The sequence below is a fragment of the Phycicoccus jejuensis genome (genome assembly GCF_044797865.1).
Taxonomy (GTDB): domain Bacteria; phylum Actinomycetota; class Actinomycetes; order Actinomycetales; family Dermatophilaceae; genus Phycicoccus; species Phycicoccus jejuensis.
In genome coordinates, this window is record NZ_CP085209.1 from 1,417,840 (window position 1) to 1,474,223 (window position 56,384).

Here is a 56,384-nt window from a genome sequence, read left to right on the forward strand (position 1 = left end):
ACGTGCGGGCTTTTCGAGGTTGGCTGGGGGTTAGGACAGCGATAACCCCGCACGTGCGGGATGCCGGGCCTGTGGATGACGCGAGCGCCGTGCGCCCGGATGAGGGCAGGCTCGGTTCCGTGACCGACCAGCCGCTCGACACCTCCCGCCCGTTCCTGGGCGTCGAGGCGATGGAGCGCGGCGTCGCGACCGAGGCATCGCTCCGGGGCCCGCGCTTCCGACGCCTCGTGCACGGCGTCTACGTGGACGCCAAGGCCCCGGTCGACGCCCGCGTCCGCGCGCAGGCAGCGATGCTCGTCGCGCCGGCGGCGACCGTCGTCTCGCGGCACACGGCGGCTGCGCTGTGGGGTGGCGTCGCTCCCGACGACTGGCAGACGCACGTGACGACGCTCCGACCGGATGCCGTCCAGCGGACGGCGGCTCGGGAGGCGCGTTCGCGGGCGAGGGGCGGCGGTCCGGGCTGCTCGGCGCAGGCGCGCCGGCTGCTCGAGTGGGGCCGCATGGACGTCGACGGCGTCGACTCCCGCGTCTCGTCGGACCGCTCGGGCATCACGACCCGCCACGGACTGCGGGTCACGACACCGGAGCGCACGTTCCTCGACTGCGCCGAGGACCTCGACGTCGTCGAGCTCGTCGTGCTCGGCGACAGCCTGGTGCACGCCGGAGTGACGACTCCGGACGCGCTCGTGTCCGCAGCCGCGTCCATCGGCCGGTACCGGCGCCTCGCCCGGCGCGCCGCCGCACTGGTCCGGGTGGGTGTCGACTCGGCGCCCGAGTCGCGGACGAGGATGCTGCTGACGCTCGCGGGACTCCCGGAGCCCGAGACGGACCTGCGCTTCCACGACGCCGACGGGACTGTGCTGCGTCGCGCCGACATGGGGTATCGGCGACGCAAGGTCAGCGTCGAGTACGACGGTCGCCAGCACGCCGAGGACGACCAGCAGTGGGCGGGGGACATCCGTCGTCGCGAGGAGTTCGACGGCTGGGGGTGGCGGATGGTCGTCGTGACGTCTCCCGGGTTGTGGGTCGAGCCGGAGACCACCGTGCAACGCGTGGCCACGGTCCTGTCCGAGCGTGGCGAACGCGTCACGGCCCGGTCCGACGAGTGGCGGCGCTACTTCGGGCCGCGTCACCTCCGCAGCGCCTGACGAGACAACCCCGCACGTGCGGGCTTTTCGTGGTCTGGACCGCGCGCGGACAGCGATAACCACGCACGTGCGGGCTTTTCGAGGGCGGCTGGGATTTCGGACAGCGATAACCCCGCACGTGCGGGCTTTTCGAGGGCGGCTGGGATTTCGGACAGCGATAAACCCGCACGTGCGGGCTTTTCGAGGGCGGCTGGGATTTCGGACAGCGATAACCCCGCACGTGCAGGGTTATCGGGGTCGGGGAGGGGCCGGACGACGACGAGGCCCCCTCTCGGGCGGGAGGGGGCCTCGTCGGACGGTCGGAGGGCGTCAGCCGCGCGGCGGCGCGACGTCCGTCTGGGCCGGGAGGTTGGCGACGCCGACGGGGCAGGTCAGGCCGTTCGGGCCGTGGTTGCAGTAGCCGCCGGGGTTCTTGTGGAGGTACTGCTGGTGGTAGTCCTCGGCGTAGTAGAACGGGCCGGCCTGCTCGGCGGTCGCGATCGTCGTCGTGATGGTCCCGCGCCCGACCTTGGTCAGCTCGCCCTGGAACGCCTCGCGCGTCGCCTCGGCGGCCGCGGCCTGGCCGGGGGTCGTCGTGAAGATGGCCGAGCGGTAGGCGGTGCCGACGTCGTTGTACTGCCGGTTGCCCTGCGTCGGGTCGTGGTTCTCCCAGAACGCCTTGAGCAGCAGCTCGGGGGAGGTGACGGTGGGGTCGTAGGCGACGAGAACGGCCTCGGCGTGCCCGGTCCGGCCGGTGCAGGTCTCCTCGTACGTCGGATTGGGCGTGAAGCCGCCCATGTAGCCGGCCGCCGTCGTCACGACGCCGGGCAGCTTCCAGAAGATGCGCTCGACGCCCCAGAAGCAGCCCATCGCCACGTACAGCACCTCGGTGCCGTCGGGCCACGGACCCTCCAGGGGGGTGCCGAGCACCTCGTGGGTCGTGGGCACCGGGAAGATCCGGTGCTCGCGGCCCGGCAGGGCCTCCTCGCGGGTGGGGAGGGTGGTCTTCGCACTCGAACCGAAAAGCATGTGTAGTCCAACCGCCGGCAATGGCACGGTGTTCCGCGTGATCTCCCTCGTCCCGGTCTCCGGACTCGACACTGACCTCGCCGCCGGCGCCCGCTTCGACGCCTGGGCCCGTGTGCTCGAGGACGTCGCCCGCGACGAGCAGGGCGAGGACCACGACGCCTGGAGCGCCGAGGAGCTGCGCGGGCTGGAGGGCTCGGCGTCCAAGCGTCGCCTCCAGGTGCTCGCCGTCGACGGCGACGAGCCCGTGGGGGCCGCGGGTGTCATCGCCCCGCTGCTCGACAACGAGTCGACCGCGCAGGTGTTCGTCGCCGTGCTGCCGGCGCACCGCCGCCGCGGGGTCGGCGACACGCTGCTGCACTGGGTCGAGGAGCAGGCGCGCGACCTGGGCCGCACCACGCTGCACGCCGAGACCCAGTGGGGCGCCGACACCGACGACGACCCGTTCGCCGGATGGGTCGAGCGGCACGGCTTCGGGTCCGCGCAGACCGTGCTGCGATCCGACCTCGCGGTCCACGAGGCCGAAATAACCGCGCCCGTCGTGGCCGACGGCTACCGCCTCGAGACCCACGTCGACGCGATGCCCGAGGCCGACCTCGCCGACCGCGCGTTCCTCGCCCGCCGGATGTCGACCGACGCGCCGCTCGGCGACCTCGAGCTCGACGAGGAGGAGTGGGACGAGGAGCGCGTCCGCGGCGAGGACGAGCGCACCCGGGCCATGGGCCGCCGGGTCGTGTCGACCTTCGTCCGTGACCTCGGCACCGGCCGGCTCGTCGGCTACACGAGCATCCAGCTGCCCGAGGGGACGCCGCACCTCGCCTTCCAGCACGACACGCTCGTCACCCGCGAGCACCGTGGCCACGGGCTGGGGATGGCCCTCAAGCTGGCCAACCTGCGCGCGCTCGCCGAGGCGCTGCCCGAGGTGCGCGTCGTCCGGACGTGGAACGCCGAGGAGAACGCGCACATGCTCGCCGTCAACCGCGCGATGGGCTTCCGCCCGAGCGGTCGGCTGCGCGCCTGGCAGCGCCATCTCGGCCGGGGATGACCCCACCCCGCGGTGCCGGCGGACCCCCGGCGGCCCCTACGCTCGGAGGATGACTCTCGAGAACCTCGGCTTCTCCTCCCGCGCCATCCACGCCGGGCAGGAGCCGGACCCGCTGACCGGCGCCGTCGTGCCGCCCATCCACCAGGTGAGCACCTACAAGCAGGACGGCGTCGGCGGCCTGCGCGGCGGCTACGAGTACTCGCGCTCGGCCAACCCGACGCGCGCCGCGCTCGAGGAGTGCGTCGCCGCGCTCGAGGGTGGTGAGCGCGGCTTCGCGTTCGCCAGCGGCCTCGCCGGCGAGGACACCGTGCTGCGCGCGCTGCTCGCGCCGGGCGACCACGTCGTCGTCCCGTCCGACGCGTACGGCGGCACCTACCGGCTGTTCAACAAGGTCGTCCGCGCCTGGGGTGTCGACCACTCCATCGCGAAGGTCGCCGACGTCGAGTCTGTGCGGGCCGCGATGCGCCCGGAGACGCGGATGGTGTGGGTCGAGACGCCGACCAACCCGCTGCTCGGCATCGCCGACATCGAGGCGATCGCGGCGGTCGCCCACGAGGCCGGTGCGCTGCTCGTCGTCGACAACACCTTCGCGTCGCCGTACCTGCAGAACCCCATCGCGCTCGGCGCGGACGTCGTCGTGCACTCGACGACCAAGTACGCCGGTGGCCACAGCGACGTCGTCGGCGGCGCCGTCGTCGTCGCGCCGGGCGCCACGACACGCGACGGCGAGTCGGTGGCCGAGCGGGTCGCGTTCCACCAGAACTCGATGGGCGCCGTCGCCGGCCCGTTCGACGCGTGGCTGGTGCTGCGCGGCCTCAAGACGCTCGCCGTCCGGATGGAGCGCCACTGCGACAACGCCGAGGCCGTCGTCGACTTCCTCCAGAGCCACCCCGGCGTGGCGTCCGTGCACTACCCGGGCCTGCCCGACCACCCGAACCACGACGTCGCGCGCCGCCAGATGAAGCGGTTCGGCGGCATGGTCGCCTTCCGCGTCAAGGGCGGCGAGGACGTCGCGGCCAAGGTCTGCGGCGAGACGCAGCTGTGGACCCTCGGCGAGTCGCTCGGCGGCGTCGAGTCCCTCATCGAGCACCCCGGCAGGATGACGCACGCGTCGGTCGCGGGCACCGAGCTCGAGGTCCCGGCCGACCTCATCCGCCTGTCCGTCGGCATCGAGGACGTCGAGGACCTCGTCGCCGACCTGCGCCAGGCGCTCGACCGCCTCACCTGACCCGCCCCGCCGGCGGAGCACCACCCGTCGAGTGAACAGGACACGCCGTGCGCGCCCCGAGCCGCACGGCGTGTTCTCCTCTCTCGACGGGTCGGAGGCGGTCACAGGAGGCGGACAGCGGACGCACACCGGATGGCTCGGCAGGCCTCCTACGGTCGTCGGGACGACACCGACCCGGAGGTAGACCGATGACCCGCACCGACGACCAGCCCACCTACGAGGGACGCCCGCTGCCCCGCCCCGACGACGAGGTCGTCGACCAGGGGCTCGCCTTCGACCTCGGCACGCTGCTCGACCGCCGCCGGATGCTCGCCGTCCTCGGCATCGGGGCCGCCGGCACCGCGCTCGCGGCGTGCGGCGCGTCGACGTCGTCGAGCGGCTCGACGGCGACGGGCTCCGCGACCGCCTCGGCGAGCGCCACGGCGTCCGCCACCGCGAGCGACGCCGCCGACACGACCCTCACCGAGATCCCCGACGAGACGGCCGGCCCCTACCCGGGCGACGGCTCCAACGGCGCCGACGTCCTCGAGCAGAGCGGCGTGGTCCGCTCCGACATCCGCAGCAGCTTCGGCACCTCGACGACGACGGCCGAGGGCGTGCCGATGACGCTGCGGCTCACCATCCTCGACATCGCCGCCGGCGGCGGCCCGATGACCGGCGCCGCGGTCTACGTCTGGCACTGCGACAGCCAGGGCCGCTACTCGATGTACTCCGACGGCGTGACGCAGGAGAACTACCTGCGCGGCGTCCAGGTGACCGACGACTCCGGCGTCGTCGAGTTCACGAGCGTCTTCCCGGCCTGCTACTCGGGCCGCTGGCCGCACATCCACTTCGAGGTGTACCCGGACGAGGCGAGCATCACCGACAGCACGAACGCCATCGCCACCTCGCAGGTCGCCCTGCCGAAGACCACCTGCGACACCGTCTACGCGACGAGCGGGTACGAGCAGTCGGTGAGCAACCTCGCGCAGATCTCGCTGACGAGCGACAACGTGTTCGGCGACGACGGCGGCGTGCACCAGCTCGGCACCGTCTCCGGCGACACGAGCAGCGGCTACACGGTCGCGCTCACCGCCCCGGTCGACACGACGACGCAGCCGACCGGGGGAGGTGCGCCCGGCGGCGGACCCGGCCACTAGGGTCTCGGGGCGTGGGTGCGGTCCTGTGCGTCGACGTCGGGTCGACCTTCACGAAGGCGTTGCTCGTCGGTGACGACGGCGAGGTCCGCGGGCGCGCGTCGCGCCCGACGACCGTCGCCACCGACGTCATGGACGGGGTCGACGCCGTCCGCGCCGCGCTCGCCGACGGGGCAGCGCCCGAGCGGACCCTCCTGTGCTCCAGCGCCGGTGGCGGTCTGCGCGTCGCCGTCGTCGGCTACGAGCGGGAGGTGACGGCGGAGGCCGGCTTCCGGGTCGGTCTCTCGGCGGGCGGGCGCGTCGTCCACGTCGCGTCCGGGCCGATGGTCGGCGCCGACGTCACCGCCCTGCGCGCCGACCGGCCCGACCTCGTCCTCCTCGTCGGCGGCACCGACGGGGGCAACGCCGACGTCCTCCTGCACAACGCCCGCCGGCTCGCCCGGGCCCGGGTCACCGCCCCGGTCGTGGTCGCCGGCAACGCCGACGCCGCGGACGCCGTCGTCGCCGAGCTCGAGGCGACGGGGCGGCGCTTCACCGTCACGGGCAACGTGCTGCCGCGCATCGGCGAGGTCGCTCCCGACGGCGCGCGCGCCGCCATCCGCGAGGTCTTCCTGCGCCACGTCATCGGCGGCAAGGGCCTCTCGCGCGGCCGCGGGTTCGCCGAGCTCGTCCGCGCGGCCACCCCCGACGCGGTGCTGCGGGGGGTCGAGGTGCTGGCCGAGGCACGCGGCGAGGACGTGCTCGTCGTCGACGTCGGCGGCGCGACGACCGACGTCTACTCCGTCGTCACGCCGCAGGGCGAGGACGCCGCCATCCATCGCGAGGTCGTCGGGCCGGTCTGGCACGCCCGCACGGTCGAGGCCGACCTGGGGATGCGCTGGAACGCCGAGGGCATCGTCGAGGCGTCGGCGCGCGAGCGGATGCCGCTGCCCGACGCGGTGGCCGGTCACGCCGCGCGGGTCGCCGCCGACACCGGGGCGCTGTCGACGAGCGACGCCGAGTGGGCCGCCGACGAGGCGCTCGCCACGGCCGCCGTCACCGTCGCCCTGCGTCGGCACGGGCGGCCCGCCGCGGGGGAGCGGCCCCGGCCGCTCGCCGACGTCGGGATGCTCGTCGGCTCCGGCGGGGTGCTGCGGCACGCCCCCGACGGCACCGCCGAGCGGGTGCTCGGCGCGGCGCTCGCCGACCACGGCGGCGGCTGGCGGGTGCCCGACCGGGCCGTCGCCGCCGTCGACCGTGACTACGTGCTCTTCGCCGCCGGGCTGCTCGCCGACGTCGACCCCGCGCGGGCGTCCGCGCTGGTCGGGGGACTGTCACCGAAAAGGGGGGGACCGCTGTCGGCGGGTGGCCCTACGGTCGGTCCATGACGACCAGCGGCGCCGCCATCGAGGCCGACGACCTCGTGAAGACCTTCGGTGACTTCACGGCCGTCGACGGCGTCAGCTTCTCGGTGCCGGAGGGCACCGTCTTCTCGATGCTGGGGCCGAACGGCGCCGGCAAGACCACCACCGTCCGGATGATGACCACGCTCTCGCGGCCGACGAGCGGCACGGCCCGGGTCGCCGGTCTCGACGTCGTCCGCGACGCCGACGCCGTGCGCCGCCGGATGGGGCTGACGGCGCAGTCGGCGACCGTCGACGAGCTGCTGACCGGCCGCGAGAACCTGCGCCTCGTCGGCGACCTCTACGGCCTCGACCGGCGCACCGTCCGCCGGGTGGCCGACGAGCTGCTCGAGCGCTTCTCGCTGACCGACGCCGCGACGAAGGTCGTCAAGGAGTACTCCGGCGGGATGCGCCGCCGGCTCGACCTCGCGGCCAGCCTCGTCGCGACCCCACCGGTGCTCTTCCTCGACGAGCCGACGACCGGGCTCGACCCGCGCAGCCGCGTCGAGCTCTGGGGCGTCCTGCGCGACCTCGTGCGCGAGGGCACGACGCTCTTCCTCACCACGCAGTACCTCGACGAGGCCGACCAGCTGGCCGACCGCATCGTCGTCGTCGACCACGGGCGGGTCATCGCCGACGGCACGCCGCTCGAGCTCAAGGACCGCTCCGGCGCCGCCAGCCTCGTCGTCGCGGTCAGCCGCCCGGCCGAGGTCGAGCGGGCCGCCGAGATCGTCCGGGGCGAGGTCGGCGAGATCCACCTCGACCGCGACGCCCGCCGCATCACCGCCCCGGCCGAGGGGGTCGGGGCGCTGACCCGCATCGCGGCCCGGCTCGACGAGGCCGGCATCGACCTCGACGACATCGGGCTCCAGCGCCCGAGCCTCGACGACGTCTTCCTCACCCTCACCGGGCACCGGGCCGAGTCCGAGGCCGCCGGTGCCACGTCCGACGCGAGCGCCGAGGAGGCCCTGCGATGACCGCTCCGACCACCACCACCGCCGCCGGTCGGCCGTTCCACGCCGAGCACCCGAGCGCCGCCGGCACGAGCCCGGTCCGTCAGGTCTCGGCGCTGGTGCGCCGCAACCTGACCCACATCAAGCGCCAGCCCGAGATGCTCACCGACGTCACCATCCAGCCGGTGATGTTCGTGCTGCTCTTCGCCTTCGTCTTCGGCGGCTCGATCGTCGTGCCCGGCGTCGACTACAAGGAGTGGCTGCTGCCGGGGATCATGGCGCAGACGATGACCTTCAGCGCGTTCATCGTCGCCATCGGCCTCAACACCGACCTCGGCAAGGGCATCGTCGACCGCTTCCGGTCCCTGCCGATCGGCCGCTCGTCGGTCGTCGTCGCGCGCAGCGTCTCGAGCCTCATCCACTCGATGATCGGCATCGTCGTCATGTCGGTCACCGGGCTGTTCGTCGGGTGGGGCATCCACCACGGCGTGCTGCGCGGGCTCGCCGGCTACGGCCTGCTCCTGCTCTTCGGCTTCGCGATGATCTGGGTCGGCATCCTCTTCGGCTCGGCGCTGCGCTCGGTCGAGGCCGTGCAGGGCGTCATGTTCACGACGGTCTTCCCGATCACGTTCCTGTCCAACGCGTTCGCGCGCACCGACGTCATGCCCGACTGGCTGCGGTTCCTCGCCGAGTGGAACCCCATCAGCTCGCTCGTCCAAGCGCTGCGCGAGCTCTGGGGCAACGACGGCATCCCGCTGCCGGCCGACTCGGCGCTGCCGCTGCAGCACCCCGTGCTGACGACGGTCATCTGGTCGGTCGGGCTCTCGGCGGTGCTCGCGCCGCTGGCCGTCCGCTCGTTCGTCAACCGGACCCGCGACTGAGCGCGGGCGTCGGTCGTCCGCTCGTCGACGGGCCCGGGGACGTCCGCGGCGGCCGGCCCGTGCTTCGATGGCGGCATGACCGCCGTGCGCCTCGTCGACGTCTTCTCCGAGCGAGCCTTCCGGGGCAACGCCCTCGCCGTCCTCCACGACGCAGACGGGATGTCCGACGACCAGATGCTCGCCGTCGCGCGCTGGACCAACCTCTCGGAGACGACCTTCCTCACCGTCCCCACCGACCTGCGCGCCGACTACGGCGTGCGGATCTGGACGATCGGCGGCGAGCTGCCCTTCGCCGGCCACCCGACCCTCGGCAGCGCCCACGCCTGGCTCGAGGCCGGGGGCGTGCCGCGCACCGAGGGCGTCGTCGTCCAGGAGTGCTCGGCCGGGCTCGTCGAGGTGCGGCGCGGCGCCGACCGCCTCGCGTTCGCGGCCCCGCCGCTCGTGCGCTCCGGAGCGGTCGAGGGCGACGAGCTCGCGTGCGTCGTCGCGGCCCTCGGGGTCGCACCCGCGGACGTCGTCGACGCCGCCTGGGTCGACAACGGGCCGGGCTGGCTCGCCGTCCTGCTCGCCTCGCCCGAGGCCGTCCTGGCCGCTGCGCCGGACCCGGTGCTGGCGCGCGGGCTCAAGGTGGGCCTCGCGGCGCGCTACCCGGCCGGGGCGCGCACCGACGGGGTGGACCTCGAGGTGCGGGCGTTCTTCTCCGACGAGCGCGACTTCGGGGAGGACCCCGTCACCGGCAGCCTCAACGCGGGCCTGGGCCAATGGCTGGTCCCCGCCGGGTACGCGCCCGAGCACTACGTCGCGGCGCAGGGCACGGTCCTCGGCCGCGAGGGCCGGGTGCACGTCGACGTCGAGGACGGCGTCGTGTGGGTCGGCGGCGCGACGCACACCCTCGTCGACGGCGTCCGGCCCGCCTGAGCGCCCTGCCCGGTCGGACGACGGACGGCCCGGTCCCGCGAGGGGGCCTGGCCGTCCGTCACGTCGCCGGAGCGACCGGGCTCAGCCGGTGTAGGGCTTCGCCGCGAGGATCTTGACCTCGATCTGCTTGCCGTTCGGGGCCTCGTACGAGACCGAGTCGCCGACCTTGTGGCCGTTGACGGCCGCGCCGATCGGGGACTTCTCGGAGAAGACCTGCATCGAGGAGTCGGTGATCTCGCGGGAGCCGAGGAGGAACTTCTCCTCGTCGCCGAACATGTCGACGGTGACGATCATCCCGGGCTCGACGACACCGTCGTCCTTGGGGGTCTCGCCGATGACGGCGTTCTCGAGCAGCTGCGTCAGCTGGCGGATGCGGGCCTCCATCTTGCCCTGCTCCTCCTTGGCCGCGTGGTAGCCACCGTTCTCCTTGAGGTCGCCCTCCTCGCGGGCCGCCTCGATCTTCTTGGCGATCTCGGTGCGGCCGGGGCCGGTCAGCTCGTCGAGCTCGGCCCGGAGGCGGTCGAAGGCCGCCTGCGTGAGGTAGCTCTGGTTCGTCGTCTCGGTCACGGGTCATCAACTCCTGCGAAGTGCGTAGGGGCGCCGGACCCTCGCGGGCGCGCCGCGGGGTGCTTACGGCAACGGGCCCGGGCCGACCGCCGTCTCGCGGCGCTAGCGTCGGCACGGACCCGAACGTGAAGGATTCAGTCTACCAACGTGCGGCGCTCGCGCCACAATCGTCGCGCGCCGTCGTGCGAGGTCAGCCCGCCGCGACGCGCACGCAGGACTCGACGACACCGGTCACCGCGCGGGCGCTCGTGCGCACCTCGACGACCCGGTGGACGATCGCCGGACCGTCAGCCGGGATCGCGTCCTCGACCGTCCCGACGCGGCCCTTCGACCCGTCGAGCCCGCTGACCCGGCACGTGACGGCCGTGCCCTCCGGCCGCACGAGGTCGTAGCCGACGCGCACGAGGGCGTCGGACTCCACGCGGTAGCCCGTCACCGTCGGGCGCACCTGGCCGGCCGTCGCGGTCCACCCGTACCAGGCGATGCCGGCCACGGCGAGCACGACCGCGGCGAGCGCGAGCAACGTGCGACGGCCGGCGGGGTCGCGCGGATCGGGCAGGCGCACGGCTGCTCCCTCGGTGGTCGGCGGGCAGTGAGAGGATGGTCCTCGGTCCATTCTCGGGTACCGCCCGAGCCCACCTGCACGAAGGGTCTCTCATGTCCGAACGGCTCCGGCTCATGTGCGTCCACGCGCACCCTGACGACGAGTCGAGCAAGGGTGCGGCGACGATGGCGAAGTACGTCGACGCCGGCCACGAGGTGCTCGTCGTCTCCTGCACCGGCGGCGAGCGCGGCGACATCCTCAACCCCCGGCTCAAGGACGACGTCCACATCCTGCGCGACCTCGCCCAGGTCCGCCGCGACGAGATGGCGCGCGCCCGGGACATCCTCGGCGTGCAGCACACCTGGCTCGGGTTCGTCGACTCCGGCCTGCCGGAGGGCGACCCGCTGCCCCCGCTGCCCGAGGGCTGCTTCGCGCTCGAGCCGCTCGAGGTGACGACGGAGGCGCTCGCGCGCGAGATCCGTCGCTTCCGCCCGCACGTCGTCACGACGTACGACGAGAACGGCGGCTACCCCCACCCCGACCACATCATGACCCACGACGTCTCGGTCAACGCCTTCGCGGCGGCCGGCGACCCCGACGCCTTCCCCGAGGCCGGGCCGGCGTGGCAGCCGCTCAAGCTCTACTACAACCAGACCTTCAGCCGCGCCCGCATCGAGGCCTTCCACGAGGCGCTGACCGGCCTCGGCCAGGAGAGCCCCTACGCCGAGTGGCTCGAGAACTGGACGCGCACCGAGCGCGTCGTCACCACCCGCGTCCAGTGCGCCGACTGGTACGACCGCCGCGACGCCGCGCTGCTCGCCCACGCCACCCAGGTCGACCCCGACGGCACGTGGTTCCAGGTGCCGCGCGACCTCCAGGCGCAGGTCTGGCCGGTCGAGGAGTACGAGCTCGCGCTCTCGTTCGTCCCGTTCGTCGACGGCGAGGACGACCTGTTCGCCGGCCTGCCGACCGACGTCGCGGAGGCCGACGCCCTCGCGACGAGCCCCGACCTCGCCCTCGTCCACGACACCGTCACGGAGCGTGCCGCATGAACGACTCCCCGCCCGACGTCTCGACCGGCTTCCTCGCGTTCATCGCGTTCACGGTCCTCGCGCTCGCGCTCTGGTTCCTCATGCGCAACATGAACGCGCGGATGCGCCGGATGTCCTACCGCCAGCAGCGGGCCCACCGCGGCCGCGACGAGCAGCAGGCCGGCCCGGCCGACGTCGAGCCGGAGCCCAGCGACGCGCTCGAGGCGGACCCGCGCGACCCGCGGCGCGACGACGGGTCGCCGGGCGCGGTCTGACCCGCTGACCTCCGGCTCCCCGGCGCCGAGCCGCGGAGGGGAGGTCGGGGGCCGCGCGGCCCGGGCGGCTCAGGCCTGCGGGCCGGTGAGCGCGAGTGAGGCGGCGACGAAGTGCGCCGTGAAGGCGAGCACGGTCAGCGCGTGGAAGACCTCGTGGAAGCCGAACCAGCGCGGCGAGATGTTCGGCCGCTTGGTGCCGTAGACGAGAGCGCCGAGGCTGTAGAGCACGCCGCCGACGACGACCCACGCCATGACGCCGCCACCGGCGTGCTGGACGAGCGGGCCGAAGTAGAAGACCGCGACCCAGCCGAGCATGAGGTAGGCCGGCACGTAGAGCCAGCGCGGGGCGCCGGTCCAGAAGATGCGGAAGGCGACCCCGAGCAGGGCGCCGCTCCAGACGATGAGCAGCATTCGGCGGGCCTGGTCGGCGGGCAGCATGAGGGCGAAGGGCGTGTAGCTGCCGGCGATGATGAGGAAGATGTTCGAGTGGTCCCACCGGCGCAGGAAGGCGCCGACGCGGGGGGACCACGTGCCCCGGTGGTAGACCGCCGACGTGCCGAAGAGGAGCACGGCGGTGCCGGCGAACACGGCGGCCGACACCTTGCCCTCGGTCGTCGTCGCGAGGAGCACGAGGACGATGCCGGCGACGAGCGCGACGGGGGTCATCCCGGCGTGCAGCCAGCCGCGCAGCTTGGGCTTGACGGTGGTGAGGGCGGCCTCGACGCGCTGCTCGAGCGCCTCGAGACGACCGGTCTCGGTGGCGGGGTCGGGCTGCTCACGGGTCATGCGTCCACGGTAACCTACGCGAGCGTAGGTTAGGAACCGGACGAACGGCCCCGCTCCGTGAGGTCGGGCACGGCAGCGCGGAGTACCGTGGGCCGCGGTCGCCCCGCCGGGCGGCCGGATCCGGGAGCGCACGGGAAGGGCGGCTGGCATGCGGCGGCTCAGCGACGTCCTCTACGCCGCGTACGCCAAGCGGGTGGCCCGTCAGCTCGGGGGAGCGCCGGTGCCGCGCCACGTCGGGGTCCTCGTCGACGGCAACCGCCGCTGGGCCAAGCAGCGGGGCGCCGGGACCGAGGAGGGGCACCGCGCCGGCGCCGACAACATCCTCAACCTGCTCGCCTGGTGCGAGGAGGTGGGCGTCGAGCTCGTCACCCTGTGGCTGCTCTCGACCGACAACCTCAACCGCCCGGAGCGCGAGCTGCGCCCGCTGCTCGGCATCATCGAGGACTCCGTCGACTCCATCGCGGCGACGATGCAGTGGCGGGTCAACCCGGTCGGCGCCCTCGACCTGCTGCCCGCGGCGACGGCCCAGCGCCTCAAGGCAGCCGCGGAGCGCACCCGCGAGGTCGACGGGATGCTCGTCAACGTCGCCGTCGGCTACGGCGGCCGGCGCGAGATCGCCGACGCGGTCCGCAGCCTCCTGCACGAGCACGCGACGCGCGGCACGAGCATCGAGGAGCTCGCCGAGGTCATCGACGTCGAGCACATCGCCGAGCACCTCTACACCAAGGGGCAGCCCGACCCCGACCTCGTCATCCGCACCTCGGGGGAGCAGCGCCTCTCGGGGTTCCTCCTGTGGCAGAGCGCGCACAGCGAGTTCTACTTCTGCGAGGCCTACTGGCCCGACTTCCGCAAGGTCGACTTCCTGCGGGCGCTGCGGGCCTACGGGGAGCGCCACCGCCGCTTCGGCTCCTGAGCGGGCGGGACCTCCGGGACGTCCTCGCCGCGGGGTCGTCGGCCTCGGGTGAACGGCCGGTGACGGACGGGGTCGAACGGATGACATCTCGTCCCAGACGTCACACCTGTTCACTGCTGTCACGCGGGTGCCGACACGCCGGTCCTCGCCTCCCGCCGGCGCCCGGAGGCGGTCGTAGCGTCGAGCCACGATCCTCCTCCGACCACCGGGAGCGGCACATGACCTCGACCACGCCGACGGCAGCCAGCACGCGAGCGGGAGAGGAGCGCCGGACCTTCGTCCTCGACACCTCGGTCCTGCTGTCGGACCCCCGGGCCATCCTCCGGTTCGCCGAGCACGAGGTCGTCCTGCCCGTCGTCGTCGTCACCGAGCTCGAGGCCAAGCGCCACCACCCCGAGCTCGGCTACTTCGCGCGCCAGGCGCTGCGGATGCTCGACGACCTGCGCATCAAGGCCGGGCGCCTCGACGCCCCGGTCGAGGTCGGCGAGGTCGGCGGGACGCTGCGCGTCGAGCTCAACCACACCGACCCGATGTCCCTGCCGGCCGGCTTCCGGCTCGGCGACAACGACACCCGCATCCTCGCCGTCGCCCGCAACCTCGCGAACGAGGGACACCTGGTCACGGTCGTCAGCAAGGACCTGCCGATGCGGGTCAAGGCCTCGGCCTGCGGGCTGGACGCCGAGGAGTACCGCGCCGAGCTCGCCGTCGAGTCCGGCTGGACCGGGATGGCCGAGCTCGACGTGAGCGTCGAGGAGATGGACCACCTCTACGAGTACGGCCGCCTCGAGCACGCCGGCGCGGCGGAGATGCCCTGCCACACCGGGCTCAAGCTCATCTCGCCGCGGGGCTCCGGCCTCGGGCGCGTCGGCCCGGACAAGCAGGTGCGGATGGTGCGCGGCGACCGCGACGCCTTCGGCCTGCACGGGCGCAGCGCCGAGCAGCGGATCGCCCTCGACCTTCTGCTCGACCCCGACGTGGGCATCGTCAGCCTCGGCGGGCGCGCCGGCACCGGCAAGTCGGCGCTCGCGCTGTGCGCCGGCCTCGAGGCCGTGATGGAGCGCCGCCAGCAGCGCAAGGTCGTTGTCTTCCGTCCCCTCTACGCGGTCGGCGGCCAGGAGCTGGGCTACCTGCCGGGGTCCGAGGCCGAGAAGATGAACCCCTGGGGGCAGGCGGTCTTCGACACCCTCTCCGCTCTGGTGTCGCGCGAGGTGGTCGAGGAGATCCTCGACCGCGGGATGCTCGAGGTCCTGCCGCTGACCCACATCCGCGGGCGCAGCCTGCACGACGCGTACGTCATCGTCGACGAGGCGCAGAGCCTCGAGCGCAACGTCCTGCTCACCGTCCTGTCGCGGATCGGCCAGAACTCCAAGGTGGTCCTCACCCACGACGTCGCGCAGCGCGACAACCTGCGAGTCGGGCGGCACGACGGCGTCGTGGCGGTCGTCGAGGCGCTCAAGGGGCACCCGCTGTTCGCCCACGTGACGCTGACCCGCTCCGAGCGCAGCCCGATCGCGGCCCTCGTGACCGACCTGCTCGAAGGGCTCGAGGTCTGACCGAACGGCCCCTGACCTGCTCGTCTGAGCGGATGCTCAGGGGCCGATTTCGGCCGTCGACGCCTCTCCACCTAGGCTAAGGTCTCGATTCCGTAACGCCGCTCGTGGCTGCACCACGCCCCGAGCCCCCCACCCCTGGAAGGTCCACCGGTCCCCCATGGCCCGATACACCCCGCGTCACGCCCCGCGTCACGCCGCTCCCAAGCGGTCGCTCGGGCGGACCGCCGTGTCCGTGGTCGGACGGCCGCTGGTCTCGACCAGTCTCGTCGCCGCCGTCGTCACGAGCGGCATCGCCCTCAGCGGCACCTTCGAGGACTCGGCCAACGCCGACGCCACCGCCCTCGCCTTCGACGAGTCGGCCACGGCCAGTTCGACGCACGAGAGCCAGGTCGCCCTCGAGGACGCCGCCCGCGTCGCGTCCGACCGCTCGGCGACCAACGTCCAGAAGTCCGTCGTCGCCGCGAAGGCCGATGCGAAGCAGAAGGCCGAGGCCGCGGCGCTCGCGAAGAAGCGCCAGGTCGCGCAGGAGCGCGCTGCCCGCGCCGCCGAGCGCAAGAAGGTGCTCGAGAACGCGCAGGAGGACCCCAAGTCCGTCGCGCGCCTGCTCCTGCCCGAGTACGGCTTCGGCTCCGGCCAGTGGGGCTGCCTCGAGCAGCTGTGGATCGGCGAGAGCGACTGGCGCTGGTGGGCCGAGAACTCCTCCTCGGGCGCCTACGGCATCCCGCAGTCGCTCCCCGCGAGCAAGATGTCGAGCGTCGCCAGCGACTGGCGCACCAACCCGGTCACGCAGATCAAGTGGGGCCTGGACTACATCAAGCGCTCGTACGGCACGCCGTGCAACGCCCTGTCGCAGTGGCAGGCGCGCTCGCCGCACTGGTACTGAGCGACACCCCTCATCACGACGACGGGCCCCGGCAGCACGCCGGGGCCCGTCGCGCCGTGTCGGGGGCGATGACGCGGGCGAGCGTCAGATCTTGCGCAGCCGGATCTTCGTGACGGCGTGGTCGGCGCCCTTGCTGAGGACGAGCGTCGCCCGCTCGCGGGTGGGCTGGACGTTCTCGACGAGGTTGGGCTCGTTGATCGCCGACCAGATGCCGGCCGCGGTCTCGCGCGCCTGCGAGTCGCTGAGGTCGGCGTACCGGTGGAAGTAGGACTGCGGGTCGGCGAACGCCGTCTGGCGCAGGCGCAGGAAGCGCTCGACGTACCAGCGCCGCACCTCGTCGACCGGCGCGTCGACGTAGACCGAGAAGTCGAAGAAGTCCGAGACGGCGATGGTGCTCTCGCCGTCGGGGCGCACGCCCGGGGGCTGCAGGACGTTGAGCCCCTCGACGATGAGGACGTCCGGCTTGCGCACCTCGAGCGGCTCGGGCAGCACGTCGTAGGTGAGGTGCGAGTACTGCGGCGCCTCGACGACCGGCATTCCCGACTTGACGTCGGCGACGAAGCGGAGCAGCGCGCGGCGGTCGTAGGACTCGGGGAAACCCTTGCGCTGCAGCAGCCCTCGCCGCTCGAGCTCGGCGTTGGGGTAGAGGAAGCCGTCGGTCGTCACGAGCTCGACGCGCGGGGTGTGGGGCCAGCGCGACATCAGCTCGCGCAGGATGCGGGCCGTCGTCGACTTGCCGACGGCCACCGACCCGGCGACGCCGACGACGAACGGGACGCGGCTCGGGCGCTCGCCGAGGAACTCGCTCGTCGCGAGCCGCAGGCCGTGGACGGCCTCGACGTAGAAGTGCAGGAGTCGCGAGAGGGGCAGGTAGACGTCCTCGACCTCGCGCAGGTCGAGGCGGTCGCCGAGGCCGCGCAGGCGCGAGATGTCGTCCTGCGTGAGGCTCATGGGGTGCTCCTCGCGCAGCCGGGACCAGGTCCCCCGGTCGAGCTCCACGTACGGGGTCGGCACCCCGGCGGCCCCGGTCACGCCGAGGCGCGCCAGTGCCTGCTCCGTTGCGGTCACCCCTGCATCATTCCGCATCGGTCCTGCGAGACCGCGGAACCCCCGTCCCGACGGGCCGTCCGGACCCGCCGCCGGGGGCCCGCGCGGGCCCGCGCCGGTGCGGGGGCGGGGGCCTCCAGCGGATAGGCTGCCCGCCATGTGTGGAATCGTCGGCTACGTCGGCCGGAGCATGGACGGGACGGCGCTCGACGTCGTCATGGAGGGCCTGAGCCGCCTGGAGTACCGGGGCTACGACTCCGCGGGCGTCGCCCTCGTCACCGACGACGGCGTGAGCACCGAGAAGCGCGCCGGCAAGCTCGAGAACCTCCGTTCCGCCCTCGAGGCGCACCCGCTGGCCCCCTCGCGCACCGGCATCGGCCACACCCGCTGGGCGACGCACGGCGGCCCGACCGACGGCAACGCGCACCCGCACCGCGGCGGCGACGGTGACCGGCTGGCGCTCATCCACAACGGCATCATCGAGAACTTCCACGCGCTGAAGAAGGAGCTGCTCGCCGAGGGCGTCGAGTTCCTCTCCGAGACCGACACCGAGGTCGCGGCCAAGCTCGTCGGGCGCGAGTACGACCGTCTCGGCGACCTCACCGAGGCGATGCGGGCCGTCGTCGGCCGGCTCGAGGGCGCGTTCACGCTGCTCGCGGTCCACGCCGACAGCCCCGGCGTCGTCGTCGGTGCGCGGCGCAACAGCCCGCTCGTCGTCGGCCTCGGCGACGGCGAGAACTTCCTCGGCAGCGACGTCGCGGCGTTCATCGGCTACACCCGCCACGCGCTCGAGCTCGGCCAGGACCAGATCGTCACGATCACCCCGGACGGCCACTCGGTCATCGGCTTCGACGGTGCGCCGGCCGAGGGCAAGTCCTACGAGGTCACCTGGGACGCCGCCGCCGCCGAGAAGGGCGGCTACGCGACGTTCATGGAGAAGGAGATCCACGAGCAGCCCCACGCCGTCGCCGACACGCTGCTCGGGCGCACCGACGAGTCGGGCGCGCTCGTGCTCGACGAGGTCCGCATCTCCGAGGAGCGGCTGCGCCAGGTGCGGCGCATCACGATCGTCGCGTGCGGCACCGCGTCGTACGCCGGCATGGTCGCCAAGTACGCGATCGAGCACTGGACGCGCATCCCGGTCGAGGTCGCCCTCGCCCACGAGTTCCGCTACTGCGACCCGATCGTCGACGAGGACACGCTCGTCGTCTCGATCAGCCAGTCCGGCGAGACGATGGACACGCTGATGGCGGTCAAGCACGCCACCGAGCTCGGCGCGATGACCCTCTCGATCTGCAACACGCACGGCTCGACGATCCCGCGCGAGTCCGACGCGGTGCTCTACACGCACGCCGGCCCCGAGATCGCCGTCGCCTCGACCAAGGCCTTCCTCGCGCAGATCACCGCCTGCTACGTCCTCGGGCTCTACCTCGCGCAGCTGCGCGGCGAGACCTACGCCGACGACGCGAAGGCCGTCATGGCCGAGCTCGCCGAGATCCCCGCGAAGATCGAGGACTTGCTCGGCCGGATGGGCCGCGTGCAGGAGATGGCCGAGTTCATGGCCGACACCCGCACGGTGCTCTTCCTCGGCCGCAACGTCGGCTACCCGGTGGCGATGGAGGGCGCGCTCAAGCTCAAGGAGCTCGCGTACATCCACGCCGAGGGCTTCGCGGCCGGGGAGCTGAAGCACGGCCCGATCGCGCTCATCGAGCCCGGCCAGCCGGTGTTCGTCGTCGTGCCCGGTCCGGACACCCCGCACGAGCTGCACAAGAAGGTCGTCTCCAACATCCAGGAGATCCGCGCCCGCGGTGCGCGCACCCTCGTCATCGCCCACGACGGCGACGAGGACGTCGAGCCGTTCGCCAGCGAGGTCGTCCGCATCCCGCAGTGCTCGCCGATGCTCGCGCCGCTGCTGGCGGTCGTGCCGCTGCAGGTCTTCGCGCTGCACCTGGCGACGGCCAAGGGCCTCGACGTCGACCAGCCGCGCAACCTCGCGAAGTCGGTCACGGTCGAGTGACGTCGAGGGCGACGGCATGACGCCGGTGGCGCGGTGATCGTCGGGGTCGGGATCGACGTCGTCGACGTCGAGCGCTTCGGCGCGACGCTCGAGCGCACGCCGCGCCTCGGGGAGCGGCTGTTCACCGAGGGGGAGCGGGTGCTGCCGCTCAACTCGCGGGCGGCGCGGTTCGCGGCCAAGGAGGCCCTGGCCAAGGCGCTCGGGGCGCCCGTCGGCCTGCAGTGGCACGACGCCGAGGTCGTCCGGGGAGCCGACCGCCGGCCGGCCTTCCGGCTGCGCGGCACCGTCGAGGCGGCCGTCGCCGAGCTCGGCATCACGTCCATCCACGTGTCGCTCTCGCACGACGCCGGGATCGCCTCGGCGGTCGTCGTCGCGGAGCGGGAGGAGCAGCGATGATCGAGGGCCACGGGACCGCCGCGGTGTACGCCGCCGAGGAGGCGCTCATGGCGTCGCTCGCGGACGGCGAGCTGATGGCGCGCGCCGTCGAAGGGCTGGCGGCGGTGGCCGCGGCGCGGCTCGAGGAGCGCGGGGGCCGCTCGGTCGTGGCGCTCGTCGGGCCGGGCAACAACGGCGCCGACGCGCTGTACGCGGCGGCCTCCCTGGCCGAGGCCGGGTACGCGGCCGTCGCGCTCGTCGGCGAGACGGTGCACGAGGGGGCGCGGTCGGCGGCCGAGGCCGCCGGGGTCGTGCTGAGCGGTGACGTGGCGCTGGTCGCCGAGGCCGACCTCGTCCTCGACGGCATCCTCGGCATCGGGGCGCGGCCGGGGCTGCCGGAGTGGGCGGCTGCGTGGGTGTCGGCGGTGCCGGAGTCGGCGTACGTGCTGGCGGTCGACCTGCCGTCGGGCCAGGACCCGGCCGGCGAGGTCTTCGACGCCGACGGGGTGCTCGCCGACGAGACGGTGACGTTCTCGGTCGCCAAGCCGGTGCACCTGCTGGCGCCGACCGAGCAGGCGTGCGGCGCGCTGACCGTCGTCGACATCGGGCTGGAGGTCGACGCCGTCCCCGTGGTGCGCCGCATCGACCACGACGACGTCGCCGGGATGTGGCCGGTGCCCGGGCCGCGGGACGACAAGTACTCGCGCGGGGTGCTGGGCGTCGTGGCCGGTGGGGAGTCCTACACGGGCGCCGCGCTGCTGTGCACGACGGCGGCCGTCGAGGCGGGGGCGGGGATGGTCCGGTACGTCGGGACCCCCACGCCCGAGGGGCTCGTGCGCGCGCACGTGCCCGAGGTGACGCACGGTGTCGGGCGGGTGCAGGCGTGGGTCGTCGGGCCCGGGCTCGACACGACGTCGCGGGCGGCGGGGTCGAAGGCTCAGCTCGACGCCGCGCGGGACGCGCTCGCGGGGGACGAGCCGGTGCTCGTGGACGCCGGCGGGCTGGACCTGCTCAACGCCGCGGTGCTGCGCAAGCGGGCCGAGCGGGTGACGCTGCTGACGCCGCACGCGGGGGAGTGCGCGCGACTGCTGTCGCGGCTGACCGGCGAGGACGTGGAGCGCGCGGCCGTCGAGGCGGCGCCGTTGCGGCACGCCCGGCGGCTGGCCGAGGTGACGGGGGCGACGGTGCTGCTCAAGGGGTCGACGACGCTCGTCGTGCCGCCGGGGGATGGTGCGCCGGTGTGGTCGCAGGCGGACGCGCCGGCGTGGCTCGGGACGGCCGGGGCGGGGGACGTGCTGGCCGGGGTGGTCGGGACGTTGCTGGCGTCGGGCCTGCGCGCGGACGTCGCGGGAGCGCTCGGCGCGCTGGTGCACGGGGTCGCCGCCGACCGGGCCAACCCCGGTGGACCGGTGCGCGCCCTCGACGTGGCACGGGCCGTCCCGGCGACCGTGGCGGCCCTCCTCCGCCGCTGAGCACGAAGGGAAGGGCCCGGGCCCGGACGCTTTCCTGAGAGCGGAGGGTCAATATGTACCCTCCCAGCCTCCATGCGGAGCGGAAGGTTTACCTTCCAGCCGCAACCACTGCCACCACGCCGCAAGGTTTCCCTTCCACGCGCAACCACTTCCTTGTGCCGTGGAAGGGAAACGTTGCTGGGTGGAAGGAAGACCTTGCCGGGTGGAAGGGACTCCTTCCGCGGTGGCAGGGAAACCTTCCGGGATGGAAGGGATTCCTTCCGCGCTGGCAGGAGGCTGGGAGAGCACCTGTTGGGGGTCCGCTCTCAGGTTCGAGCGCTTCCGGGTGGGGGCCGCACCTGGCCGGCCCCGGCACCCGCACCGTGACTGCCTCCGCCGATCGGACCGCATCGGGGTCGCGTCTGGTGACCTCCGCGGACCCGGCCCGACCTGCGGTCCTAGACTGGACAGGCTCATGACCCACCACCCCGCCCCCACCGCACCCGCCCGAGCGACCGCGCCGACGGGTGCGTCCGCGTGGGTGACGGTGGATGCCGCGGCCATCCGCGACAACGTCGCCGCGCTCGTGCGTCGCTGCGCCCCGGCCCAGGTCATGGCCGTCGTCAAGGCCGACGCCTACGGCCACGGCCTCGTCACCGCCGCGCGCGCCGCCCTCGCCGGTGGCGCCACCTGGCTGGGTGTCGCCCAGCTCGAGGAGGCCCTGGCGCTGCGCGCCGCCGGCGTCGACGCCCCCCTCCTCACGTGGATCTACCCGCCGCAGGCCGACCTCGGCGCCGCCCTCGACGCGGACGTCGACCTCACCGTCGGCAGCCGCTGGAACCTCGACGCCGTCGTCGCCGCCGCCCGCCAGCGCGGCACCACCGCCCGCGTCCAGGCCAAGGTCGACACCGGCCTCGGCCGTGGCGGCGTCCTCACCGACTGGAGCGAGTTCACGCACGCGCTCGCGGCCGCCGTCGCCGAGGGCGCCGTCCACGTCACCGGCACGTGGTCGCACTTCGCGTGGGCCGACGCCCCGCAGCACCCGACCGTCCGCGCCCAGCAGGAGCGCTTCGTCGAGGCCGTCGCCGAGCTCGAGGCCGCCGGCGTCGACCCCGGCCTGCGCCACCTCGCCAACTCCGCCGCGACGCTCACCAACCCCTCCGCGCACTTCGACCTCGTCCGCCCCGGCCTCGCGGTCTACGGGCTCTCGCCCGTGCCCGACCTCGGCAGCCCGGCCGACTTCGGCCTGCGCGAGGCGATGCGCGTCACGGCGCGCCTCACCCAGGTCAAGCGCGCCAACGCCGGGCAGGGCGTCAGCTACGGCCACGAGTACACGACCGACCGCGACACCGTGCTCGGCCTCGTCCCGATGGGCTACGCGGACGGCATCCCGCGGCACGCCGGCAACGCCGGTCCGGTGCAGGTCGGGGGCCGCCGGCACACCATCGCGGGGCGGGTCTGCATGGACCAGTTCGTCCTCGACCTCGGCCCGGACTTCGACGGCGCTCCCGGCGACGAGGTGACCGTCCTCGGCCGCGGCGCCGACGGCGAGCCCACGGCCCAGGACTGGGCGCAGGCCGCCGGCACCATCAACTACGAGGTCGTCACCCGGATGGCCCCCCGTCTGCCCCGGGTCGTGGTCGGGGAGGGCGCCTGATGCCCACCCGTCCCACCGGAGGGCCGCTCGGGCTGCTCGGCGCCGTCGGCGACCGCGTCCGCCGCGGGCCGGCGATGCGCCCCGACCTCGGGGACCCCGTCGAGGGCTGGGGCCACGTCCCCGGCGAGTCGCTGACGGTGCGCACCGACGACGGGGTCGACCTCCACGTCGAGATCGACGCCCCGCGCGCCGCGAGCCGCGGCCGCCGCCACCTCGCCGGGCGCACCCCGACGGTCGTCATGGCCCACGGCTTCGCCCTCACCATGCAGTCGTGGGTGCTCCAGCGGCGCGCGCTGCTCGACGAGGGGCTGCGCGTCGTCACCTACGACCAGCGCGGGCACGGCCGCTCCTCCACTCCGGACCTCTCCACGTGCACCGTCGCCCGGCTCGGCCTCGACCTCGCCGCCGTCATCGAGGCCACCTGCCCGACCGGCCCGGTCGTGCTCATCGGCCACTCGATGGGCGGGATGAGCGTGATGTCCTTCGCCGGCCAGCACCCCGACGTGGTGCGCGACCGCGTCCTCGCCGTCGCGCTCGTCTCGACCTCGCCGGGCGGCCACGAGGTGACCGAGTTCGGCCTCGGACCGCTCGTCGGTCGGGTCGTCGGCTCCCTCGGGCCGGGCGTGCTGACCCGCCTCTCCCGCCACGCCGGCCCGATCGGCGTCCTGCGGAAGATGGGCAAGGGCGTCCAGGACCTCGCCGTCGCCCGCTGGGCCTTCGACTCGCCGGTCAGCCCGGCCCTGGTCGACCTCGTCGCCGAGATGATCTTCGAGACCTCGTTCGACGTGATGGCCGCCTTCCTGCCGGACATCGACGGCCTCGACCTCGTGCCGTCGCTCCAGGCGCTGACCGGTGTCGAGCTCCTCGTCATCAACGGCGCCGGCGACCTCATCACGCCGGCCTCGCACTCCGAGGACATCGTCCGGCACGTCCCCGGCGCCGAGCACGTCGTCGTCGAGGACGCCGGGCACATCCTCATGCTCGAGCACCCTGACCTCGTCACCGAGCAGCTGCTCGCGCTCATCCAGCGCGCCCGGCGAGCCGTGGCCGAGGGCGTGCCGGTCAGCAGCAAGCCGCGCGTGCGGCGCACCGTCCAGGACATCTCGAAGAAGCGGCGGGCCGGCCGGGCCCGCAGGGAGGCGGCCTCGTGAGCGCCCGTCGGTTCGTGCTGCCCGAGGTCGACGACACCCGGGCCCTCGGCACCGCCCTCGGCGGGGTGCTGCGGGCGGGCGACCTCGTCGTCCTCACCGGCGGCCTCGGCGCCGGGAAGACCACCCTCACCCAGGGCCTCGGCGAGGCCCTCGGCGTGCGGGGAGCGGTGACCTCCCCGACGTTCGTCATCGCGCGCGTGCACCCCTCGACCGTCGGCGGGCCGGCGCTCGTCCACGTCGACGCCTACCGCCTCGGCGGCGCCCTCGAGCTCGACGACCTCGACCTCGACGCCAGCGTCGAGGAGTCGGTCACCGTCGTCGAGTGGGGCCACGGCCTCGCCGAGGGCCTCGCCGACGACCGGCTCGAGGTCGTGCTCGACGTCGACCCCGAGACCGAGCGCCGTACCGCCACGGTCACCGGCGTCGGCGGCCGCTGGGCGGTCGACGCCACCGCCGACGCGGCCGATGCCGACGCCCCCGACCCCCTCGCACCCCTCGGAGGAGAGCCGTGCTGACCCTCGCCCTCGACACCTCCACCTCGGCCATCGGCGTCGCCGTCCTGCGCGACGGCGAGGAGCCGGTCGTCGGTGTCGAGGTCAACGCCCGTGCCCACACCGAGCTGCTCGCCCCGCTCGTCGAGCGCACGCTCGCGCAGGCCGGCGCGGGCGTCCGCGACGTCACCGACCTCGCCGTCGGCACCGGCCCCGGGCCGTTCACCGGCCTGCGCGTCGGGATGGTGACGGCCGTGACGATGGGTTACGCGCTCGACGTGCCGGTGCACGGCGTCTGCTCGCTCGACGTCCTCGCCGAGCAGGCGCTGGCCGCCACCGACGCCGACGAGGTCCTCGTCGCGACCGACGCCCGCCGGCGCGAGGTCTACTGGGCCCGCTACCGCCGCGGATCCGACGGCGCCGCCGAGGCCGTCACCGAGCCGGCCGTCGAGGCGCCGGGCGGCCTGCCCGCCGAGGTCCGCGCCCTGCCCACCGCCGGCCGCGGCCCGCTGCTCTACGCCGAGCTGTTCGAGGCGCCGCTGGCCGACGTCCTCGACGTCGACCCCGGCGTGCTCGCACGGGTCGCCGCGCGCCGCCTCGCCGCGGGCACGCCGATGCCCGTCGAGCCCCTCTACCTGCGCCGCCCGGACGCCCTGACCACCGCGGAGCGCGCCGCGCGATGAGCGCTGCGACCCTCCGCGACGCGCGCTGGCCGGACGTCACCGGCCTCGCGGCGCTCGAGGCGTCACTGTTCCCCGACGACGCCTGGAGCGAGGCGTCGTGGTGGTCCGAGCTCGCGGCCCGACCCCGGCGCGACTACGTCGTCGCGGCCGACGACGCGGGCACGCTCCTCGGCTACGGCGGGCTCGACCACGGCGGCGAGGTCTCGGACGTCATGACCGTCGCGGTCTCCCCGGATGCACGCGGGCAGGGCCTCGGCCGCGTGCTGCTGGCGGACCTCGAGCGACGGGCCCTCTCCCGCGGCGCCGCCCACGTCCTCCTCGAGGTGCGGGCCGACAACGCGCCGGCCATCGGCCTCTACGAGTCCTCCGGCTACGCGGTCATCAGCCGCCGTCGCCGCTACTACCCCGGGGGCGTCGACGCCCTCGTCATGCGAAAGTCCCTCCAGCAGAACGGAGCCGCAGATGACTGACGAGCCCCTCGTCCTCGGCATCGAGACCTCGTGCGACGAGACCGGTGTCGGCCTCGTCCGCGGCGAGACCCTCCTGTTCGACGCCATCGCGAGCAGCGTCGACGAGCACGCGCGCTTCGGTGGGGTCGTGCCCGAGGTCGCGAGCCGCGCCCACCTCGAGGCGATGGTCCCGACGATCGAGCGGGCCTGCGCCGAGGCCGGCGTCACCCTCCGCGACGTCGACGCGGTGGCCGTCACCTCCGGGCCGGGCCTGGCCGGCGCCCTCATGGTGGGTGTCGCGTCGGCCAAGGCGCTGGCCCTCTCGCTCGGCGTGCCGCTGCACGGCGTCAACCACCTCGCGAGCCACGTCGCCGTCGACATCGTCGAGCACGGCCCGTTGCCCGAGCCGACCCTCGCGATGCTCGTCAGCGGCGGGCACTCCTCGCTGCTGCTCGTCCCCGACGTCACGCACGACGTGCGCAGCCTCGGGTCGACGATCGACGACGCGGCGGGTGAGGCGTTCGACAAGGTCGCGCGCGTCCTCGGGCTGCCGTTCCCCGGCGGCCCGCACATCGACCGCGTCGCGCGCGAGGGGCAGGTCGTCATCGACTTCCCGCGTGGGCTGACCGGTGGGCGCGACATGGAGCGGCACCGCTTCGACTTCTCGTTCTCCGGGCTCAAGACCGCCGTCTCGCGCTGGGTCGCCGCGAAGGAGGCTGCCGGAGAGTCGGTCCCGGTCGCCGACGTCGCCGCCAGCTTCCAGGAGGCCGTGACCGACGTGCTGACCCGCAAGGCGATCGACGCGTGCCGCGAGCACGGCGTCGGTCACCTGCAGATCGGCGGCGGCGTGGCGGCCAACTCGCGGCTGCGAGCCATGGCGCAGGAGCGCTGCGACGCCGCGGGCATCGAGCTGCGCGTGCCTCGCCCCAAGCTGTGCACCGACAACGGGGCGATGGTCGCCGCGCTCGGCGCGCAGATGGTGCTCAAGGGCCGGCCGCCGTCGGACCTCGGCATCCCGGCCGACTCCTCGATGCCGGTGACGGTCGTCTCGGCCTGACGCGCGCTGCCGGCGCCGCAGTCGCCTCCTCGGCGCGCCCGCTCAGGCGTCGCCGGGGCTCAGCCAGGCGTGCACGAGCGGCACGACGGACGCGCCCTCGCCGGTCGCCGCGGCCACCCGCTTCATCGAGCCCGCGCGCACGTCGCCGGCGGCGAAGATGCCGGGCACGCTCGTCGCGAGGTTCTCGGGCGGCAGGCCGTCGACCCAGCGGTCCTTCGGCACGTCGCGCCCGGTGAGGACGAAGCCGCGCTCGTCGAGCGCGACCTCGTCGGGCAGCCAGCCGCAGTGCGGCTCGGCCCCGAGCAGCAGGAAGAGTCCGTACGCCGGGCGCTGCCGCGTCTCGCCGGTCGTGGTGTCGCGCAACGCCACCCACTCGAGGCGGCCATCCCCGCCAGCGTCCACGACCTGCGTGCACGGCTCGACGGTGATGCGCGGGTTGAACTCGATCTCGCCGACGAGGTAGGCCGACATCGTCTCCGACAGCGACGGCCGGCGGACGACCACGGTCACCGACCGCGCGAAGCGCGCCAGGTGCACCGCGGCCTGCCCGGCGGAGTTGCCGCCACCGACGACGACGACGTCCTGGTCCTCCATCTCGCGCGAGAGCGACATCGCCGCGCCGTAGTTGACGCCGCGCCCGACCAGTGCCTCGACCGAGGGGACGCCGAGGTGCCGGTAGTCGACCCCGGACGCGACGACCACCGACCGCGCGCTGATCTCGAAGTCGCTGCCGCGCAACAGGTGTGGCTCGCCGTCGGCACCTGCGACCAGCTGCTCGACCTCCCACCCGGTGTGGAAGCGCGTGCCGAAGCGCAGCGCCTGGTTGCGGGCCCGCTGGGCCAGCCGCATCCCGGAGACGCCGCGCGGGAAGCCGAGGTAGTTGCGGATCATCGAGCTCGTGCCGGCCTGCCCACCGATGGCGCTGCCGTCGAGGACGATCGTCGAGAGCCCCTCGGACGCCGCGTAGACCGCCGTCGCGAGCCCCGCGGGTCCACCACCGACGACCGCGACGTCGACGACGGATGCCCCTACGGCGGCGTCCATCTCGCGCTCGGCCCGCGTGTCGAAGAACGAGCGGGCGACATCCCGCACCGACGTCGCGACGATCGGGTCGCGGTTGGCGGCCCAGACCCTCGGGTAGCCGGCGTCCTCGGGGAAGTGCTCGGCCACGTGCCGGCCGATCTCGCTGTCGGGCTCGACGGAGCGGCAGGGGATGCCCATCCGGTCGAAGAAGTCGCGGACCTGCTGGGCCACGACGTCACCCGGCGGCGCGACGATCTTGGCGACGACGACGTCGGGGTCGGTCGCGGTCCAGCCCCACTCGCTGAGCAGCTCGGTCACGGAGTGGTGGAACTCCTCGTCCCGCGTGCCGCGCGGCATGAGGAGGTAGGCGTCGTACTTGCCCTTGGCCATGCCGGAGCGCAGCCGTGGGGCGTCGGAGAGGAACCGGTCGTACGGCGCGACGACGAGCCGGCGCGCCGTCGGCACGAGGTGGCGCCACTCCGCGAAGGCGGCGAGCACGTTCTCCTCGTCGGGCAGGCGCGAGTCGGTGACGAACATCGCCACCTGGTGGCCCTGCGCGAGGGCGTCCTCGGTGACGTCGCACGCCTCGCGGCACGAGCCGGCGGTGCGCAGGTCGTACTCGCGCGAGTAGCGCCAGAAGACGTCGAGGAGGGTGTCGGTGTGCTCGCCGGACGCCAGGACGATGACCGGGGCCGGTGCGGTGGAGGGGGAGGCCGTCACCCCGTCGAGCCTAGGCCGGTCCGGGCCGCGGCGGGAGGGGTGCCCGCCGTCAGTCCCCGGCCTTCGACGGCGACGACGAGCAGGGGAGCAGGCCCATCCGGTCCTTGAGGTCGAGCACGCGGTGCACCGAGGCGTCGACCTGCTGCGCGAAGTCGTCGTCCTTGGCCGCCTTCGCGGCCAGGGCTTCGAGCATCGCGGGGGCCACGGACGCGTCGCCGGTCAGCGTGATGTCGCCGCCCGCCTCGACGAACTTGACGGCGCGCTGCCCCGGGGAGGTGGAGCGGACGGACTGCGCGTTGACGTCGTCGGTGATGACGACGCCGTCGAAGCCGAGGTCGCCACGCAGCATGTCGGTGACGACCGTGCGCGAGAACATCGCCGGCACGCCGGGGTCGATCTTCGCGTAGTTGGCGGAGCCGACCATGACCAGGCCCGCGCCGGCGTCGACGCCCGCGGCGAACGGCTCGAGGTAGGGGTCGTCCTTCGTCGTCTTCGGGTCCGTGATGCCGGTGCTGTGGAAGTCGGTGTTGTTGCGGATGCGGCCGAGCCCCGGGAAGTGCTTGACCGTCGCCTCGACGCCGCCGTCGAGCATCCCCTCGATGAACGCCGTCGAGGCCTTCTCGACGGTCTTGGGGTCCGACCCGTACTCGCGCTCGTACCTGCCGATCGGCTCGTTGCCGCGGCCGAGGTCGGCCGGCACGGTGTCGGTGACGGGGGCGAGGTTGACGTTGACCCCGGCGTCCTTGAGCTCCTCGGCCCAGCCGGCGGCGGCCTTGCGCAGCGCGGACGAGGACATCTGCGCCTGCTCGCTCGCGGTCGGCGGGCGGGTGAAGCCCTCGCCGCGCAGCTGATGGACCTCGCCGCCCTCCTGGTCGGCGGCGATCATCAGGTCGATGCCGGCGGTGGCCTTGCGGGACACGAGCCCCTGGAGGTGCTCGGAGGTGGTCGACACCTTCTCGGCGCCCTCCCAGCCGCCGAGGTAGATGACGTTGCCGACGTGGTCCTTCGTGATCGTCGAGTCGAGCGCGTCGAGGGAGGCGTTGGTGTCGAAGCCGACCATGAGCAGCTGGCCGAGCCGCTGGTCCGCGGTCATCGCCTCGTACGTCGTGTCGGCGCAGGTGGCGGACGCGGTCGGCGACGGGGTCGCCGAGGCCGAGGGCGACGCGGAGGTGCTCGGCGCGGACGCGCTGGTCGGGGCCGCCTCGGGGGTGCCGGTCGAGCAGCCGGCGAGGGTGACGGCGAGCGCCCCGGCGAGGGCGAGCGCGGCGCGGCGGGGGTGGGGTCGCGTGGGGGTGGTCACCCGAAAACGCTACGTGACCACCCTGCGGGCCGAGGAATCGTGCTGGTCGCGGCGCCGGCAGCCACCGTCGCGGAGGCCGGGTACCGGCGGCTCAGTCCATCGCCTCGATGCCGAGCTCGGCCAGCTCGCCGGAGGATGCGCGGATGCGCTGCACGAGCGCGGCGTCCGGGGGCTCCCAGTGGAGCACCTCCTCGACGACGCGCACGCCCTCAGTCGTGCGGTAGGAGCGGGTCGGGTTGCCGGGGAAGCGCTTGTCGGTGACGTTGGGGTCGTCCTCGAGCGGGCCGAGCGGCTCGACCCGGTAGACGCGCGGCGGCCCGTCGCCCCGCGCGAGCTCGGCGGCCAGGGGAGCGCCGTTCGACGAGGCGGTGACGTAGATGTGCTTCATGGGGCGGCCCGACCCGAAGTTCGAGCGCCACCCCGGCGTCAGCACGTCACCGGGACCGACGTCGGCGCGGGTGCCGTGGAAGAACGGGCCGGGGTCGTCGACGACGCGCTTCGGCGGGGGCGGGTCGCGCAGCAGCACGTCGAGCCGGCGCAGGAGCGCCGCCACGCGGCTGCCGCCCTCCGGCGCCCGGGGGTAGCGGGACAGGACGTCGACGACCACCGGGCCGGCCCGCCGGGCCGCGGCGTCGAGGACGTACTCGGCGACCACGGGGTCGTTGCCCCGGTACAGCTCGGCGGCCCGGGCCGCGTGCACCGCGGCGCCGAGGAGGTGCCGCAGCTGCGTGGCGTTCGCGAGCGGGTGCAGGTAGGCGGCGGCTGCGGCGTCTCCGGCGGCCGTCGCCGCGTGCTTCGCCGCCTCGGTGGATGCCTCCCGACCGGCGCGGTGGGCGTCAGTCGCGGTGCGGCGCTGGAGGTTCGAGCGCGGCGCGCCCTGCGCGAACTCGCGGGCCGCGTCCACCGCGGCGCGCGGCCGGTCGTCGTCGGGGTGGGCGCGGTCCCACACGACGAGCGCCGGCTCGGCGCAGTCGGCGGCGTACCCGGCGACCGCGCGCAGCTCGTCCGTCGTCAGCTCGAAGTCGGCCACTCGCGCGAGTCTGGCACGGGGCGGGGCGTGACCGCCGCTCCCCACGGACAGGCCACCTCACACACCTGCGACGTACGCGGTGAGGAAGTGCACGCCGTGCCGGTCGAGGTTGCCGCGGGCGCGGTCATAGTGCTCGGTGGTGCGAGGGTCGGCGTGACGGGCCAGGATCTGCGCGTCCCGCAGCGGCACCCCGGCGTCGAGGGCGTTCGTGATCGCGGCGTGCCGCAGAGAGTGCGGGCTGATGTGCCGCGGGATGTCGGCGACCCTGGCGATCCGGCTGACCATCCGGTACACGTCGCGTCGGTCCACCGGGTTCCCGCTCAGCGGGCGCAGGATGAGCGGGCCGTCGACACGCTGCCCGCGGCACGCCTCGAGGGCTCGCAGCACCGGGCGGTGACTAGCATCGTGGCCGACTTTCAAGGACTCGATCGGGCCACCAGCGGGTACGGCCTCGGCGAATCGGCGGACGGGTTGCGACTTCGGGACGCAGGCTGCGATTCAAGCCACCCCCACAGGTCACCCAAGGCACTGCGTAGTTCCGCCAACGGGACCTGACCAGCAACCACAAAGTCGTCAGGCGTGAACACCCAACCGAACGGCCACGCATCAGGGTCCGCGTCTCGTAGGAGCGAGCCCGACGTGCGGCGGTTGCCTCCGATCTTCTCCTTCGTCCAGTCGTCCCAATGCTCGAGAACGTCACGAAGAGTTCGCATCCTGACATTCAGACCCCCCGGCAGGTCGCCTAGGCTCGGGTCATTTTCAATTACCCGTACAACTTGACTCGCGGCCGAGACCAAAAAGAATGAAGCGCCTTGGATGCGATAGATAGAATTTTCGTACGAACGCTCCTCGGCGCCTAACGCCGCCGCCCAATGTTCCGCTCGGCTCGATCGGCGCGCCTCGTTTAGGGCGTGACGAGCCGCATAGAATTGGTCGATCGCCGAGTCCAGGTTCTTTACGCTTTCCGTCGCCACGAAAGCCCACTGCTTGAGAACCGGGTAGACGTCCTCAACAGGTCTGATGTCCGTCATCTCACACAGGCTAGAACGGTCTAGGCGCCGCCGCCAGCGGTCTGCCGCTTCGCATGCCGCGGTAACATCCGACCGCGTGCGGGCCGTCGCATGTTCAAACCGCGGACAGCTGCGGCCGCCGTGTTCGAGACGTCACGACTGAAGGATTCGTTGCCGCGGCCTCCGACAGACGGGAGCCGCTGTCTAGACGACTCAGGGGGAACTTCCTGGTCTGCGACACGCAAGGGTTGAGGCTTGCGGGCCTGCCGGTCAGCCACGGCCGTAACCTCGGTCGACATGAGCGGACCAAAGTCACTGAGCGACGCCGAACTTCAGAAGCTGACCGAAGTGGGCCGTGGCGTGGAGCTGAACACAACATCGGGCCCGGATTTTCTCGCGGTCGATGCGCTGCACGAGTTGCTCCAAGTGGTTGGCTACCTGAAATACCTGCGGGGGAGCGGGGCGGTGATGTTGCGCGGTCAGACTTCTTTGTACTCGACGCTCGATCCCTCGCTGTACCGAGGGTTGAAGGTAAACCGGACCAACCGCGATTCCATTATTGGCGGGTTTATCCAAACCACCTCTCCTTGGTCCTGCACACACGCCGATCACGCGCCAGTGCTATGTACGGAGAAGGTCCCTCAGTTACCATCGAGTCGCCGAGGGTTGCTAGCCTCGGGGACCCCGAGATACGCCGCGGAAGGCCTACTGCAGCATTACGGCATTAGGACGAGATGGCTTGATTTCGTTGATAACGTTTGGGTGGCGCTCTGGTTTGCTTGTCACGACTTCGTGCGCGCCGGCCGTTTTGTGCACGTGGTTCGTCGAGTGCCGGTCACGGGGTCCGAATATGCCTACTTGGTCGGTGTGGTGGTTGACGGCCCATTGGTCGAGAAGGCGCCGGGGCTCTTCAGATCTGAGGGTGAAGCCCATCTCTTAGACCTGCGTCGAGCCGTTCCCTCCTTCTACCTTCGGCCGCACGCGCAGCACGGCTGGCTGCTCCGCCCGTGGATGAATGACCCTCGAAACTTCACGACTATCAACATTCGCGTGGATCTTGGCGTTGCCCTGAACTGGCTCGGGAGTGGGCAACTCTTGAGTGCCTTCGGCATGTACCCGCCGGCTTCTGTGGATGTTGGATACCGAACTTTGCTCCAGAACGTTGACACGATGAACATCCCGGAGGTGCTGGGGTCGATTGACGTTGCAGGGCCCGGCTACTAGCCGTCTGGCACGCGGACGTTGGCCCATGCCCGGACTAGGTGTTACTCGTTGCGGCTATGCGTCAGCTCCTGCACGAAACTCGACCCGGCCACATCTACTCGTGGAGATGGGCACTTAGGTGGCCGGCTTCGACACCCATACGCCCTCGTCGCGCATAATCTGTCGATCGGGAACGCGGAGGCCGCGGCTGAAGAACATGAACTCGCGACCGACCTTCTGTACCTGGGCCGTATGGGAGATGCCGAAACGCAGGCAGCGAAACTCTCTATACAGCGTCCGTGTCCGATCGTCGGCGTCATATGTAAGGATCCAAGGGTGAGGCGACCTCGTCAGCATTTGCTCTAGTCGTTGGTGCTCGCTCCACGAATGGTCGGTCATGTACAGCTCTTCACCGGGCACGACGTACGGCGGGTCCACGTAAAGCAGTACGGGCTTCACGCGCCGGTTCAGAGTACGGATCAACTCGATGGCGCGCTCTTCTCGGACGTCAACCTGCGATGAGAATTGCCTAAGATGGCGGATGCGACGAACGAGGTCGGTCTTGTTGAATCGCGCATCGATCAGCCAATTTCCCGTCTGCTCGAGGCCGCCGATGGGTCGTGCGCTAAGAATCCCTGAACGGTTTGTGCGGTTGAGGAAAAACGTGGCGAATCCGAGGGTGAGGTCGTCGCAAGCGTCCGGCGTTAAGTACACGGACCGCTGATCGTGCCAATTGGCGATATCGACGGTGCACTTTGTCACCAACTCAATGAATGCCTCGGTGTTGAAAAACACCGAGCGCCAGAATGCGGCGACGCCGGGGTTGAGGTCGTTGATGATGACCTTGGAGACGTGCCCGTCTGACAGCAGTTGTAGACCAGCGCCGGCCCCGCCAGCGTACGGTTCGCAGTATGTGTCAATGACCGCAGACTGACTCGCGAGCACTCGCGCCAAGTAGGGCGCCAGTCGGGCCTTCCCGCCGGGATAGCGAAGGGGTGACAGGAACGAGGGGCCGCTCACCTCACGGCCTCATTGATGCTGTTGAGCAAGGGCGTGAAGGCCCCGCTAAACCGTCGAGCCAGATGAGGGTCGGCTCGCGCCGATGGGTTGTGCATGAATTGGTGCATGTAGGTGATTCCGATGTCGTTCACTTCCATAAGTGCCTGGACAAGATCCTGTCGGGCCTTCTGAGGGGTCTCGATGGCAGGATCCAACTTGTAGATGCACCCGCGAATCTTCTGGGCTAACTTGTCGTTTTCCTTCTTGCCGGACCACGCTAAAACCTTCGGGTCCGAGACCGCCAGTTCCAGGATCACTCGCGCCTGAACACACGCGGTCGCGTAGTTGTCATCGATCGGCAGTGCCTTGGCCTCTCGCAGCAGTCGCTGAATGTTCGGCGACAGGCTGGACAGTTTCACCCCCGAGTACAGGGCGCGCTCAGGCTTCTTGTCGCGCTTGCCGCCTGAACCCGAGGCGGGTGGGTCGTCATCGCCCTCATCTTTCTCGGGGTCGCCGTCGACGGTGCCGATCGAAGTATCGCCGTCGTTAGTAGTGCTGTTCTGGTCGTCCGAGTCTTCGTCCGTCGAGTCGTTAGCGTCGTCGTTCGCTTCGTCCCCATCGGGCGAGTAGGGATGATCGGCTAGCCTGACGTGGTCAGGAAGCGAGTCGGCTGCACTCGGTAGGAACACCGCAGCCTCATTGTTCAGCAGGTTGCCACGCAAGGTGTCGTTCTTAAAAGCGTCGACCGAGTTTTGGTTGAGGAACTTGAAGGCCCACGAGAAATAGCCATGCAACTGGTTCGCGTTGTGCCGCGCAGTAAGCACCTGTGGATCGCCGTCAGCAGCCTGCTTCATCACGAACTGCATCCGGCTAAGAGTGACGCCCGTGAACATGCGCCCGATATTCGTCAGCTTGCTGGCGCGGACCGTGTTGATGAGAGCTACTAACTCAGTGTCCTGGTGATACGCCTCGGTCAGTTCGTCGGCGATTGCGATCGACCGCAGTGTGCCGCTGTCGATGGGTGCCTTCATCCGCTTGCGGTGAAGGGCCGTCTGCTGCGTACTCCACGTGCGTACGCCTACGCCTTCGTTGGCTCCGGTGTGACGCAAGGTAAGCCACGGATCGGCCTCCTCCCGACTCTTGGTAATTGCGCAATAGATGGTCCGCGGCGGCTTCTTTCCGGATTCGCTGAGTCGCGTGAAGGCCGCTTGGTGCGCGGGGTCGTCAGCCAGCTTCGGATCTGCTAACAGCTTTAGTGCCGCGAATCGTCTATTGCCTTCGAACACGACGTATTTGCTGCCGTCCTTCCAGGCGATAGGCAACTCGGTCGGGTTTGCCTCGCCCCGGTTGCACAGGTCACGTGCGAGGGCCAGCAACTGGGGGTAGCCCTCGGCCAGAAGTCGGTTGACGGCCTCCTTATCGTTCGAGGTGCCGTCCGGAAGTCGCGGGTTCTGGGGGTCCAGCAGGGTCTGCGATGGACGCAGGCTCTTATACTCCATAGTTCCCTTCCGGTTGCTCCCCCAGCCGCTCTAGTACCGGGGCACCGACGGTCCCTGTCAGGATAAGCAAATCTGAGCCTCTTGAGAGCGGACGCGCCCATGTTCGCCCTGAGGCGCGAGCAACTTCAAGATGACGCCAAGCCTCAGCCCGTGCGTCGGTCATCGAACAGGACAAGGTGCGCCGCGTTACGAGCCGTGCCTTGGCCCTAGATCGTCGTTTGAGTTCGGACCCGCTTGCGGACGATCCGAGCGTTGGAGAGTGCCAAAAGCCGCTGTCTAGCTGGGCGGTGTGACTTGGGCTCTGGCTGCGTCGACAGGAGACGTCGACGCAGCTCCGGGCCCTGTTGTTGCCGGTGAATAGGTGGGCTCTGACGGGCGGGGCCCCCCGATCGTGGATGATCGGTCCCGTGCAGCGGATCCCGGTGGTGCTCGATGTCGACACGGGCGTCGATGACGCCTGCGCCCTCCTCCTAGCGGCGCTCCATCCGGGGCTAGACCTGCGGGCGGTCACGTGCGTCGGCGGCAACGCTCCGCTCGCGGACGTCGTGCGCAACACGCTGCTCGTCCTCGAGACCGCCGGCCGGACCGACGTGCCCGTCGGCGTGGGCGCCTCCCGGCCGCTGCTCGAGCAGCCGGTCGACGCCCGCCACGTCCACGGCTCCGACGGCATGGCCGACCTCGGGATGCCCGCCCCCACCCTCGAGCCGGACGCCCGCATCGCGATCGACCTCCTGCGCGACACCGTGCTCGCCGCGGCCGAGGCGGGCGAGCCGATCACCCTTGTCCCGCTGGCCCCGATGACGAACATCGCCCTCCTGGCGCGCGTCCACCCCGAGGCCTTCGCGCGCATCGGGCGCATCGTCTTCATGGGCGGCGGCGCGAACGTCAGCAACGCGACGGCCGCCGCCGAGTTCAACGTCTTCCACGACCCCGAGGCTGCCGCCGTCGTGCTCGACGCCTGCGCCGCCCACGAGGTGCCCGTCGCGATGTACGGCCTCGACGTCTTCTACGACCCCAAGGTCACCGACGCCGACGTCGAGGCGCTGCGCGCCGTCGACACCCCGGTGGCCCGGCTCGCGGCCGACCTCATCTCGTTCCACCACCGGCGCTTCGCCAACGACGGCGCGACCATCGGCGACGCCGGCGCGGTGGCGATGCTCCTCGCGCCCGACGCGGTGCGCACCGAGCGGCGCCCCGTCCGCGTCGAGCTGTCGGGCACGTGGACGCGCGGGCGCACCATCGTCGACACCCGCGACTGGAGCGGCGACATGGCGCACGACCCCCACGGCGTCTCGCCCGCGATGGTCGAGGTCGCCCTCGAGATCGACGGCCCCCGCATCGCAAGGCTCTGGCTCGACACCGTCGGAGGGGAGGCCCGATGACCGGCCGCGTGCTCGTCCTCGGCTCGCTCAACGTCGACCTCGTGACGCGGGTCGAGTCGCACCCTCGCCCGGGGGAGACCGTGCTCGGCGAGGGCCTGCGCCGGCTCGCCGGCGGCAAGGGTGCCAACCAGGCCGTCGCCGCCGCGGCGGCCGGCGCCGACGTCGCGATGGCCGGCTGCGTCGGCGACGACGACGGCGGCCGCGCCTACCGCGAGCGGCTCGCGCGTCTCGGCATCGACGTCGAGGCCGTCCGCGTCGTCGAGGGCGAGACCTCCGGCCACGCCATCGTCCAGGTGTCCGACGACGGCGAGAACACGATCGTCGTCGTTCCCGGCGCCAACCACCACCTCGGGGCACCGGAGGTCGACGCCGTTCGCGCCCTCGGCCCGGACGACGTCCTCGTCCTCCAGCTCGAGGTCCCACTGACCGTCGTCTGCGAGGCCGCCCGGGTCGCCGCCGGACGCGGCGCCCGGGTCGTCCTCAACGTCGCCCCGTGGTCGGGGCTGCCCGCCGACGTCGTGGCCCTCGGCGACCCCGTCGTCGCCAACGAGCTCGAGATGCAGGCGCTCGCCGAGGCGGGCGCCGAGCCCGCCTCGCTGCTCGTCACCTTCGGGGCCAACGGGGCCTCGTGGGACGGCGTGACGATGCCGGCCCACCCGGTCGAAGGCGGCGTCGTCGACACGACCGGGGCCGGCGACGCGTTCGTCGGCGCGCTCGCGGCAGCCCTCGCGCGCGGCGCCACCCGCGAGGAGGCGCTCGACGCGGCCCTTGCCTCCGGCGCCGCCGCCGTCGCCCGCGAGGGCGCCCAGCCCGACCCCTACCTGTGAGTAACTTCGCGCGTCACGGAGCCGCCGGAGGCCGGTGACGCCGTGTCAGGGTGACGACATGGCCGCCACCGACGCCGTCCGCACCACCGACCCGACCCGTCGCGCCCAGCCCGCCCTGGACGCCGACCCCGCCGCCCTGCGCGCCGTCCTCGACGGCCCGTACGCCGCCGTCCGCGACGAGGTGCGCGCCGCGCTGGCCGAGCACACCGACCTGCTCGACGAGCAGCGCGACCTGCCCCGGGCCGAGCTACGCCGCCGGGTGCGCGACCTCGTCGTCGAGATCGGCGAGCGCGGCCAGGCCGCCCACGGCTTCCCCCGCTCGGTCGGCGGCGGCGGCGACATCGGCGCGTCCATCGCGTCGTTCGAGACCCTCGCCTACGGGGACCTGTCCGTCGTCGTGAAGTCCGGCGTCCAGTTCGGGCTCTTCGGCGGCGCGGTGCTCCAGCTGGGGACGCGCGCACACCACGAGCGCTACCTCCCGGACATCCTCTCCGGGCGGCTGCTGGGCTGCTTCGCGATGACCGAGACCGGCCACGGCAGCAACGTCCAGGCGCTCGGCACGACCGCCACCTACGACCCCGCCACCGACGAGATCGTCGTGCGCACCCCCGACGACGCCTCGCGCAAGGACTACATCGGCAACGCCGCGGAGGACGGCGAGCTCGCGGTCGTCTTCGCCCAGCTCGAGGTCGGCGGCGAGGCCCACGGCGTCCACGCGGTGCTCGTCCCGATCCGCCGCGACGGCGAGGTGCTGCCCGGCGTGCGGGTCGAGGACTGCGGCACCAAGCTCGGGCTCGAGGGCGTCGACAACGGCCGCCTCTGGTTCGACGACGTGCGCGTCCCGCGCGCCAACTTCCTCGACCGCTTCGCGCAGATCGACGACGACGGCACCTACCGCTCGAGCATCGAGAACCCGAACCGGCGCTTCTTCACGATGCTCGGCACGCTCGTCCAGGGCCGCGTCAGCGTCGGCGGGGGAGCGCTCGCGGCATCCAAGGTGGCGATCGAGATCGCCGTCCGGTACGGCCTGCGCCGCCGCCAGTTCGAGGCGCCCGGCACCGACGACGAGACCCTGCTCCTGGACTACGGGATGCACCAGCGCCGGCTGCTGCCGCTCGTCGCCCGCGCGTACGCCCTGAGCGCCGCCCAGCAGGAGGTCGCCCGGCAACTGCACGAGGTCTTCTCGCCGGAGACCCCCGAGGCGCCCGAGCGCGACGTGCGCGCCCTCGAGTCGCGCGCCGCCGGCCAGAAGGCGCTCGCCACCTGGCACGCGACGCACGCCATCCAGGAGTGCCGCGAGGCCTGCGGCGGCGCCGGCTACCTCTCGGCCAACCGGTTCGCGGCGCTCAAGGCCGACACCGACGTCTTCACGACGTTCGAGGGTGACAACCACGTCCTGCTCCAGCTCGTCGCCAAGGGGCTGCTCACCGACTACTCCTCGTCCTTCGAGGACCTCGACCAGCGCGGGATGGTCCGCTTCGTCGCCGGGCTGGCGGTCGACACCATCGTCGAGCGCACCGCGGCGCACCAGCTGCTCGAGCGCATCCGCGACGTGCTGCCGACGGGGCGCGACGGCGCGGACACCGACGCCGGGCTGCTCGACCCCGACTACCACCTGGCGATGCTGCGCTTCCGCGAGGAGCACCAGGTCGCGGGGGTGGCGCGCCGGCTCAAGGCGGGGGTCGACGCCGGCCGGCCGCCGGGCGAGGTGTTCAACGACGTGCAGGACCACGTCATCGCCGCGGCCCGCTCGCACGTCGAGCGGCTGGTCGTCGAGGCGTTCGTCGCACAGGTGCGGGCCCAGCCGGAGGGGCCGACGCGCGAGGTGCTCGGGGCGCTCTGCGACCTGCACGCGCTCGTGACCATCGAGGCCGACCGCGGCTGGTTCCTCGAGCACGGGCGGCTGTCGGCGCCGCGCTCGAAGGCCATCACGCGGGAGGTGACGGCGCTGCTGCGGCGGCTGCGGCCCGTCGCGCTCGAGCTCGTCGAGGCGTTCGGCATCCCGCCGGAGGTCCTCGGCGCGCGCGACCTCGTCGGCCCCTGACCCGCCTCAGTCGGCGGGCGGCGCGGCCGGCGCCACGGGCTCGACGACGATGGCCGTCTGCTGGCCCGCGACCCGCGTGAGCACGACCGTCGCCTGCGCCCCGTCGCCGGCGCCACGCCCGGTCTTCAGCTGCCGCCGCAGCTCGTCGTCGTCGAGCCGGACCCCGCGCTTCTTGACGGTCAGCCCGGTCACGCCGTGCTGGGCCAGCCACGCCCGCAGCGTCTTGACGGTGAACGGCATCGACTCGAGCACCGCGTACCGCCGCGCGTACGGCAGGTCGACCTCGGCGTCGGACAGCACGTACCCGAGCCCCGTGTCGACCTCGACCCCGAGCGTCGCCCCGGTCACGGCCCCGAGCAGCCCGGCCTGCGTGACGGCGCGGTCCGGCTCGTAGAGCCAGGCACCGATCGAGCCGGTGCCCTCGGCGGTCGGCGGGTCCGGCTCGGCCATCGTCTCGTCGACCTCGACCGGCGGCCGCCCGGCCGCGAGGATGCGCGCGCTGCGGCCGGGGCGCTGGGCGAGCGGCCCCCACCAGACGGCGCACTCGAGCACCTCGCCGCCGTACGAGGTCCACTGCGCCTCGGTCCCGAGCGGGATGGCGTCGTGCGGCATCGACGGCGAGAGCTTCGCCCCGGTCGCCGGCACCGCCGTCGCCACCTGGAGGACGAACTGCCACGACGGCCGGATCTCGTCGAGCCGGAACACCCGCTTGATGCGCCCGTGCCGCCCGGTCTTGCCGGGGATGCGGCGCGCCGGGTCGAGCCAGACGCCGACGCGCGAGCGCAGCGGGTCGCGCGGGGGCTCGAACTCCTCGGCGTAGCCCTCGTGGGCGCGCGAGTCGGGCCAGGGCCGCAGGTTGGTGTCGGCGATGGCCGCCGTCACGGGGTCGATGTCGACGGCCTGGACGGTGACGCCGAGCGCCGACATCGCGACGGCGTCGCTGCCGATGCCGCAGCCGAGGTCGTGCACCGTCGCGAGCGAGGCGTTGTAGAAGCGGCCCGCGTGCGTGGCCGCGACCTCGAGCCGCGAGGCCTGCTCGAGCCCGTCGGGCGTGTAGAGGAGGTCGCCGGCGAACTCGCCGAACTTCGCGACGGCCCGCGCGCGCAGGCGCTGCTGGGTGAGCACGGCGGCCACGAAGTCGGCCGCGTGGCCCTCGCGGCGCAGCCGGTCCTGGAGCGCGAACACCGCGGCCGGGTCGTACGGCGGGAGGGATCGCAGGAGCTCCTTCCCGTCCGGCGACCCGAGAGCTCGCACGATGCCGACGTCCACGGCCGGTCATCCTGCCATCCGCGCTCTCGGGGCCCGGTGCGAACCCTCCGGACGCCCGCGCCGCGCCCGGCTGGCACTCGAGTTGACCGAGTGCTAAGCGCGGCCTAGATTTGCCTCATTGGCACTCGCCCCGTGCGAGTGCCAGCGCACCCCGGGCCGCGGTCGACCCCCGCGACGGCGAGCACGGCCCGGACGCGCACGTCCCCGTCCACTTCGACTCATCCCAGCAAGGGGAGGAGCACACCGTGTCGGTTTCCATCAAGCCGCTCGAGGACCGCATCGTCATCAAGAGCCTCGAGGCCGAGCAGACCACCGCGTCCGGTCTCGTCATCCCGGACACCGCGAAGGAGAAGCCCCAGGAGGGCGAGGTCCTCGCGGTCGGCCCCGGTCGCATCGACGACAAGGGCAACCGGGTCCCGCTCGACGTCCAGGTCGGCGACCGGGTCATCTTCAGCAAGTACGGCGGCACCGAGATCAAGCACGGCGGCGAGGAGTACCTCATCCTCTCGGCCCGCGACGTGCTCGCCGTCGTCGGCTGAGCAGTCCGCTGACGCCGTGACCGCGTCCCGGCGGCCCCGTGCCGCCGGGACGCGTCCGGCATCCCCCTGACCCACGCGACGGGTCGGGCGCACCGCGCCGCCCGTCACCCCCAGCAAAGGACACCCATGGCCAAGGAACTGGAGTTCAACGACTCCGCCCGCAAGGCGCTCGAGCGGGGCGTCGACGCCCTCGCGAACGCCGTCAAGGTGACGCTCGGCCCGAAGGGCCGCAACGTCGTCATCGACAAGAAGTGGGGCGCCCCCACGATCACGAACGACGGCGTCACGATCGCCCGCGAGGTCGAGCTCGAGGACGCCTACGAGAACCTCGGCGCGCAGCTCGCCAAGGAGGTCGCCACCAAGACCAACGACATCGCCGGTGACGGGACGACGACCGCGACGGTCCTCGCCCAGGCGATGGTCAAGGAGGGCCTGCGCAACGTCGCGGCCGGCGCCGCCCCCTCGGGCCTCAAGCGCGGGATGGACAAGGCCGTCGACGCCGTCTCCGAGCGCCTGCTCGAGAACGCCCGCGAGATCGAGTCCAAGGACGAGATCGCCCAGGTCGCCTCGCTCTCCGCGCAGGACACCGAGATCGGCGCCACCATCGCCGACGCGTTCGACAAGGTCGGCAAGGACGGCGTCATCACCGTCGAGGAGTCCTCGACCGCCTCCACCGAGCTCGAGTTCACCGAGGGCATGCAGTTCGACAAGGGCTACATCTCCCCGTACTTCGTCTCCGACCCGGAGCGCATGGAGGCCGTCGTCGAGGACGCCTACGTGCTCATCAACCAGGGCAAGATCTCGGCGATCGCCGACGTCCTGCCGGTGCTCGAGAAGGTCGTCCAGTCGGGCAAGCCGCTCGTCATCATCGCCGAGGACGTCGACGGCGAGGCCCTCTCGACGCTCGTCGTCAACAAGATGCGCGGCACGTTCAACGTCGTCGCCGTCAAGGCCCCCGGCTTCGGCGACCGCCGCAAGGCGATGCTCCAGGACATGGCGGTCCTCACCGGCGGCCAGGTCGTCGCCGAGGAGGTCGGCCTCAAGCTCGACCAGGTCGGTCTCGAGACCCTCGGCCAGGCGCGCCGCGTCGTCGTCACCAAGGACTCGACGGTCATCATCGACGGCGCGGGCGAGGCCTCCGACGTCGAGGGCCGCGTCGCCCAGATCAAGCAGGAGATCGAGCGCACCGACTCCGACTGGGACCGCGAGAAGCTCCAGGAGCGCCTCGCGAAGCTCGCCGGCGGCGTGTGCGTCATCAAGGTCGGCGCGCACACCGAGGTCGAGCTCAAGGAGAAGAAGCACCGCATCGAGGACGCGATCTCCGCGACGCGCGCCGCGATCGAGGAGGGCATCGTCTCCGGCGGTGGCTCCGCACTCATCCAGGCCGTCGCCGTGCTCGACACCATCGGGCTCGAGGGTGACGAGGCCGTGGGCGCGAACATCGTCCGCAAGGCCGCGGCCGAGCCGCTGCGCTGGATCGCCGAGAACGCGGGCCTCCAGGGCTACGTCGCGGTGGCGAAGGTCTCCGAGCTCCCCGCGGGCCAGGGCCTCAACGCCGCCACCGGCGAGTACGAGGACCTCGTCAAGGCCGGCGTCATCGACCCGGTCAAGGTGACCCGTTCGGCGCTGCGCAACGCGGCCTCGATCGCCTCGATGGTCCTCACGACCGACACCCTCGTCGTCGAGAAGAAGGAGGAGGAGCCGGCTGCCGCCGGTGGCCACGGCCACGGGCACGGCCACTGAGCCCCACCTCCCGCGACACCGCACGCCGCCCGGTCCCCGTCAGGGGCCGGGCGGCGTCGTCGTGCCGGTCGGCGTCGGCGCCGCGGCGTAGGGTCAGGCGCATGCGGCTGCTCGGGGTGCTCGGCGGGATGAGCTGGACCTCGACGGAGGCCTACTACCGCGGGCTCAACACGGGGGTGGCCGCGCGGCTCGGCGGGCTGCACTCGGCCCGCCTCCTGCTGCACTCGGTCGACTTCGCCCCGGTCGCCGCCGCCCAGCACGCGGACGACTGGCCCGCCACGGCCGCGCTCCTCGCCGATGCCGCCCGCGGGCTGGCGGCCGGGGGAGCGCAGGCGCTGCTGCTCGCGACGAACACGATGCACCGGGTCGCCGACGACATCGAGGCTGCGGCCGGGGTGCCGCTGCTGCACATCGCCGACCCGACGGCCGACGCGCTGCTGGCCGGCGGCCACCGACGGGTCGGCCTGCTCGCGACCCGCTTCACGATGGAGCAGGCCTTCTACGCCGACCGCCTGCGCGCTCGCGGCCTCGACGTGCTCGTGCCCGGGGAGGCCGACCGCGAGCTGGTGCACCGGGTCATCTACGACGAGCTCGTGCGCGACGTCGTCCGCGAGGAGTCGCGCGCCGACTACCTCGGGGTGGTCGAGCGACTCGTGGCCGACGGGGCGGAGGCGGTCGTCCTCGGCTGCACCGAGATCGGCCTGCTGCTGCGCGACGGCGACGCCGCGGTGCCGCTCGTCGACACGACGGCGCTCCACGTCTCGGCCGGCGTCGACTGGCTCTGCGCGAGCGCCTGACCGCGCGCTCTGCGAGTTCTCGCAACTCGCCTTGCCGCTACTAGTCACACAGTGAATAGTGGTCGCCATGACGACGGGACACGTCCTGCTGGGGCTGCTGTCGAGGGGGCAGCAGCACGGCTACGACCTCAAGCGGGCGCACGACGCCGCGTTCCCGTCGGCGCGTCCCATCGCGCCGGGGCAGGTCTACACCGCGCTCGAGCGGGCCGCCGCCAAGGGATGGGTCGAGCTCGCCGCGGTCGAGCGCGACGGGGGCCCGGACCGCCGGGTCTACGCGCTCACCGCGGCGGGCCGCGCCGAGCTCGAGCGCTGGGCCGGCTCGACCGAGCCGCCGGACGCGCTGCTCTCGCACCCGCTGGCGACCCGGGCGACCGTCGCCATGCTCGCCCTCGGCCCGGACGCCGCCCGGGCCTTCCTCGACCGCCAGCGGGTGGCCGTCGTCGACCGGATGCGCGAGCTGACCCGCACCAAGACCGACCCGGCGCTCACCCTCGGTGAGCGCCTCGCCACCGACCATGCCATCGCCCATCTCGACGCGGACGTGAGGTGGCTCGAGGCCGCCGCCGAGCGCGTCGTCGACCTCACCGAGGAGATCCGATGACCCCGCAGCCCCACGCCACCACCGACGTCGAGGCAGCCGGCCCGGCGGTGCCCCGGCTCGCCGCGCGCGGCCTCGTCGTGCACCAGGGGCGCACCCGGGCCCTGGCGGGCGTCGACCTCGACGTCGCCGCGGGGGAGCGGGTCGCCGTGACCGGCGCGTCGGGCTCGGGCAAGTCGACGCTGCTCCTCGCCCTCGGCGGGGTGCTCGTGCCGACCGAGGGCAACGTCGCCCTCGACGGCACCACGCTGTCGCACCTCGCGGAGGCCGAGCGGGCCCGCCTGCGCCGCACCCGCTTCGGCATCGTCTTCCAGTACGGCCAGCTCGTGCCCGACCTCACGGCGGTCGAGAACGTGGCGCTGCCGCTGCTTCTGCTCGGCCGAGCGCGGCGTGACGCCCTCGAGGCCGCCCGGGCCGTGCTCGCCGAGCTGCGGGTCGACGACGTCGCCGACCGGCGGCCCATCGACATGTCGGGCGGTCAGTCGCAGCGGGTCGCCATCGCGCGGGCGCTGGTGACGGCCCCCGACGTCGTGCTCGCCGACGAGCCGACCGGCTCGCTCGACAGCGTCGGCGGTGAGCGGGTCATGGCGACGCTGCTCGGGGCGGTGCGCGAGCGCGGGGCGACGCTCGTCGTCGTCACCCACGACGCGACGGTCGCCGCGTACTGCGACCGCGAGGTGCGGCTGCGCGACGGGCTCGTCGTCGGGGCGGGGGAGGGACGATGACCTGGGCGGGGGCCACCTGGCTGGCCTTCCGCGGCGGCCGGTCGGACCGGCTGCGCATCGTGCTCACCGTCGCCTCGACGGCGGTCGCGGCGGTGTTCGTGCTCCTGGCCGGCGCCGTCGTCACACCGTGGGACCCGGCGAGCGGGACGGCCTACTCCAACGTCCAGCTGTGGACGGAGGACGGGCTCCGGGGTGGCACCGTGCTGGCGCTGGCCCTGCTCTGCCTGCCCTTCCTCGCCTTCGCCGCGCAGTGCTCCCGCATCGGGGCTCCGGCCCGCGAGCGCCGGTTCGAGGACCTCGCCCGGCTCGGCGCGACCCGGCGCGAGCTGCGGCGGGTCGCCGCGATCGAGAGCGGCCTCGCCTCGGTCGGGGGCGTCCTGCTCGGGCTGCCGCTCTACGCCCTCCTCGCGGTCGTCGTCGGAGTCGTCGGCGGCCCCGTCTCGATGTACCGGGGCATCAGCGCCGTCCCGGTCGGCACCGAGTGGTCGCCCGACGCGCTGCTCCTGCCGACCGACCGGGTGCCGACCTGGTGGGTCGCCCTCCCCGGTCTCGTCCTCCTGCCGCTGCTCGTGACCCTCTCGGCCTCCGTGGGCGCCGCGCGCCGGCAGGACGAGGGCCAGCGCGAGCGCTCGGTGCGCCGCCGCCTCACGCGGTCCGGTGCGATCGCCGCATCCGGACTCGTCCTCGGCGGGATCCTCATCTACCTCCTGGGCGCCTCGGTCGCCCTGCCGAGCGTCGTCTGGCCGCTGGTGCTCCTCGTCGCCGTGGTGCTGCTCGCCCTCGGCGCCGCCGGGCTCGCGGGTGAGCTCGCCGTGGTCGCCGGAGCCCGCCTGGCCGTCGGGGCCGGGCGAGCGGACCTCCTGCTGGCCGGCCGCCGGATGGAGGCCCGGCAGCGGCGGGGCGCCTCCCGGCTCACCCTGCTGCTCGGGTGCCTCGTCGGAGGGGCCGTGCTCGTCCTGCGGGCGGATGCCCTGGCGATGAGCGCACGTCAGGGCGACACCGGGGGCTTCTTCGCGCAGACCTACCTGCTCCTCATCGTCGCCCTCGGGCTGGCGACCGCCGCCAGCGCCCTCGGCCTGCTCGTGGCCGAGGTCGAAGGCATCGTCGAGCGCCGCCGCAGCCTGGCCACCGCCGTCGCGGCGGGGGTGCCGCGACGGGTCATCGCCCGGGCGGTGGTCATCGAGGCGGTCCTGCCGGTGGTCCCGGCCGTCGTCGTGACGACCCTCGTCGGTGCGCTCTTCGCGCGCATCTTCGTCCTCGCCCTGTCCGAGGAGCGCAGCGGCCTGCCGGCCTTCGACCTCGTGCTCTTCGCGGGCGCCGTCTCGCTCACGGCCGTTCTCGCAGCCGGGCTGGCGACGCTGGCGCTGCCGGCGAGCACCGACGTCTCGGAGGCGCGCGTCCCCGCCTGAGCCGCGACTTCTTGCCCATCCGCCACCTCAGGACCCCGATCCGGGCCCCTCGGAGGTGGTGGATGGGCAATCAGTGGGGAAGACGGGGTCAGGCGGAGGTGACGCGCAGGCTCCCGCCGCCGTCGAGGGTGACGACGTCGCCGACCCGCACCTGGCGGCCGCGCCGGGTGTCGACCTCGCCGTTGACGTAGACGAGCCCTCGCTCGACGACCTCGCGGGCGGTCGCGCCGTCGTCGACGAGGCCGCTCAGCTTGAGCAGCTGGCCGAGCCGGATGGACTCGTCACGGATGGGGACCTCGAGGGCGTCGTCGGGCACCGGCTCAGGCTACGCGTGGCCGTGCCCGGACGGCGAGCACGAGTGCCGTCCGGGCACGGTCCCACGGTCGCGGTCGCCGGCCGTGGGCTCTCGCCCCCACGAACGGTTCCGCGCTGGTGAGGAGCGGCGGACCGTGGGCTCTCGCCCCCACGGTCCACCGCTGCCTCGGCCGACCCCCCGGAGGGCCGACCGGACTCCCGCGTGGGGCGGGAGCCGGGTATCGGGTGGCGTCGGTCAGGACGCCAAATGACGCTGGCGGGCGTAGACGCTCTCGCGCTCGTCCTCGGTGAGACCGCCCCAGACCCCGTAGGGCTCGCGGACGGCCAGGGCGTGCTCGCGGCACTGCTGGATGACGGGGCAGGCCAGGCAGATCTCCTTCGCCGCGGTGGCGCGGCGGGAGCGCTTGGAGCCGCGCTCGCCCTCCGGGTGGAAGAACACCTCGGGACCGACCCGACGACAGGAGCCCTCGAGCTGCCAGTCCCACAGGTCCGCGACAGGGCCCGGGAGCCGGGTGATCTCGGCCATGCGCCACCTCCACGATGATCGTGTGCCGACCCCCTCGGGCGGCACGGGTTTCACCGTATGGGCGGTTTGTCGATGGCAGGGCAAGCGTCGGGTAAGGCTTTGGTCAAGGGTTGCGTGGATGCCTCAGGTCCGCCACCGGAGCGTCCGTCTCGAGGTCGCTCGGGGCGGACGGCGGCCCGTCCGGGGCAGGGTGGCGGGGGACGTAGAATCGGGTGATGAGCCTCGGACTCGACGAGACGCGCGACACCACCACCCCTGCGGCGCCCGACGCCCCGGCCGTCACCGCGGCCTCGGCGGAGCCCGCGCCGGCCGGCCCGTTCGCGGCCCTCGGCCTCACCTACGACGACGTCCTGCTGCAGCCCGGCGAGACCGACGTCATCCCGAGCGAGGTCGACACCACCTCGCGCCTGACCCGCGGCATCTCGCTGCGCGTCCCGCTCGTGTCCGCCGCGATGGACACCGTCACCGAGGCCCGGATGGCCATCGCCATGGCCCGCAACGGCGGCCTCGGCATCCTCCACCGCAACCTCTCGATCGAGGACCAGGCCTACCAGGTCGACCTCGTCAAGCGGACCCAGACCGGGATGATCTCCAACCCCGTGACGATCGGGCCGGACGCCACCCTCGAGGAGCTCGACGAGATCTGCGGCCGCTACCGCGTCTCCGGGTTGCCGGTCGTCGACCCGGGCGAGCACCTGCTCGGCATCGTCACCAACCGCGACCTGCGCTTCACGCCGGTCGCCGAGTGGGCCGACACCCTCGTGCGCGACGTCATGACGCCGATGCCGCTCATCGCCGGCCACGTCGGCATCAGCCACGAGGAGGCGACGAGCCTGCTGCGCCAGCACAAGCGCGAGCGCCTGCCGATCATCGACACCGAGGGGCGCCTGCGCGGGCTCATCACCGTCAAGGACTTCGTCAAGTCCGAGCAGTTCCCGAACGCGAGCAAGGACGCCGACGGGCGCCTGCTCGTCGGTGCGGCGGTCGGCTACTTCGGTGAGGCCTGGGAGCGGGCGACGACGCTCGTCGAGGCGGGGGTCGACGTGCTCGTCGTCGACACCGCGCACGGCCACGCCCGGCTCCTCCTCGAGATGATCGAGCGGGTCAAGAAGGACCCGGCGCTGCGGCACGTCCAGGTCATCGGCGGCAACGTCGCCACGCGCGCCGGGGCGCAGGCCCTCGTCGACGCGGGCGTGGACGCCGTCAAGGTCGGGGTCGGGCCGGGCTCCATCTGCACGACGCGCGTCGTCGCCGGGGTCGGGGTCCCGCAGGTCACCGCGATCTACGAGGCGTCCCTCGCGTGCCGCCCCGCCGGCGTCCCGCTCATCGGCGACGGCGGCCTCCAGTACTCCGGCGACATCGCCAAGGCCCTCGTCGCGGGCGCCGACACCGTCATGGTCGGCTCGCTGCTGGCCGGTTGCGAAGAGAGCCCGGGCGAGCTCGTCTTCATCAACGGCAAGCAGTTCAAGGCCTACCGCGGGATGGGTTCGCTCGGCGCGATGTCCTCGCGCGGCAAGAAGTCCTACTCCAAGGACCGCTACTTCCAGGCCGACGTCACCTCCGACGACAAGATCGTCCCGGAGGGGATCGAGGGCCAGGTCGCCTACCGCGGGCCGGTCGGCGCGGTCGTCCACCAGCTCGTCGGGGGTCTGCACCAGTCGATGTTCTACGTCGGCGCCCGCACCACCCCCGAGCTCAAGGAGCGCGGCCGCTTCATCCGCATCACGACGGCGGGTCTGCGCGAGTCGCACCCGCACGACGTGACCGGCATCGTCGAGGCGCCGAACTACAGCTCGAAGGGCTGAGCGGCGCCCGGCTCGTGCCGTGCACCCGGACGACGTAGGGTGCGGCGGATGCGCCGTGTCCTCGTCCTCCTGCCGCTGCTCGTCGCGGCGCTGGCCGGCGGCTGCGGCAGCGCGGACGGCTCGGCCGAGCCATCGCGCGCGGCAACCCGGTCGGCGCCGGCGCTGCCCGAGCGAGCACCGACCCCGTCACCGGCGGCGGTCGAGGGCGGCCTCGTGAGCGCCGTCCCGCGGCCGACGCCGGCCACGCCCACGGGGTCGTCGTCCGCCGCCGACACCTCCGGGACGTCGGGGAAGGCGGGGTCGGCGAGCCTCGTCGGCGACACCCGCAACCAGGTCGTCTTGGCGCCGCTGTCGGACCCCTCGGCCGTGCGCTCGGAGGGATCAGTGGGCTCGACGAAGGCGTGGTCGACGTCGAAGGTGCTCGTCGTCGCGGCCTACCTCGACACCGTCGTCGACGGCGACCCGTCGCGCATCCCGTCGACCGAGCGCGGCTGGATCCGGGCCGCGCTCACCGCGAGCGACGGCGACGCCGTCGTCGCCGTGCGCGAGCGCATCCCGGGCAGCCCCGGCGGGGCCATCACCGCCGTCCTGCGCTCGATCGGGGACACGAGCACGGTCGCGCCCGACCGCAGCCAGGGCGCGATGTCGTGGAGCCCGCGCGAGCAGGTGCGCTTCATGGCGGCGCTCGCGGCGGGCCGGGTCGTCAGCCCCGAGGCCAGCGCGTTCCTCCTCGAGCAGATGCGCCCGATCCCGCAGCACCGCTGGGGCCTCGGGACGATCGGGGCGTCGGCGTTCAAGGGCGGCTGGCTCACGCCGTCGTCGGAGACCCGGCAGATGGGCATCGTCGACGGGTACGCCGTCGCGATCATCACCGTGGGGCAGGGGCCGGCCGTCGTGCAGACCGACGGCGATGCGGCGCACGTCGAGCAGATGAACCGGCTCGCCGCGATCCTCGCGACCCGCCTGCGCTGACGACGCCCGCCCGGCCGGGGTCAGGCGCTGGTGAGGGCGTCGCGCCAGGAGAGGGCGGCCATCCCGCCGTCCGCCGACAGGCGGGCACCGATCGACGAATGTGTCGATCGGTGCACGGTCGGTGGGTCCGGAGCGTGCAGGATTCGACGCTTTCGTCAGGTTCTGCACGCTCTACCGGTGAGCGGGTGTGCAGGAATCGACACATTCGTCAGTTGCTGCACGGGGGGTCAGGGGGTGGTGAGGGCGTCGCGCCAGGAGAGGGCGGCCATGCCGCCGTCCGCGGAGCGGTCGACGGAGTCGGCGGCGAGCAGGGCGTGCACGATCGCCCGGGTCACGCAGCCCGCGGCGGCGTCGTGGAGCTCGACGAGGTCGAACGGGTCCGGGGCGGGGCGCCCGCCGGTCGCCAGCGTGAAGACGGTGTCGCCGTCGAAGGCCGTGTGGACGGGGGAGAGCGCGCGGGCCATCCCGTCGTGCGCGACGGTGGCGAGGCGGCGGCACCCGGCCTTGCCGAGGCCGGCATCCGTGGCGACGACCGCGAGCGTCGTGGCGCGCCCGGGACGCGGCGCCTCGGCTCGGCCGGCACGGACGGCCTCGACCTCGGCGCGCCGGGCGGCGAGGTGACGCTCCAGCGCCGCGGGTGACGGCGGCGGCACCGGGCCGAGCTCGTCGCCGAGCGCCCACGCCGCCCCGAGCAGCGACCCGTCGGCGGCCAGCGGCGACCCGACGGCGTTGACGACGACGAGCGCCCCGACCGTCACCCCCGACTCCAGCACCGCGGACGCCGTCCCGACCCCGCCGCGCAGGCCACCGGCCCGGGCCCCGGTGCCCGCCCCGACCGACCCCTGGACCACCGGACCCGACGCCGCGGCGGCGTGGGCGGTCGCACCGTCGGCCGGCCCCGGGTGGTGCCGCCAGACCCCGGCCCGCCCGAGGTCGAAGACGATGGCCGACGGGACGATCGGCACCCGCTCGTCGGGACCGGGACCGACCGGCCACCCGCGTCCCGCCGCCCAGACGGCGTCGGCCACCCCGTCGGCGGCGGCCAGCCCGAAGGCGCTGCCGCCGGCCAGGACGACGGCGTCGACTGCGTCCACGGCGTTCGCGGGGTCGAGGAGGTCCGTCTCGCGCGTGCCGGGCCCGCCGCCGCGCACGTCGACGCCGCCGACCGTCCCCGGAGGCGGCACGACGACGCTGACACCGGTCAGCCAGCCCGGCTCGTCGCGGGTGGCGTGGCCGACGAGGACGCCCTCGACGTCGGTGATCGCGTTGTGGGTCCCGGGTCGCACGCCCCCAGCATGGCCGATGCCGGCCCCGCGGGCTGCGGGGCCGGCATCGGCACGGGTGGGGCGGGGTGCGTCAGTGGATGACGACCGGGGGCGCCACCTCGTCGGCGTCGGCGCCCTCGAGGAGGTGCGACTCCTCGTGCTTGCGCGGCAGGAACGCGGCCGAGACGAGCGTCAGGGTGACGAAGCCGGCGGCGAACCAGAAGGTGTGCGCGTACGCGTCGGCCGCGACCTCCGCCACCCGCGCCCCGAGGGCCGCGACGGCGGCCTGCGGGTCGCCGGCCTGCTGCTGGAGGAACTGCCCGACGAGCGGGACCTGCGCGAGGACGCCCTGCGCCGCCTCCGGACCCTTGGTCTGGAGGGTCTCGAGGTAGAGCCCGCCCTGGCCGACGAGCGGCCGGTCCTTGAAGGCGTTGGTGAGGATGACCGAGAAGATCGCGACGCCGATCGAGCTGGCGACCTGCTGCGTGATGTTGAGCAGCGTCGTGCCGCGGGCGACCTCGTGGTGGTTGAGCGTCTTGAGCGCCGAGGTCATGATCGGCATCATCGTGCCGCCCATCCCGAGGCCCATGACGAAGAGGATCGGGATGATGAAGCCCCAGTGCGAGGAGTCGGCCTCGATCTGGGTCAGCGCGAACATGCCGCCGGTGATGAGCAGCAGCCCGAACGGCACGATCCGGCCGACCGGGAAGCGGTCGACGAGGGCGCCGGCGACGGGCATCGTCAGCATCGCGCCGAGACCCTGCGGGGCGAGGATCCAGCCCGCCGAGAGCGGCGTCTCGCCCTGCACCTGCTGGAGGAACTGGGGGATGAGGAGCAGCCCGCCGAAGAACGCCGCCGCGAAGATGAACATCGTGATGATGGCGACCGTGAGGTTGCGGTTGCGGAACAGCCGCAGGTCGAGCAGCGGGTGCTGCGGCCGGAAGCTGTAGAGCACGAAGGCGACGATGAGGACGACACCGACGAGGCCGGGGACGATGACCTTGGCGTGACCGACGCCGCCCTGCTCCGGGATCGAGGACACGCCGTAGAGGAAGAGCGCGAGGCCGGGCGACATCATGAGCACGCCGCGCCAGTCGAGGGACTCGGACGGGTGCGGGCGGTCGGCCGGGAGCGCGAAGAAGGCGTACCCGAGGGCGAGCAGGCCGATCGGCAGGTTGATGAGGAAGATCCAGTGCCAGCTGAAGTGGTCGATCAGCCAGCCGCCGAGGATCGGGCCGAAGATCGGGCCGAGCAGCATCGGGATGCCGAGGACGGCCATGAGCCGGCCCATCCGCTTCGGGCCGGCGGCGCGGGTCATGATCGTCATGCCGAGCGGCATGAGCATGCCGCCGCCGAGGCCCTGGAGCACACGGAAGGCGACGAGCATCTCGATGCTCGTCGCGGCGGCGCACAGGACCGAGCCGGCGGTGAACAGCGCGACGGCCGCCATGTAGAGGCGCTTGGTGCCGAAGCGGTCGGCGGCCCATCCCGAGAGGGGGATGACCGTGGCGAGCGCGAGGGTGTAGCCGGTGACGGTCCACGCGACGGTGGAGTAGTCGAGCGGCACGCCGTCGACCGCGAAGTCCTGCTGCAGCGTGCGCAGCGCGACGTTGACGACGGTGATGTCGAGGATGGACATGATCGCCCCGAGGACGACGACGCCCGCGATCTTGAGGACCGCGGCGTCGATCTTCTCGGGGTACTCCGGGGGCGCCGCGGGGGCGGGTGCTGCTGTTGACACGTGGGCTCCATGTCGGGTCGAGAGGCGGGTGGCCGCGCCGGGCGGCGAGAGGTCGCCGGACCCGCACGGGCGGGTGGCGACGGTGCCGTGGACCAGTGTGACGCAGCCCACCGACAGGCGGGTAACCATTTCCGGTGCCCCGGTCTTCCCGGCCACGGGGGAGCGGGCCGAACGGCCGATGCGGACGTCGGTAGGCTGCGCGGGTGACCGAGATCGAGATCGGCCGTGGCAAGCGCGGTCGCCGGGCGTACTCCTTCGACGACATCGCCATCGTGCCCTCGCGGCGCACGCGCGACCCCCAGGAGGTGTCCACCGGCTGGCAGATCGACGCGTACCACTTCGACCTGCCGGTCATCGCGGCGCCGATGGACTCGGTGATGTCGCCCGAGTCGGCCATCGCGTTCGGTCAGCACGGCGGCCTGCCGGTGCTCGACCTCGAGGGCCTGTGGACCCGCTACGAGGACCCGGCGCCGCTGCTGGCCGAGATCGCGACCCTCGACCCGGCGCTCGCGACGCAGCGGATGCAGGAGATCTACCGCGCCGAGATCCAGCCCGAGCTCGTCACCGAGCGGCTGCGCGAGATCCGCGCCGCGGGCGTCACCGTCGCCGGCGCCCTGACCCCGCAGCGCACGCAGCAGCTGTGGAAGACCGTCGTCGACGCCGGGGTCGACCTCTTCGTCATCCGCGGCACGACGGTCTCGGCCGAGCACGTCTCCGGCCGGGCCGAGCCGCTCAACCTCAAGCGCTTCATCTACGAGCTCGACGTGCCGGTCATCGTCGGCGGCGCGGCCTCGTACTCCGCGGCGCTGCACCTCATGCGCACCGGCGCGGCCGGCGTCCTCGTCGGCTTCGGCGGCGGCGCGGCGCACACGACCCGCGTGACGCTCGGCATCCACGCCCCGATGGCCTCCGCGATCGCCGACGTCGCGGCCGCCCGCCGCGACTACCTCGACGAGTCCGGCGGCCGCTACGTGCACGTCATCGCCGACGGCGGGGTCGGCACGAGCGGCGACATCGTCAAGGCCGTCGCCTGCGGCGCCGACGCCGTGATGCTCGGAGCGGCGCTTGCGCGCGCCACCGACGCCCCCGGCCGTGGCTTCCACTGGGGCGCCGAGGCACACCACCCCGAGCTGCCGCGCGGCCACCGCGTGCACGTCGGTGCCGTCGCGCCGCTCGAGGAGGTCCTCTTCGGCCCGAGCCGCGTCGCGGACGGCACGACCAACCTCGTCGGGGCACTGCGTCGGGCGATGGCGACGTCGGGCTACCTCGAGCTCAAGGAGTTCCAGCGCGTCGAGGTCGTCGTCGCGCCGTACCAGCGCAGCTGACGCCGGCCCGCCGGCGACGCCCCACGCCCCGGTCCGCCCCACGCGCCACGCGCGTATCGGGTGACCCGATACGGCCGCGCTGCACCCGGGAACCGTTCCCCGGGAAGGCGCATGCTTCTCGGGTGGAGCACCCTCGCAGTCGCCGCACAGCCCGCTGACCGGGTGCTTCGCCGGAGCAGGTGACGGCGGCGCGGCCGGTGGTTACCCTGCGGTAATGCCCGACGTCATCGTGGACCCGGAGACCGACCCCCGCGCCACCTACGCGGTCGACCCGGCGCGGGTGCGCGCCCTCAGCGCGCGCGTCGTCGCCTCGGCGGAGCCGCTGACGACGCACACCCCGATGACCGGCGCGCCGCTCGCGACGCTGCCGACCTCGACCGCCGCCGACGTCACCGTCGCGGTGGCCCGGGCACGCGCCGCGCAGCGCCGCTGGGCCGGCGTGCCGCTCGCGCAGCGCTCCCGGCTGCTCCTCGCCCTGCACGACCTCGTGCTCGAGCGGCGCACCGAGCTGCTCGACCTCGTGCAGCTCGAGTCCGGCAAGGCGCGCAGCCACGCCTTCGAGGAGGTCGCCGACGTCGCGATCGTCTGCCGGCACTACGCGCGCCGCGGCCCCGGTCACCTCGCACCGCAGCGTCACCTCGGCGTCTTCCCGCTGCTGACCCGGAGTACGGAGCACCACCGGGCCAAGGGCGTCGTCGGCATCGTCTCGCCGTGGAACTACCCGCTGAGCCTCGCGGTGACCGATGCCCTGCCGGCGCTGCTCGCCGGCAACGCCGTCGTCCTGCGGCCCGACCCGCAGGGCACGCTCACGGCGCTCGCCGCCGTCGCCCTCATGGTCGAGGCCGGCTTCCCCGACGACCTCGTCCAGGTCGTCCTCGGCCCCGGCGAGACCGGCCGCGCCGTCGTGGCCCAGGCCGACTACGTCTGCTTCACCGGCTCGACGGCCACCGGCCGCGAGGTCGCCGCCGCGGCCGGGCGCCGCCTCGTGGGCGCGAGCCTCGAGCTCGGCGGCAAGAACGCCGTCTACGTCGCCGACGACGCCGACCTGCGCCGCGCCGTGCCCGGCGTGCTGCGCGCCTGCTTCGCCTCCGCCGGCCAGCTGTGCGTCAGCGCCGAGCGGCTCCTCGTCCACGAGGCCGTCGCCGACGAGTTCGTCGGCCGCTTCCTCGAGGCCGTCGCGGGCCTGCGGCTCTCGACCGCCCTCGACTGGGACGCCGACATGGGCAGCCTCGTCGGGCCGGCGCAGCTCGAGCGCGTGCTCGGGCACGTCGACGACGCCGTCGCCAAGGGCGCCACGGTGCTCGCCGGCGGCCGGGCGCGCCCCGAGATCGGGCCGTACGTCGTCGAGCCCACGGTCCTCGCCGGCGTGACCTCCGCGATGGCCTGCCGCGACGAGGAGACCTTCGGGCCGGTCGTCTCGCTCTACCGGGTCGCCGACGACGACGCCGCCGTCGCCCTGGCCAACGACACCGAGTACGGCCTCAACGCCTCGGTCTGGACGCGTGACGTGCGCCGCGGCCGCGCGCTCGCCGCGCGCATCCAGGCCGGCACGGTCAACGTCAACGAGGGCTACGCCGCGGCGTGGGGGAGCATCGGCTCGCCGATGGGCGGGATGAAGGCCTCCGGGCTCGGCCGCCGGCACGGGCGCGAGGGCATCCTCAAGTACACGGAGGCGCAGAACGTCACCGTCCA

53 protein-coding genes (1 of these 53 running past the window's edge) are annotated in these 56,384 nt (G+C 73.1%); 36 read left to right on the plus strand and 17 right to left on the minus strand.

The genetic code is table 11. The annotated features are described in order from the left end of the window. The first annotated feature begins 119 nt into the window (after positions 1-119). Positions 120-1,148, plus strand: a complete 1,029-nt coding sequence (locus LG324_RS06705; RefSeq protein ID WP_404352633.1) for a hypothetical protein — start codon at positions 120-122, stop codon at positions 1,146-1,148. Between the two features lie 309 nt (positions 1,149-1,457). On the opposite strand, the gene msrA is transcribed toward LG324_RS06705, so the two are convergent. Further along, positions 1,458-2,156 (minus strand): peptide-methionine (S)-S-oxide reductase MsrA, encoded by a 699-nt coding sequence (gene msrA / locus LG324_RS06710; RefSeq protein WP_030528862.1) that lies wholly within the window; start codon positions 2,154-2,156, stop codon positions 1,458-1,460. A gap of 37 nt (positions 2,157-2,193) precedes the next feature. Between msrA and LG324_RS06715 the strand changes: the two genes are divergently transcribed. From LG324_RS06715 to LG324_RS06745, 7 genes are all read left to right on the plus strand, one after another. Continuing rightward, a complete protein-coding gene (locus LG324_RS06715) occupies positions 2,194-3,198 on the plus strand; it encodes a GNAT family N-acetyltransferase (protein WP_404352634.1) in 1,005 nt (334 codons plus the stop codon). Positions 3,199-3,247: 49 nt separating this feature from the next. Continuing rightward, the gene (locus tag LG324_RS06720) at positions 3,248-4,426 is read left to right on the plus strand and encodes a cystathionine gamma-synthase (RefSeq protein ID WP_404352636.1); all 1,179 of its coding nucleotides are present in this window, start codon (positions 3,248-3,250) and stop codon (positions 4,424-4,426) included. Positions 4,427-4,614: 188 nt separating this feature from the next. Then, positions 4,615-5,565 (plus strand): intradiol ring-cleavage dioxygenase, encoded by a 951-nt coding sequence (locus tag LG324_RS06725; RefSeq protein ID WP_404352637.1) that lies wholly within the window; start codon positions 4,615-4,617, stop codon positions 5,563-5,565. 11 nt (positions 5,566-5,576) lie between these two features. After that, positions 5,577-6,929 (plus strand): glutamate mutase L, encoded by a 1,353-nt coding sequence (locus tag LG324_RS06730; protein WP_404352638.1) that lies wholly within the window; start codon positions 5,577-5,579, stop codon positions 6,927-6,929. Then, a complete protein-coding gene (locus LG324_RS06735) occupies positions 6,926-7,921 on the plus strand; it encodes an ATP-binding cassette domain-containing protein (RefSeq protein ID WP_404352639.1) in 996 nt (331 codons plus the stop codon). Before LG324_RS06730 ends, LG324_RS06735 begins: the two co-directional genes overlap by 4 nt. Further along, entirely contained in the window at positions 7,918-8,778 is an 861-nt protein-coding gene (locus LG324_RS06740; RefSeq protein ID WP_207024758.1) for an ABC transporter permease, read from the plus strand. The genes LG324_RS06735 and LG324_RS06740 overlap by 4 nt, the downstream gene beginning before the upstream one ends. A 75-nt stretch (positions 8,779-8,853) precedes the next feature. Beyond that, the gene (locus LG324_RS06745) at positions 8,854-9,696 is read left to right on the plus strand and encodes a PhzF family phenazine biosynthesis protein (protein ID WP_404352640.1); all 843 of its coding nucleotides are present in this window, start codon (positions 8,854-8,856) and stop codon (positions 9,694-9,696) included. Between the two features lie 81 nt (positions 9,697-9,777). Here LG324_RS06745 and greA read toward each other — a convergent pair whose 3' ends face one another. Both greA and LG324_RS06755 read right to left on the minus strand, forming a co-directional pair. Continuing rightward, positions 9,778-10,263, minus strand: coding sequence for a transcription elongation factor GreA (greA, locus tag LG324_RS06750; RefSeq protein WP_030528854.1), 486 nt, complete (start codon positions 10,261-10,263; stop codon positions 9,778-9,780). Positions 10,264-10,453: 190 nt separating this feature from the next. After that, positions 10,454-10,828 (minus strand): DUF4307 domain-containing protein, encoded by a 375-nt coding sequence (locus LG324_RS06755; protein WP_207024755.1) that lies wholly within the window; start codon positions 10,826-10,828, stop codon positions 10,454-10,456. A 92-nt stretch (positions 10,829-10,920) separates the two neighbouring features. On the opposite strand from LG324_RS06755, the gene mca reads away from it, so the two are divergent. Both mca and LG324_RS06765 read left to right on the plus strand, forming a co-directional pair. Continuing rightward, positions 10,921-11,859 (plus strand): mycothiol conjugate amidase Mca, encoded by a 939-nt coding sequence (gene mca / locus LG324_RS06760; protein ID WP_404352642.1) that lies wholly within the window; start codon positions 10,921-10,923, stop codon positions 11,857-11,859. Beyond that, the gene (locus LG324_RS06765) at positions 11,856-12,113 is read left to right on the plus strand and encodes a hypothetical protein (RefSeq protein ID WP_404352643.1); all 258 of its coding nucleotides are present in this window, start codon (positions 11,856-11,858) and stop codon (positions 12,111-12,113) included. The genes mca and LG324_RS06765 overlap by 4 nt, the downstream gene beginning before the upstream one ends. A 69-nt stretch (positions 12,114-12,182) precedes the next feature. Here the strand turns inward: LG324_RS06765 and LG324_RS06770 are convergent, their stop codons facing one another. Continuing rightward, positions 12,183-12,899: a hemolysin III family protein gene (locus tag LG324_RS06770; RefSeq protein WP_030528850.1), complete on the minus strand. Its 717-nt coding sequence runs from the start codon at positions 12,897-12,899 to the stop codon at positions 12,183-12,185. A 148-nt stretch (positions 12,900-13,047) separates the two neighbouring features. Between LG324_RS06770 and LG324_RS06775 the strand changes: the two genes are divergently transcribed. The 3 genes from LG324_RS06775 (at position 13,048) to LG324_RS06785 (ending at position 16,248) form a co-directional block, all read left to right on the plus strand. After that, complete coding sequence (locus LG324_RS06775; protein WP_404352644.1) at positions 13,048-13,812, plus strand: isoprenyl transferase; 765 nt, start codon at positions 13,048-13,050, stop codon at positions 13,810-13,812. Positions 13,813-14,030: 218 nt separating this feature from the next. Beyond that, entirely contained in the window at positions 14,031-15,365 is a 1,335-nt protein-coding gene (locus tag LG324_RS06780) for a PhoH family protein (RefSeq protein WP_404352646.1), read from the plus strand. Positions 15,366-15,597: 232 nt separating this feature from the next. Then, positions 15,598-16,248 carry a hypothetical protein gene (locus LG324_RS06785; RefSeq protein WP_051750584.1) on the plus strand — a complete coding sequence of 217 codons (651 nt, stop codon included), beginning with the start codon at positions 15,598-15,600 and terminating at the stop codon, positions 16,246-16,248. Between the two features lie 84 nt (positions 16,249-16,332). Here LG324_RS06785 and coaA read toward each other — a convergent pair whose 3' ends face one another. Next, positions 16,333-17,334 carry a type I pantothenate kinase gene (gene coaA, locus LG324_RS06790; protein WP_084696819.1) on the minus strand — a complete coding sequence of 334 codons (1,002 nt, stop codon included), beginning with the start codon at positions 17,332-17,334 and terminating at the stop codon, positions 16,333-16,335. A 118-nt stretch (positions 17,335-17,452) separates the two neighbouring features. Between coaA and glmS the strand changes: the two genes are divergently transcribed. The 9 genes from glmS to tsaD all read left to right on the plus strand — a co-directional run bounded on the left by glmS (position 17,453) and on the right by tsaD (position 26,626). Beyond that, a complete protein-coding gene (glmS, locus tag LG324_RS06795; RefSeq protein ID WP_404352647.1) occupies positions 17,453-19,312 on the plus strand; it encodes a glutamine--fructose-6-phosphate transaminase (isomerizing) in 1,860 nt (619 codons plus the stop codon). A gap of 33 nt (positions 19,313-19,345) precedes the next feature. Then, complete coding sequence (locus LG324_RS06800) at positions 19,346-19,708, plus strand: holo-ACP synthase (protein WP_030528844.1); 363 nt, start codon at positions 19,346-19,348, stop codon at positions 19,706-19,708. Next, positions 19,705-21,159, plus strand: coding sequence for a bifunctional ADP-dependent NAD(P)H-hydrate dehydratase/NAD(P)H-hydrate epimerase (locus LG324_RS06805; protein ID WP_404352649.1), 1,455 nt, complete (start codon positions 19,705-19,707; stop codon positions 21,157-21,159). Before LG324_RS06800 ends, LG324_RS06805 begins: the two co-directional genes overlap by 4 nt. A gap of 454 nt (positions 21,160-21,613) precedes the next feature. Next, positions 21,614-22,795, plus strand: coding sequence for an alanine racemase (gene alr / locus LG324_RS06810; protein ID WP_404352650.1), 1,182 nt, complete (start codon positions 21,614-21,616; stop codon positions 22,793-22,795). Then, a complete protein-coding gene (locus LG324_RS06815; protein ID WP_404352651.1) occupies positions 22,795-23,946 on the plus strand; it encodes an alpha/beta fold hydrolase in 1,152 nt (383 codons plus the stop codon). Before alr ends, LG324_RS06815 begins: the two co-directional genes overlap by 1 nt. Continuing rightward, on the plus strand, positions 23,943-24,461 hold the full coding sequence (gene tsaE / locus LG324_RS06820) for a tRNA (adenosine(37)-N6)-threonylcarbamoyltransferase complex ATPase subunit type 1 TsaE (protein ID WP_215512501.1): 519 nt from the start codon (positions 23,943-23,945) through the stop codon (positions 24,459-24,461). The genes LG324_RS06815 and tsaE overlap by 4 nt, the downstream gene beginning before the upstream one ends. Further along, a complete protein-coding gene (gene tsaB, locus LG324_RS06825; protein WP_404352652.1) occupies positions 24,455-25,120 on the plus strand; it encodes a tRNA (adenosine(37)-N6)-threonylcarbamoyltransferase complex dimerization subunit type 1 TsaB in 666 nt (221 codons plus the stop codon). The genes tsaE and tsaB overlap by 7 nt, the downstream gene beginning before the upstream one ends. Beyond that, positions 25,117-25,590, plus strand: coding sequence for a ribosomal protein S18-alanine N-acetyltransferase (gene rimI / locus LG324_RS06830; protein WP_404352653.1), 474 nt, complete (start codon positions 25,117-25,119; stop codon positions 25,588-25,590). Before tsaB ends, rimI begins: the two co-directional genes overlap by 4 nt. Beyond that, on the plus strand, positions 25,583-26,626 hold the full coding sequence (gene tsaD / locus LG324_RS06835) for a tRNA (adenosine(37)-N6)-threonylcarbamoyltransferase complex transferase subunit TsaD (protein WP_030528838.1): 1,044 nt from the start codon (positions 25,583-25,585) through the stop codon (positions 26,624-26,626). The genes rimI and tsaD overlap by 8 nt, the downstream gene beginning before the upstream one ends. Positions 26,627-26,668: 42 nt before the next feature. On the opposite strand, the gene LG324_RS06840 is transcribed toward tsaD, so the two are convergent. The 5 genes from LG324_RS06840 to LG324_RS06860 all read right to left on the minus strand — a co-directional run bounded on the left by LG324_RS06840 (position 26,669) and on the right by LG324_RS06860 (position 31,730). Beyond that, a complete protein-coding gene (locus LG324_RS06840; RefSeq protein ID WP_404352654.1) occupies positions 26,669-28,369 on the minus strand; it encodes an FAD-dependent oxidoreductase in 1,701 nt (566 codons plus the stop codon). Positions 28,370-28,418: 49 nt separating this feature from the next. After that, positions 28,419-29,669, minus strand: coding sequence for a glycoside hydrolase family 3 N-terminal domain-containing protein (locus LG324_RS06845; protein ID WP_404352655.1), 1,251 nt, complete (start codon positions 29,667-29,669; stop codon positions 28,419-28,421). Between the two features lie 91 nt (positions 29,670-29,760). Next, positions 29,761-30,699: an NAD(+)--rifampin ADP-ribosyltransferase gene (arr, locus tag LG324_RS06850; RefSeq protein WP_404352657.1), complete on the minus strand. Its 939-nt coding sequence runs from the start codon at positions 30,697-30,699 to the stop codon at positions 29,761-29,763. 57 nt (positions 30,700-30,756) lie between these two features. After that, the gene (locus LG324_RS06855; protein WP_404352659.1) at positions 30,757-31,086 is read right to left on the minus strand and encodes a tyrosine-type recombinase/integrase; all 330 of its coding nucleotides are present in this window, start codon (positions 31,084-31,086) and stop codon (positions 30,757-30,759) included. Between the two features lie 29 nt (positions 31,087-31,115). Continuing rightward, the gene (locus LG324_RS06860) at positions 31,116-31,730 is read right to left on the minus strand and encodes a hypothetical protein (protein ID WP_404352660.1); all 615 of its coding nucleotides are present in this window, start codon (positions 31,728-31,730) and stop codon (positions 31,116-31,118) included. Positions 31,731-32,006: 276 nt separating this feature from the next. Between LG324_RS06860 and LG324_RS06865 the strand changes: the two genes are divergently transcribed. Further along, a complete protein-coding gene (locus LG324_RS06865; protein WP_404352661.1) occupies positions 32,007-32,933 on the plus strand; it encodes an FRG domain-containing protein in 927 nt (308 codons plus the stop codon). Between the two features lie 114 nt (positions 32,934-33,047). Here the strand turns inward: LG324_RS06865 and LG324_RS06870 are convergent, their stop codons facing one another. Together LG324_RS06870 and LG324_RS06875 are read right to left on the minus strand one after the other, a co-directional pair. Beyond that, positions 33,048-33,932, minus strand: coding sequence for a DNA adenine methylase (locus LG324_RS06870; RefSeq protein ID WP_404352662.1), 885 nt, complete (start codon positions 33,930-33,932; stop codon positions 33,048-33,050). Next, a complete protein-coding gene (locus tag LG324_RS06875) occupies positions 33,929-35,410 on the minus strand; it encodes a hypothetical protein (RefSeq protein WP_404352663.1) in 1,482 nt (493 codons plus the stop codon). The genes LG324_RS06870 and LG324_RS06875 overlap by 4 nt, the downstream gene beginning before the upstream one ends. A 407-nt stretch (positions 35,411-35,817) precedes the next feature. Between LG324_RS06875 and LG324_RS06880 the strand changes: the two genes are divergently transcribed. From LG324_RS06880 to LG324_RS06890, 3 genes are read left to right on the plus strand one after another with little or no spacing between them, the layout of a single operon-like run. After that, the gene (locus LG324_RS06880; protein WP_404352664.1) at positions 35,818-36,792 is read left to right on the plus strand and encodes a nucleoside hydrolase; all 975 of its coding nucleotides are present in this window, start codon (positions 35,818-35,820) and stop codon (positions 36,790-36,792) included. Beyond that, positions 36,789-37,619 (plus strand): PfkB family carbohydrate kinase, encoded by an 831-nt coding sequence (locus tag LG324_RS06885; protein ID WP_030528822.1) that lies wholly within the window; start codon positions 36,789-36,791, stop codon positions 37,617-37,619. The genes LG324_RS06880 and LG324_RS06885 overlap by 4 nt, the downstream gene beginning before the upstream one ends. 58 nt (positions 37,620-37,677) lie before the next feature. Then, a complete protein-coding gene (locus LG324_RS06890; protein ID WP_404352665.1) occupies positions 37,678-39,663 on the plus strand; it encodes an acyl-CoA dehydrogenase in 1,986 nt (661 codons plus the stop codon). Positions 39,664-39,669: 6 nt separating this feature from the next. Here LG324_RS06890 and LG324_RS06895 read toward each other — a convergent pair whose 3' ends face one another. Then, complete coding sequence (locus LG324_RS06895; RefSeq protein WP_404352666.1) at positions 39,670-40,932, minus strand: class I SAM-dependent methyltransferase; 1,263 nt, start codon at positions 40,930-40,932, stop codon at positions 39,670-39,672. Positions 40,933-41,177: 245 nt separating this feature from the next. Here LG324_RS06895 and groES point away from each other — a divergent pair, with 245 nt between their 5' ends. The 6 genes from groES (at position 41,178) to LG324_RS06925 (ending at position 46,743) form a co-directional block, all read left to right on the plus strand. Continuing rightward, positions 41,178-41,471 (plus strand): co-chaperone GroES, encoded by a 294-nt coding sequence (groES, locus tag LG324_RS06900; RefSeq protein WP_030528819.1) that lies wholly within the window; start codon positions 41,178-41,180, stop codon positions 41,469-41,471. A gap of 126 nt (positions 41,472-41,597) precedes the next feature. After that, positions 41,598-43,214 (plus strand): chaperonin GroEL, encoded by a 1,617-nt coding sequence (gene groL / locus LG324_RS06905; RefSeq protein WP_030528818.1) that lies wholly within the window; start codon positions 41,598-41,600, stop codon positions 43,212-43,214. A 101-nt stretch (positions 43,215-43,315) separates the two neighbouring features. After that, positions 43,316-44,011, plus strand: coding sequence for an aspartate/glutamate racemase family protein (locus tag LG324_RS06910; protein ID WP_404352667.1), 696 nt, complete (start codon positions 43,316-43,318; stop codon positions 44,009-44,011). 67 nt (positions 44,012-44,078) lie between these two features. After that, entirely contained in the window at positions 44,079-44,612 is a 534-nt protein-coding gene (locus tag LG324_RS06915; protein WP_404352668.1) for a PadR family transcriptional regulator, read from the plus strand. Beyond that, complete coding sequence (locus LG324_RS06920) at positions 44,609-45,334, plus strand: ABC transporter ATP-binding protein (RefSeq protein WP_404352670.1); 726 nt, start codon at positions 44,609-44,611, stop codon at positions 45,332-45,334. Before LG324_RS06915 ends, LG324_RS06920 begins: the two co-directional genes overlap by 4 nt. Next, the gene (locus LG324_RS06925; RefSeq protein WP_404352671.1) at positions 45,331-46,743 is read left to right on the plus strand and encodes an FtsX-like permease family protein; all 1,413 of its coding nucleotides are present in this window, start codon (positions 45,331-45,333) and stop codon (positions 46,741-46,743) included. The genes LG324_RS06920 and LG324_RS06925 overlap by 4 nt, the downstream gene beginning before the upstream one ends. Before the next feature lie 88 nt (positions 46,744-46,831). On the opposite strand, the gene LG324_RS06930 is transcribed toward LG324_RS06925, so the two are convergent. Continuing rightward, a complete protein-coding gene (locus LG324_RS06930; protein ID WP_404352672.1) occupies positions 46,832-47,059 on the minus strand; it encodes an RNA-binding S4 domain-containing protein in 228 nt (75 codons plus the stop codon). 234 nt (positions 47,060-47,293) lie between these two features. Further along, positions 47,294-47,584 (minus strand): WhiB family transcriptional regulator, encoded by a 291-nt coding sequence (locus LG324_RS06935; RefSeq protein WP_030528815.1) that lies wholly within the window; start codon positions 47,582-47,584, stop codon positions 47,294-47,296. A 215-nt stretch (positions 47,585-47,799) separates the two neighbouring features. On the opposite strand from LG324_RS06935, the gene guaB reads away from it, so the two are divergent. Continuing rightward, positions 47,800-49,389, plus strand: coding sequence for an IMP dehydrogenase (guaB, locus tag LG324_RS06940; protein ID WP_404352673.1), 1,590 nt, complete (start codon positions 47,800-47,802; stop codon positions 49,387-49,389). A 48-nt stretch (positions 49,390-49,437) separates the two neighbouring features. Beyond that, a complete protein-coding gene (locus LG324_RS06945) occupies positions 49,438-50,361 on the plus strand; it encodes a serine hydrolase (protein ID WP_404352674.1) in 924 nt (307 codons plus the stop codon). Positions 50,362-50,588: 227 nt separating this feature from the next. Here the strand turns inward: LG324_RS06945 and LG324_RS06950 are convergent, their stop codons facing one another. Together LG324_RS06950 and LG324_RS06955 are read right to left on the minus strand one after the other, a co-directional pair. Beyond that, positions 50,589-51,647, minus strand: a complete 1,059-nt coding sequence (locus LG324_RS06950; RefSeq protein ID WP_404352675.1) for a P1 family peptidase — start codon at positions 51,645-51,647, stop codon at positions 50,589-50,591. A 70-nt stretch (positions 51,648-51,717) separates the two neighbouring features. After that, positions 51,718-53,496, minus strand: coding sequence for a DHA2 family efflux MFS transporter permease subunit (locus LG324_RS06955; RefSeq protein ID WP_404352676.1), 1,779 nt, complete (start codon positions 53,494-53,496; stop codon positions 51,718-51,720). Between the two features lie 74 nt (positions 53,497-53,570). Here LG324_RS06955 and LG324_RS06960 point away from each other — a divergent pair, with 74 nt between their 5' ends. Next, on the plus strand, positions 53,571-54,692 hold the full coding sequence (locus LG324_RS06960) for a GuaB3 family IMP dehydrogenase-related protein (RefSeq protein ID WP_030528810.1): 1,122 nt from the start codon (positions 53,571-53,573) through the stop codon (positions 54,690-54,692). A gap of 214 nt (positions 54,693-54,906) precedes the next feature. Next, a protein-coding gene (locus tag LG324_RS06965; RefSeq protein ID WP_404352678.1) for a succinic semialdehyde dehydrogenase crosses the window boundary here: on the plus strand, positions 54,907-56,384 show its 5' portion. It continues 103 nt past the right edge of the window; only the first 1,478 of its 1,581 coding nucleotides appear in the window; its start codon is at positions 54,907-54,909; its stop codon lies off the right edge, out of view.

Bases quoted from the DNA above. Each gene is read 5' to 3' on its own strand.
- LG324_RS06865 (WP_404352661.1), top strand. From the start codon at position 32,007: ATGAGCGGACCAAAGTCACTGAGCGACGCCGAACTTCAGAAGCTGACC.
- LG324_RS06735 (WP_404352639.1), top strand. From the start codon at position 6,926: ATGACGACCAGCGGCGCCGCCATCGAGGCCGACGACCTCGTGAAGACC.
- LG324_RS06720 (WP_404352636.1), top strand. From the start codon at position 3,248: ATGACTCTCGAGAACCTCGGCTTCTCCTCCCGCGCCATCCACGCCGGG.
- LG324_RS06915 (WP_404352668.1), top strand. From the start codon at position 44,079: ATGACGACGGGACACGTCCTGCTGGGGCTGCTGTCGAGGGGGCAGCAG.
- LG324_RS06740 (WP_207024758.1), top strand. From the start codon at position 7,918: ATGACCGCTCCGACCACCACCACCGCCGCCGGTCGGCCGTTCCACGCC.
- LG324_RS06860 (WP_404352660.1), bottom strand. From the start codon at position 31,730: ATGACGGACATCAGACCTGTTGAGGACGTCTACCCGGTTCTCAAGCAG.
- tsaD (WP_030528838.1), top strand. From the start codon at position 25,583: ATGACTGACGAGCCCCTCGTCCTCGGCATCGAGACCTCGTGCGACGAG.
- LG324_RS06875 (WP_404352663.1), bottom strand. From the start codon at position 35,410: ATGGAGTATAAGAGCCTGCGTCCATCGCAGACCCTGCTGGACCCCCAG.
- LG324_RS06910 (WP_404352667.1), top strand. From the start codon at position 43,316: ATGCGGCTGCTCGGGGTGCTCGGCGGGATGAGCTGGACCTCGACGGAG.
- LG324_RS06920 (WP_404352670.1), top strand. From the start codon at position 44,609: ATGACCCCGCAGCCCCACGCCACCACCGACGTCGAGGCAGCCGGCCCG.
- LG324_RS06775 (WP_404352644.1), top strand. From the start codon at position 13,048: ATGCGGCGGCTCAGCGACGTCCTCTACGCCGCGTACGCCAAGCGGGTG.
- LG324_RS06765 (WP_404352643.1), top strand. From the start codon at position 11,856: ATGAACGACTCCCCGCCCGACGTCTCGACCGGCTTCCTCGCGTTCATC.
- coaA (WP_084696819.1), bottom strand. From the start codon at position 17,334: ATGCGGAATGATGCAGGGGTGACCGCAACGGAGCAGGCACTGGCGCGC.
- LG324_RS06770 (WP_030528850.1), bottom strand. From the start codon at position 12,899: ATGACCCGTGAGCAGCCCGACCCCGCCACCGAGACCGGTCGTCTCGAG.
- LG324_RS06885 (WP_030528822.1), top strand. From the start codon at position 36,789: ATGACCGGCCGCGTGCTCGTCCTCGGCTCGCTCAACGTCGACCTCGTG.
- LG324_RS06945 (WP_404352674.1), top strand. From the start codon at position 49,438: ATGCGCCGTGTCCTCGTCCTCCTGCCGCTGCTCGTCGCGGCGCTGGCC.
- LG324_RS06780 (WP_404352646.1), top strand. From the start codon at position 14,031: ATGACCTCGACCACGCCGACGGCAGCCAGCACGCGAGCGGGAGAGGAG.
- LG324_RS06935 (WP_030528815.1), bottom strand. From the start codon at position 47,584: ATGGCCGAGATCACCCGGCTCCCGGGCCCTGTCGCGGACCTGTGGGAC.
- LG324_RS06745 (WP_404352640.1), top strand. From the start codon at position 8,854: ATGACCGCCGTGCGCCTCGTCGACGTCTTCTCCGAGCGAGCCTTCCGG.
- alr (WP_404352650.1), top strand. From the start codon at position 21,614: ATGACCCACCACCCCGCCCCCACCGCACCCGCCCGAGCGACCGCGCCG.
- msrA (WP_030528862.1), bottom strand. From the start codon at position 2,156: ATGCTTTTCGGTTCGAGTGCGAAGACCACCCTCCCCACCCGCGAGGAG.
- LG324_RS06815 (WP_404352651.1), top strand. From the start codon at position 22,795: ATGCCCACCCGTCCCACCGGAGGGCCGCTCGGGCTGCTCGGCGCCGTC.
- guaB (WP_404352673.1), top strand. From the start codon at position 47,800: ATGAGCCTCGGACTCGACGAGACGCGCGACACCACCACCCCTGCGGCG.
- LG324_RS06955 (WP_404352676.1), bottom strand. From the start codon at position 53,496: ATGGTTACCCGCCTGTCGGTGGGCTGCGTCACACTGGTCCACGGCACC.
- groL (WP_030528818.1), top strand. From the start codon at position 41,598: ATGGCCAAGGAACTGGAGTTCAACGACTCCGCCCGCAAGGCGCTCGAG.
- glmS (WP_404352647.1), top strand. From the start codon at position 17,453: ATGTGTGGAATCGTCGGCTACGTCGGCCGGAGCATGGACGGGACGGCG.
- LG324_RS06805 (WP_404352649.1), top strand. From the start codon at position 19,705: ATGATCGAGGGCCACGGGACCGCCGCGGTGTACGCCGCCGAGGAGGCG.
- LG324_RS06725 (WP_404352637.1), top strand. From the start codon at position 4,615: ATGACCCGCACCGACGACCAGCCCACCTACGAGGGACGCCCGCTGCCC.
- LG324_RS06925 (WP_404352671.1), top strand. From the start codon at position 45,331: ATGACCTGGGCGGGGGCCACCTGGCTGGCCTTCCGCGGCGGCCGGTCG.
- rimI (WP_404352653.1), top strand. From the start codon at position 25,117: ATGAGCGCTGCGACCCTCCGCGACGCGCGCTGGCCGGACGTCACCGGC.
- LG324_RS06890 (WP_404352665.1), top strand. From the start codon at position 37,678: ATGGCCGCCACCGACGCCGTCCGCACCACCGACCCGACCCGTCGCGCC.
- mca (WP_404352642.1), top strand. From the start codon at position 10,921: ATGTCCGAACGGCTCCGGCTCATGTGCGTCCACGCGCACCCTGACGAC.